Origin of the sequence: Trinickia sp. NRRL B-1857 (assembly GCF_050470685.1) — a bacterium.
Classification (GTDB): domain Bacteria; phylum Pseudomonadota; class Gammaproteobacteria; order Burkholderiales; family Burkholderiaceae; genus Trinickia.
This window is the reverse complement of sequence record NZ_JBFLUK010000011.1, coordinates 2,594,390-2,652,060: the sequence shown is the minus strand read 5'-3', so window position 1 is coordinate 2,652,060 and position 57,671 is coordinate 2,594,390. Positions and strand designations below refer to the sequence as shown.

Sequence of the window (57,671 nt, the reverse complement as noted above, 5' to 3'; positions counted from 1 at the left end):
CCCCAACACCGTGGCCGCAATCACCCCACCGAATACGCCCGTGCCGATCGAATGACGACTCTCGGCACCGCCCCCACTCGAAAACACGAGCGGCACCACGCCGAGCAAGAACGCCGCCGACGTCATGACGATCGGCCTGAAGCGCATCGCACACGCCTGCACCACAGCATCGAACAGAGCAACACCGCGAGCCTGCGCATCGCGCGCGAACTGCACGATCAGAATCGCATTCTTGCCCGCAAGACCGATGACGGTGACAAGCCCGATCTTGAAGTAAATATCGTTAGGCAAACCGCGCAATAGCATCGCCGCCACCGCGCCGATCATCCCGAGCGGCACGACGATCAGCACCGACATCGGGATCGTCCAGCTTTCGTACAGCGCCGCGAGCGCCATGAACACCGCCAACAGCGAGAGGCCGATCAGCAACGGCGTCTGCTCGGCCGCCTGCGTTTCGGCGAGCGCCGCATCCGCCCAATCGTAGGACGTCCCCGGCGGCAGCAGCCCGGAAAGCCGCTCCATCTCGGCCATCGCCGCACCCGAGCTATAGCCGTCGGCCGCACGCCCGGTCACATCCAGCGACGGATAGCCGTTATAGCGCGAAAGCATGATCGGCCCGCGCGACCATTTGAGCGAGGCGAACGCCGAAAACGGCACCATCTTGCCGAGCGAGTTAGGCACCGATAGATTCAACAGATCCGCATCGGTCATGCGCGCGGAGGTAGCGCCTCCCACCAACACGCGCAGCATCCGCCCGGAAGCGGGGAAGTCGTTCACGTACGTCGTACCGAAGGTGCTGCCGAGCGCGGCCTGAATCGCATCAAACGAAACATCCATCGCATAGGCTTTCGCGCGATCGATATCGAGCACTACGCGCGGCGCATCGGGCAACGTCTCGGAATGCACGTCCGCCAATATCGGGCTCCTTTTAGCAAGCTCGAGCAAACGTTCGCGCGCCGCGTCGAAATCCGCGCGGCTCATGCCGCCGCGATTCTCCAAGTGAAACGTGAACCCTTCCGCATGGCCCATCCCAGGCACCGAAGGCGGCAATTGCGCGATGACGTCTCCCTCGCGAATCTTTTCGAACGACTCGTTCAACGTATCGCGCAACGCCAATGCGCCGACATCCCGATGCGACCAATCCTTCAAATCGACGAATGCCATGCCCACGTTTTGGCCGCTACCGGAAAAGCTCCATCCAATAACGCTCGTGACATTCGCAATCGATTTTTGCCGCTGCAAGATCTGCTCGACCTGCTTGATCACCGCGTATGTACGCTGCTGTGAGGCGCCGGGCGGCAATTGCACCATGACCTGCAACTGGCCTTGGTCCTCCGTGGGCAAGAAGCCGCTAGGCAGCGATAGATACATGACGGCGCCGGCGCCGATCAACGCGAGGTGGACGGCAAACAAGCGCTTAGGCGCGCGCAGAATCCGAACGATGAAACCGCGATAGCCATCCGACGCGCGCTCGAATTTTTCGAGGAATTTGCCGGAAATCCCCGATCCTTCGTGCCCTCCGGGCCCGGGCGCTTTGAGCAAATTCGCGCACAGCGCGGGCGCAAGCGAAAGCGCCATGAACGCCGACACCAAAATGGCCGCGATCATCGCGATCGAAAATTGCCGGTAGATGCCGCCCACACCGCCCGAGAAGAACGCCATCGGCACGAACACCGCGGTCAGCACGGCCGTTACGCCGACGATGGCGCCGCCGATCTGCGCCATGGCTTTACGGGTGGCCTCACGCGGAGGCAATCCCTCGTCGCGCATGATCCGTTCGATGTTTTCCACGACGACGATCGCATCGTCGACGAGAATGCCGATCGCGAGCACGAGACCGAACAGCGTGAAAACGTTGATCGACAGCCCAAAGACATGCATCGCCGCAAATGAGCCCATCAACGCGACAGGAATCACAACGGTCGGCACGAGCGTGTAACGCAAATCGCGCAAGAACAGCCACATCACGCAAAACACGAGCACGATCGCTTCCACGAGCGTCAACAAAACCTCGCTGATCGCGATCTTCACGAAATGCGCGCCGTCGTACGGAATTTCGATCGCAATACCGGGCGGCAGCGTCTTCGAGAGCTCGGCCACCCGCTTGTGAATCGCGTTCGACGTTTCGAGGGCATTGCCCAGCGGCCCAAGCTGGATCCCGACGGTGGCCGCCGTTCTTCCGTTCAACCGTGACCAGAACGTATAGCTATCGGCCCCAAGCTCGACGCGCGCTACGTCGCCGATGCGCACGACCGAACCGTCCGGCTGTGCTTTCAGCACAATGGCGGCGAACTCTTCCGGCGTGCGCAATTGCCCCCGCACGCTGACCGAGGCCGTGATCGCTTGTCCGTTCAGCGCAGGCGCATCGCCGATCGCCCCCGCCGTCACGGTAGCGTTCTGCGCCTGAATGGCTGCGGTCACTTCGGCCGGAGAAAGGCCGTATTCGCGCAGCTTCATCGGATCGAGCCAAATGCGCATGGCACGATCGGCATCCCAAAGCTGCGCCGATCCCACACCCGGGGTGCGCTTCAACTCGCGCAGTAAGAACCGGTTCAAATAGTCGCTAAGTGCGGTCGAGTCGCGCATGCCGTCTGTCGACACGAGCGTGACGAGCATCAAGAACGTATTCGCAGCCTTGAATACGCTGATCCCCTGCTGCACGACCGGCTGCGGCAAACGCGGCTCGATCTGCTTCATGCGGTTTTGCACGTCGACCATCGCCAAGTCCGGATTCGTGCCCGGTGCGAAGGTCACGTCGATCTCGAGTTCGCCGAGCGCGTCGCTCGTCGTCTCGTAGTATTGGAGGCCATCGGCGCCGTCCAAGCTCTGCTCGATCAAGCTAGCGACGTTGCTGTCCACCTCCTCGGCCGAGGCGCCGGGGTACTGCGCGGAAATGACGATGCGCGGGGGCGCGAGCCGTGGATACTGCGACACGGGCAGCATCGGCAGCGCGAGGATGCCCGTGAGGATGATCGCCAGCGCGACGATCCAGGCGAAAACCGGGCGATCAATAAAAAATGACGGCACGTGATTACTCCCGCGGCGCGCCGGTTAGCGCCGCGCATCGTGCCGTCTCACTCTCGATTGTTGTTATTTTCGTTCTATGCATGCGTTAGTTAAGTGATCGATCAAAGCGTCAATTGAAACGATTTCGCGAGCGCCCCCGGCAATTTCATTCCGCCCGTGGCACGCTCGCCCCAGGTGGAATCGTTGAGCAACAGCTCGGGTTGCGCATCGAGCCTTTCAAGTTGGTCGCCAAGCAGACGATAGAGACTGTCGTCGAAGCGCATCGCTTCGACGGGCGCGACGATACGCCCGTTCTCCACCCAGAACGTTGCAAAGCGCGTCATGCCCGTCAACCGGCAATGCATGCGGTCGGAGAAATTGACGTACCAAAGATTGCCGACGTAGAGGCCGGTATCGAGCGCGCCCAGCACATCGTCGGCACGCAGATCGCCCCCTTCCATCGCGAGCGACGTCGGGGCTTCGTCGCCCGTTGCACCGTTCGGCGTCAGGCCGTATTCGCGGGCGCTGCGCGCATCGGTCAACCGATCGACGCCCTGCCCCTTCGCCACGAGCGACACGCTCTCGCGCAAGTAGCCGTCGTTGTTAAAGCCCGGTGTGATCGCCAAACCGATGTCTTCGGTCAATGTCACACGCGGATCGAACTGCACCTCGCCCGTATGAAGCTTGTACAGAACACTGCGCGACGTCGCTTGTAGACGCGCCGAAAATCCTGCGTACGCCATCGATCGAACGAGCGAGCCCATCGCCGCCGGTGCGAAATAAGTACGATACTGCCCAGGCGTCAAAACGCGGGGCGTGGTTGCCAGAATCGGCAGCCTCGATGCCGCTTGCTCCACTTTGTGTGCGAAGACGGCGTCGTCCCACGCATCGCCGGCATATTCGCTTTTGATCGCCCGCCCGCTGCGATCGAACAACGACCAACTGAAATTGAAGCTATCGACTTCATACCAGCCGCGACTGCCGAGCGAGGAGGCGAAACCCCGGGCAATCGTCCCTCCCGCGTAGAACCCGACGAAATCGAGTCCGTGCGCGCATTCGGCGACCGTTCGAACGAGCACCTGCGGTTCGGGCAGACGCCCCGCGCGCTGCGTAGACTGCGACCACTGCGACTGCCCGAACAATAGGTGAGGATCTTCGGGAGCATCGCGCAGACTCGCGCGCAGCATCGCCAACGCTTGCGCCGCGTCGTCGAGATCGGCCTCCAACTGGCCGCCCATCGTCATCGTCGAATAGGCTTGTCGCGCGCCATCGATCAAGCGCAGCGTGAGCTTGCCTTGCGACACGGTGCCGATCTGACGCACCTTACCTTGGTTGAATCGAATGAACTCCGAATGCTCGGCGATCAGCGAAAGCAGTGTCACCTCGCTGCCTTCGCGCAACCGTTCGATGCCTTCCGCAAGCGCGCCGAAATGGCGCTTCCAATCGAAGTTGGCCATTACGCGCCTCCGAATACGTCGACGTCGGCGAACACGCATGCCGGCGATGCATGTCCGACGTGAATGATTTGCGCGGGCTCGCCCTTGCCGCACAGCGGCGTGCCGTACACCTCACGCGTCGCCTCGTTGCCGACGGCTTTCAGGCTGCGCCAGAAATTCGCGGAAACGCCGCGATAATTCGGCCGCTTGACGACTGCGGCGAGCTTGCCGTTTTCGATCAATTGGCCGAACTCGCAGCCGAACTGGAATTTGTTGCGTCGATCGTCGATCGACCACGACGTATTCGTGCGCATGAGGATACCCCGCTCGATACCGGCGATCAGGTCGTCGAACGTGCTTTGCCCCGGCTCGATATTCAAATTGGCCATCCGATCGATCGGCGCCCGATTCCAATTCGATGCACGCGAATTCGCGACGCCCGGCAATTGAGCGCGTTGCTGCGAAAGCGTGCCGCCCAGCGGACGCTCGAGCACACCGTCGCGAATCAAATAGTGCTTGCGCGCCGGGGCGCCTTCGTCGTCAAAGCCGTATGCGGCGGCCTCTTCGCGCGCGGCCGGATCGAACGTCACATTCAACAACGACGACCCATAGCGATAGCTGCCGAACATATCGGGCGTGACAAAACTCGACCCGGCAAAATTGCGTTCGTCGCCCAAGATCCGGTCGAGCTCGAGCGGATGGCCGATCGACTCGTGGATTTGCAACATCATTTGATCCGGCATCAACAGCAAGTCGCGAACGCCGGACGGACAATTCGGTGCGGCGACCAATTGCAACGCCTCGTCGGCCAAACGCGCGCCCGAGCCGTCGTAGCCGTAGCGCGCCAAGATCTCCATGCCGCCTTGCGCCAGCAACGACTCGTAACCGCCGAGCCTACGAACTTGCGTATCGCCGTTCGCATGCGCCACCACCGTCATTTGCGGCAGCAGGTAGCGGAAACGCTGCTCGATGCGAACGCCGTCGCTCGTCAGATAAAGCTGATCGCTATGCTTGACTCGAATTGCCGCCGTGCGCTCGACGATGCGCGCATCGAACGCCGCCGACGCGCATTCGGCGGCGAGGCGGTCGAGCCATTCGCCTCGCGTCGGCAAAGCCGTATCGGCATTCGGCGACACGTAACTGCCGCTCGCGGCGGGCCGCGGCGCATGGCGATGGTCGATCAACGTCACGGCCGCCGCCGCGCGCGCACGTGCACTCGCAAGGTCGAGCGCGGCTTGTAATCCCGCCTCGGACAGATCGGCGCTCGCGGCGTAGCCTGCCCCCGCCCCGCACCATGCCGTCAGCAGCGCGCCGCGGTCGCGGACCGTCGCGAACGGCTGCACCACGTCGTTGCGGACGACGTGGTCTTCGGAACGGTCGTCCGCGATACGCAGCGACCAGAAGTCGGCATCGCTCTTCAAGGCGGCGGCCGAGCGCGACCAGCGTTCATCGATCATGCGATTGCCTCGTTAGCGTCCGCTTCGGGCACCTGCATCGATGCCGCAAGCAGAGATTGGGTATAGGGATGCGTAGGGGCGCGCAAAACGTCGAGCGTATCGCCCGCTTCGACGATCCGCCCCGACTTCATCACAACGACGCGATGCGCCATCGCCCGCATGACCGCGAGGTCGTGCGTGATGAATAGATAGCTGAGCCCATACTTCTTTTGCAGCCGTGTGAGCAGCGCGAGCACTTGCTGCTGTACTGAGACATCGAGCGCGCTCGTCGGTTCGTCGAGCACGAGAAGTTCGGGCTCGACGGCAAGCGCCCGTGCGATAGCAATACGCTGGCGCTGCCCCCCCGAGAATTCGTGGGGATAGCGTAATGCCGCATCGGCCGGCAGCCCCACTTCCTCAAGCAGTTCCCGCACGCGCTCGCCGCGCTCGTCCGCGTTCATCTTCGGCTTGTGCACGCGCAGGCCCTCGCCGATGATCTGCTCGACGGTCATGCGTGGCGAAAGCGAGCCGAACGGATCTTGGAAGACGACCTGCATCCGAGCGCACAGCGCACACCACTCGGCACTCGACGAACGATAGCTGGCGAGCGGCCGCCCGCCGACGCTGACCTCGCCGGCCGCCGCACGCTGCAAACCCAGCACGGTGGAGGCGAGCGTCGACTTGCCCGAGCCCGACTCGCCGACGATGCCCACCGTCTCGCCGCGTCGCAAGGTCAAGTCGACATCCTGCAACGCTCGAAATTTCCCGCTGCCGAACAACGATTTGAGGCCCTTCGCGCTCGTCCGATAGTCGACGGCAAGGCCCTTGATTTCGAGCACGTTCTTCGATTCGGCGGCCACCGGATCGACGCATCGCGTGGGCTCGCTATTGAGCAAGCGCTTCGTATACGGATGCTGAGGATTCGCGAATAGCGCGTCGGTCGTGTTCGTCTCCACGAGCACGCCCTTTTCCATGACCGCCACACGCTGCGCGAAACGGCGCACGAGATTCAGATCGTGCGTGATCAAGAGCACGGCCATACCGCGATCGGCCGCTTCCTGTTCCTGCAAATCGATGAGCAAATCGACGATCTGCTGACGCACCGTCACGTCGAGCGCCGTGGTGGGCTCGTCGGCCAGCAGCAAACGCGGCCGGCATGCCAACGCCATCGCGATCATCGCGCGCTGGCGTTGCCCGCCCGAGAGCTGGTGCGGGAAGCTGTCGATACGCCGCTCGGGCTCGGGAATACCGGTGCGACGCAGCATCTCGATGCCGCGCGCACGCGCCGCGTTCGGCCGCAGGCCCTCATGCAACCGCAAGCTTTCGGAAATCTGCTTACCGACCGTATAGAGCGGGTTGAGCGCCGTCATCGGTTCTTGAAACACCATCGCAATATCGGCGCCGCGAATGCCGCGCATCTGCTGCTCCGTTTTGGTCAGCAGGTCCTCGCCTTCGAACACGACGCGCCCCGAAACCGTCGCGTGTTGCAAGAGACGCAAGATCGACAGCGCCGTCAAGCTCTTACCCGAGCCGGATTCGCCGACGAGCGCCACGCGCTCGCCGCGCGCGATCGCCAAATTCAGTTCGTGAACGCACTTTTTCGTGCCGAAGCTGATCGAAAGATTTTCGATACTGAGCAAAGGACTGCCGTTCATCACTTCGCCCCTCCGAATGCCGAACCGCGATTGCGGGTATCGAGCGCATTACGCAGCGCATCGCCCATGAATGTCAGCAGAAGCAGCGTCACGACGAGCGCCGCGAACGCCGACACCGAAATCCACCATGCGTCCAAGTTGTTCTTGCCCTCTTGCAGCAGCTCGCCGAGGCTCGGCGTCGGCGGCGGCACGCCCAGACCGAGAAAGTCCAGACTCGTCAGCGACAAGATTGCCGCGCTCATGCGAAACGGCAGGAACGTGATGACGGGCGTCAAGCTATTGGGCAACACGTGGCGCCAAATGATCTGCCAGTTGGACAGACCCATCGTGCGCGCGGCTTTCACATAGTCGAGCGAGCGGTTACGCAGGAATTCGGCCCGCACGTAATCGGACAGCACAAGCCAGCCGAACATCGACAGCAAGATGAAGAGCAGCCACAAGGTGGGCTCGAAGATCGACGCGAAGATGATCAGCAAATACAGATCGGGCATCGAGCTCCAGATCTCGATGAGCCGCTGGCCGATCAAATCGGTCCGGCCGCCGTAAAAGCCCTGCAAAGCCCCAGTCAACACGCCGAAGAACACGCCCGAGATCGTCAGCGCAAGCGCCATCAGCACCGAGACACGGAAACCGTAGAGCAGACGCGAGAGCACGTCGCGGCCGAACTGGTCGGTCCCGAGCCAATTTGCCGACGACGGCGGCGCCGGAAACGGCCGCACGGCGAAGTAGTCGATCGTGTCGTAATAGTTGTGATTGGGCGGATAGATCGCGAAGTTGCCGTTCGATTGAATACGCGAGCGGATATACGGATCGAGGTAGTTCGTCTTCGCGGGGAAATCGCCGCCGAACTGCGTCTCCGGATACGTCTTCACGATCGGGAAGTAGTAGTGGCCATCGTAGCGCACGACAAGCGGCTTGTCGTTGCACAGCAGTTCGCCGACCAAACTGATCGCGAACAGCGAAACGAAGATCACGAGGCTCCAGTAGCCGAGTCGCTGGCTCTTGAAGCGCAGCCACGTGCGCCGCCATGGCGAAATCGACGCTACCGGCGCGAGGACCGGCTTAGCGGTCCATGCGGTCGAATTGGATGCGGGGGTCGACGAGGACATAGCAGACGTCAGCAATCAGTTTGGTTACGAGGCCGATCAAGGTGAACAGGAACAGCGAGCCGAGCACTACGGGGTAGTCGCGGCGTATCACCGAGTCGTACGAGAGCTGGCCCATGCCGTCGAGCGAGAACAATGTCTCGATCAGCAAGTTGCCATTTAGGAAAGCACCGACGAAGGCGGCGGGCAAACCCGTGAGCAGCGGAATCGCCGCGTTGCGCAGCACGTGCTTCCACAGGACGTCGCGCTCGGGTGCCCCTTTGGCACGCGCCGTCAGCACGTATTGCCGGCCGATTTCCTCGAGGAACGTGTTCTTCGTGAGGATCGTGACGATCGCGAAGTTGCCGACCACCGATGCCGTGACGGGCAGCACCATGTGCCAAAGATAGTCGAGCACCTTGCCGATCGTCGTCAGGTCGTCGAAATTATCGGACGTGAGGCCACGCATCGGGAACACGTCCCAGAACGTCCCGCCGCCAAACAGCATCAGCAGCAGCACGCCGAGCACGAAGCCCGGGATCGCATAGCCGATCAACACGAGCACGCTCGTGACGGTATCGAACCGCGAACCGTTGCGCACCGCCTTCGCTATCCCGAGCGGCACCGACACCGCATAGGTGAGAATGATCGTCCAAAGCCCGAGCGAAATCGAAACGGGCAGCTTTTCCTTGATCACGCCCCATACGGTTTCGTGCTGAAAGTACGACTGGCCGAGATCGAAAGTCGCGTAATTCTTCAGCATCAAGAAGTAGCGCGTGAGCGGCGGTTTGTCGAAGCCGAACTGCTTCTTGATCTGCTCGATTTGCTGCGGATCGACGCCTTGGCTCGCGTGATAACCGCCGCCACCGCCGCCGCCGCCGTCACCGCCGTGATTGGACTGACCGTGACGCAGTTGGGTGATCATCTGCTCCACCGGGCCGCCGGGGACGAACTGCGTGACGACGAACGTCACGGTGACGACGCCGATCAGCGTCGGAATCATCAAGAGCAGACGTCTGAGGATGTAGGCAAACATAGGACTCCTTGGTACCTCGATGTCTCAGTGCGCCCCGGCCGAAGCCGAGGTCTTGACCGCTGATGCGCCGTGCGGCTGCGAAAACCAGTAGTCGATGACCAAATCCTCTGATTGGAACGTATCCGGGGCTATGCGCGGATGCCCGATCGTCGTCTTATGGGCAATGCGGGCGTTGCGCTCGTAGTACATCGGGACCTCGTAGTACTCGTTGATCAAGACCCGGTCGAGCGCGTGGGTGGCCGCCTCGAGATCGTCGAGATTCGTCGCGGAGACCGCCGCGTGCACGAGCGCGTCGACTGCTTTCGACCGAATGCCCGGGTAATTCTCCGAGGCCACTTCCGATGCCGCCTTACTCGTGAAGCGGCGCTCGAGTTCGATGCCTGGGATTGTCACCGGCGCATAGATGTACGTCGTCATGTCGAACTGGAAGTTATCGAGCCGCTTTTGATAGAGCGCGCTGTCGATCTCGCGAATATGCGCATCGATACCGAGCGTTTGCAGGGCCTGCGTATAAGGAATGATCAAGCGGTCCATGCCCGGCTCGTCGTCCATGATTTCGATCTTCATCGGGTCGCCGGCCGCGTTGCGCAACGCGCCGTCGCGGTAATGCCACCCTGCTTCACCCAGCAACTCACGCGCTTTGACCAAATTGGCACGCAAGGAACCCGGTGGATTCGTACCTGGTTGCTTCACCATCGGCCCGAACACTTCGGGCGGCAATTGCGCACGGAACGGCTCGAGCAGCTTCAGTTCTTTCTCGCTCGGCATGCCGGTCGCGCCGAAGGGACTCGCATCCCAGTAGCTGTTCAGGCGCGTGTAGATGCCGTAGAACATCATCCGGTTCATCCAGTCGTAGTCGAACGCGAGAGCCAGCGCATGGCGTACGCGCCGATCCTGGAATTCCGGCTTGCGCGTGTTGATCATGAAGCTTTGCATCTGCGCCGGGCCGTAGGGGACCGTCTCCTTTTTGAGCAGCCCGTTATCGAAGTTCTTGCCGACGTACTTGCGCGCCCACTGCGTCGAGCTATATTCGCGATCGACGTCGTCGTTGCCTGCCTTGAACGCTTCGAGCTTCGTGTACTGATCGAGATACAGCTTGAAGACGATCCGGTCGAAATGGAACATGCCCCGGCGCGAGGGCAAATTCGCTGCCCAATAGTTCGGATTGCGCCGATACACGATCTCTTTGCTGTTCTTGCGTTGCTCGACGAGATAAGCGCCGCTCGCGATCGGCGGATCGACGGCGATCTGATCGAACGGCAGGCGCTTACCGTTCGGCTGCACGCCCCACTTCGGCGAGAACACCGGCAAATCGCCCGCGATCAAAGGCGCGGCGCGCGAGTTGTCGACGAAGTCGAAGCGCACGGTCAAGCGATCGATCACGGTCGCCCGCTTCAGTTCGGAGAATTGCGAAGAGACTGTCGGCGAAGCCTGCTGGCTTTTGAGCGTATCGAACGAGTATTTGACGTCCGCCGCCGTGATCGGATCGCCGTTCGAGAAACGCGCCTTCGGATTGATATGGAACGTCGCCGACATGGCGTCGGGCGCCACCTCCACGTCGTCCGCGATCAGCGGATATTCGGAGGCCAATTCATCCCAGCTGCGCTGCATCAACGTATCGAACATCAAATTCCTGACGTCGGGTGCCGGTTGGCCGCGCACAACGAAAGGATTGAGCGAATCGTAGCTTTGCGACTGATCGTAATTCTGGAATTTGAGCGTTCCCGTATTCGGTTGATCGGGATCCGCATAATCGAAATGCGTGAAATTCGGCGGATATTTTAAATTGCCGAATTGGGCGATTGCGGGCTGGGCCTGTGCGCTCAGGGCGAACGCCAGCCCGAACGCCGTCGCGAACGCCAGGCGAAACATTGAAGGTCTCATCTTCCCAGTACGGGTGGACGCGCGCCGAAACGAGCCGGCACGCCATTCATCGGAGCGGTAGGGCGGCAAACGCGAGCCGCCGCGGGCGATCAGCGCCACGCGGCGGCCGCACCCCTAGCGCCGCCTCACTTCGACGCTACCAGCAACCAGAGTCGAGCCAAGTCGCTCGACCCGTCGGTGCCCTTTACAGCGCGCAATGCTTGAACCGCACGCGCTTTTTGTCCGGCCACGTAATAAGCGATACCCAGATGCAATTGCGCTTGATCGGCGTGATCGAGCCCACCCTTCGCAATGGCGGCTTCCATCATCGAAATGCCTTCTTGCGTCTTGCCCGCGTAGACAAGATTGAAGCCCTGATCCACGGGAGCCGGCGGATTCGCCTTGTCCACGCCCGCTTGCACGCGTTTGGCCGCGAGCGCTTGCAAGCGCTTCTCGCGTTCGGCTTGCGCGTCGTGACCGAGCACGCCCGAGGAGAACCCTTGGTCGATGACCTGCTTGGCCTCAGCCGGCGTACCGGCCACGAGCGCAAGCTGCGTCATCTCCATATAGTCGTCGACGGTAGTCAGCGAACCGGTAGCACGACGCAGGCGATACGTGTCGATATCCAGACTCGACGAATAACCGGGCTTGTTGCGAATCGCCGTGAACAGGTCGTCCCAATACGATTGCTTCGGGTGATACGCCACGAGCTTTTCAAGCGCGCCGCGGTACGAGGCGTCGTCCTTCACGCGCTGTGCGCAGGTGCCGAGCAACTGGAGCTGCGATTCGTCGGGCGTACGGCCCGCGCGCACGTCGCCTTCGACCGACGGCTTAAGCAGCTTGACCACGCTGCCGCAATCGTTCGAGAGGTAGTACGACTGCACGAGCAGCGTACGCATCTGCGGATCGTTGCCGCCCGCTTTCAGATAACGCTGTGCAACGGAGATCGCACGTGCATAGTTGTGCTGCTGAAAATACACGCCGGCCAGCGTCGCGGTGACGCTCTGTTCCTCGGCGCCTTTCAACTGTCCGCCCGCAAGCAAGCCCTCGTACGCTTGTGCGGCCGTACCGGTGTCGCCGGCCGCCATCGCCGCGGCGCCGCGCATTTCCTCGACCATGTACGTTTCGTACGGGGTCTTGTTAGGCACGGCTGCGGCTTGCGCGATCTTGCCGAGCGCGTCCTTGAACTTATGCGCGTGGTAGAGCGTTTGCGCGTCGTTCAAAGGCTTACCCACTTCGGGGCGCAGCGTATCGGCCGCGAAAGTCGCAGCCGGGGCCGCCGCCAGCATGAAGAACGCGCAGCCGGCCGCGGCGAGCGCGGCGTGCTTGAACCGTCGATGGATCGTTCGCATTGCCACTTCCTTATTGCATGTACTGCTCGTTGCCGATCAAGCCGATCTTCGTCGCGCCCACGCGTTGCGCGGCGGCCATGACCTCCGCCACGTCCTTATAGGGCACGAGCTTGTTCGGCCGAACGTGAATCTCGTCTTGCACGGGCTCGGCCGCGACCTGCGCGAGCTTCGATTCGAGCGTCGCTCGATCCGGAATCGGCGTGCCGTTCCAGGTCATGGTGCCGTCGAAGTCGATGTCGATTTGCACGACCGTCGGCTGCACCGCTTGCGGCGGCGGATTGCCGACCGGCAAGTTCATCTTCACGGCGTGCATTTGAATCGGAATCGTGATGATCAGCATGATCAACAGCACGAGCATCACGTCGATCAGCGGCGTCGTGTTGATGTCGACCATCACTTCCGGTTCGCCGCTGCCGCCACCCGAGGGTACATTCATTCCCATAATTCGTTCCCCTGTCGACCGGAATAGGCACGTAAGCGCCTACTCCGATCCGATGCAAAGCTAGCCGCCGCGCGCGGGCGGTTCCGTGATAAATGACACCTTGGCGATGCCGGCGCGTTCGCAATCCGTGATCACGCGCCCGATGAACTCATAGCGCGTGTTCTGATCGCCACGCACGTGGATCTCAGGTTGCGGCGACATCGCCGACACCGTCTTGAGCTTCGTGAGCAGCGTCGGACCATCGACGTGCGCTTCGTTCCAGAAGAAATCGCCGTCCTTGTTGACCGCGATTTCGATGCTCTTCGGCGTCGTTTGCAGCGGATGCACCGTTTCCTTCGGCAACTGCAACGGCACCGTATGCGTGACGACCGGGATGGTGATCAAGAAGATGATCAACAGCACGAGCATCACGTCGACGAGCGGCGTGGTGTTAATGGCGGCGATGACTTCGTCTTCGTCCTCGCCCCCAACGCTCATGGCCATGGTGGACCTCGCTTAACGGGAACGGAGATTACTGAACGAGCGATGCGGCACGGTTCGCCGTGCGCGCCGGACGCTTGCCGCCTGCGAGCAGCACCGTATGGAGCTGGGCACCGAAGGCACGCACACGCTCCATCACCGACTTGTTACGGCGAACCAGGAAGTTGTAGCCGAGCACCGCCGGCACTGCCACCGCCAGACCGATTGCCGTCATGATCAGCGCTTCGCCCACGGGGCCGGCCACCTTGTCGATCGATGCTTGGCCGGCGATACCGATCGCCGTCAGGGCGTGATAGATGCCCCACACCGTACCGAACAGACCGACGAACGGCGCCGTCGAGCCGACCGTCGCCAGGAAGGCGAGGCCGTCTTGCAGGCGGTTCGAGACGTTCGTGATAGCGCGTTCGACCGAGACGTCGATCCAGGTATTGCGATCGACCGCTTCGAGCAGCGCTTCGTCATGGTGCTCGCCGGCCTCGATCGCCGTTTCGGCGATGAAGCGGAACGGCGACGATTCGTCGAGCTGCTTGGCGCCGTCGGCCAGCGAAGGCGCGGTCCACAGTTGCTCGTCGGCCGCCTTGGCGCGGCGGTTGGCACGGAATTGCTCGAAGAACTTCGTGATCATGATGTACCAGCTGCCCATCGACATGATCACGAGCAAGATCAGCACGAAACGCGCGACGAAGTCGCCGTTCTTCCAGAGTGCGCCGAGGCCGTACGGGTTGTTGACGGTTTCGGTAGCGGCCGGTGCCGGCGGCGGCGCCGGTTGATCGGCAGCGGGCGCTGCGGCTTGCGGCGCGGCGGTCGCGCTCGCGGCGGCCGTAGCCGTCGTGGCGGCCGCATCGCTTGCTTGCGCATAGGCGAATTGCGGCAGGGCGGTGCTGGTTGCGGCCAGGGCGATCAGCGTGGTGGTAGCCAGGGCGGCGAGGGAACGCTTTTTCATAATCTGCTCCAGTTCAGTCCAATCGTTGAACTTGTGAAACCTGTTGTACTTGTGTCGTTCGTTTGCTTATGTCCGTCGATGCTCAACACTCAATTTAGTTGAGGTTGAACGAAAACGGCACTTGCACGCGAACGGCTTGACCTTGTGCGATGCAGTTGAATCGCTTGACCGCTTTGAACGCCGCGTTATCGAGGCTGTCGTGATCCGACGACTTCGCCACGCGTTCGTTCGTGATATGGCCCTGCGGGTCGACCGTGAACTCGATGAGCACTTCGCCCGTGTCGCCGTTTTCCTGCGCTTCCTGCGGATAAGCAATCGATCCACGCACTTGATCCGAATTCGGGCACGCGACGTTCACTTCCGTGTGCACAGCGGGTTTGGGCGGCGCTGGCGGAGCCGGTGCCAGGACGGGTGCGGATTGCACGGGCGTCGCTTGATGCGCAATGGTTGCTTGAGGCGGCGCTTGTACCGGCACCTCGGGCGGCGGCACGAACGGCGGCGGCGGCGGCGCGAACTTCGGCGGCGGCAGTTGCACGGGCGGCAACGGCGGCGGCGGAGGCGGCTTCACCGGCTCGATGATCTTCGTTTCGATCGGATGCTGGATGACGTGCACGACCTTCGTTGCGAGGCCGTTGAGCAGTGCGTATACGAGCACGATGTGCAAGACGATAACGACTGCGATCCCGCCGAACCGGCGAACGGGATTTTGCTGCTTGCGCCCGAACTCGCGTGGGCGACCTGACCATGCCATCCCGGATGCTGCACCGGGCGATTGTCCTTCCACTTTCATACCCACCTTCGATCCTCCCGGCGTGAATCGCCTTGTTCCGTGATTGCGGCGCTCGTCGTGCAACGAACCGCGGAGATGAGGCCGATCACAAGGGACTTCTTGCGACAGCTTAAAAACAGGTCCACCGCCTTCGCGCTTCGCGCGTCGCCCTCTTTCGATCGAAGCGTTGCGCTTCGCGAGAAGGCGGCGGACCGACTGGCTAGCTCGAGATCTCTTTTTTAGAACCGATACGTCGCACCGACCTGGAAGAAGCGGCCCAGATCCGTGTACAGCGACTGGTCGTAGCCCGTGATATCAGGCGTCGCCTGCCATTCCACGTCGAACGGCGGCTTCTTGTCGAACAGGTTCGTGATACCGCCGTAGATCGTCCAGTGCTTGAAGCCGCGATAGGTGGCCATCAAGTCGAATTGGCTATACGACGCAACCGACCCCGTGCCGCCGTCGCCGTTGTTGGCCGCGATCGCGTTCGTGTACGGACCCGTGTAGCGCCACGTCAGCGTCGTGGTCATCTTGCGGTAATCCCACGTCAGGCTCGTGTTGCCCTTCCAGCGCGGGTTACTAGCGCCGAACGGTTGATTCAATGCAAGATTGTTGCCAGCGAAGTCTTGCGGCGCGGCACCCGGGCTGCGGAGCTTAAAGTGCCATACGTACGCCCAGTCGCCCGACAACGTGAACTGGCCGTACGGCGTACGCACGCCCTTGCGGAAGTTCATGTCGAAACCGTCGGTATCGAGCGACCCCAAGTTGACGAACGGCTGCACGATGTAGCGAACCGTGCCGTCGGGGTTACGCACGACCGTCGACGGATCGTTGCCATTGAGCACTGCCTGCGGATCCGCCGTGCCAATCACACCGTCGATATGCACTTTATAGAACGCTGCACCGAAGTCCGTCAGCGGATCCGGCGAGAGCTCGAAGCCGATGTTGTAGTTCTTCGTGTGCTCAGGTTGCAGATTCGGGTTACCCGTCGTCTGCTCGGTCGTGAAGTGCTTCGTCGGCTTGCCGCTCGGATCGTTCGGGTCGACCAGATTTTGGTGGCCCAGATAAACCGACTGCGCGTTTTCAACCGGCGTCGGCGCGCGGAAACCGCGGCTGTACGACGCGTATGCCGTCAGCATGCGAATCGGCTGGAAGCGCAACGCAAAGCTAGGCGAGAACGCACCGCCGAAGTCGCTGTAGTGGTCGTACCGGCCGGCCGTCGTGAACTTCAGGTTATGCAGAATGGGAATGTCGAACTGATAGAACGCGGCCGCGATATTGCGCGACGACGCCACCGTTTGGATGTTCGCCGGCGCAATGATGCCTTGCGATGCGAGCGTCTGCGGGTTGATCGTCATCGACTCGTGGCGGAACTCCGTGCCGATACCGAAGCCGACGCCGCCCGTGGGCAACGTGAACAGGTTCTGCGTCGAGGCCTTCGCCTGGATGTTGTCGACCTTGTTGATCGCTTGCGTATTGTCGTCGCTGAAGACGCCATTCAGGCCGTTCGGCGTAGCACCCGGGTTCGAGAAGTTATACGTCCCGTTGGCCAACATGTTCTCGAGACCGGCCACGTTCAGGCGGTTCGTGATCGTGGTGTCCACCGTGCTTTGCGAGTGGCCGTAGTCGAGCGACCAATCCCAGCTACCGAGCTTCGCGGTATCGAACGAACCCTTGATGCCGGTCGATGCCATCCAGAACGTCGACACCGCATCGGTCGCACCGATGTTGTTCGGGAACGTCAGGTTGATCAGCGTCGGAACGCCGAACGGGTTGTACGGGTTTGCGACGCCTACCGTGCGCGGGACCGGTGCAACGGAGCCCGTCGCCGGATTGAAGAAGTTCGAGGTGCTCGAGAGCGCGATCGGGCCGTTCATCTGCAACGTCTCGTCACGGCTCACCCAGAAGCCTGCATAAGCTTCCGTGGTGTCGTTCAGCTTGAACGTTGCGCGCACCTTGGCATTCAAGCGCGTCGTGGACGGGATTAGAGACGTTCCATGCGCGACGTTATACGTACACGTCGGATCTCCCGGATTCCCGACGCTACCCGGGGGGCAAGGCGAGAAAGCTTGGGTCGTCTTCGGGCCCGTCTGCCAATACGATTGCTGATTCGGCCCCAACGGAGCTGCATTGCCGCCGGAGTAATCGGTGAAGTTCTGACCCTTCGTCATGTCGCGATCGGCAAGCGTCGAGCCGCTGTCGCGGTAGTAGCTTGCCGCGGCGGTGACGTTGAAACGATCGGAATTCAGGTCGCCGAAGCCACCCAAGACGCTGAAGCTGCCCTGGCCGTCACCCGGGTGTTGCGCCTTACCGAGTTGGCCGTCGATTTCCAGCCCGCGGAAGTTCTTCTTGGTAATGATGTTGACGACACCCGCGATCGCGTCCGAACCGTAGACGGACACTGCACCCGTCTTCACGATTTCGATCCGATCGATCATGTTCAGCGGGATCGAATTGATGTCGAAGAAGGTGTCGGTGAAGTTCACCGCTTGCGCGTAGTTCGCTACGCGCTGACCGTCGACCAACACCAGCGTGTACTTTTCGCTCAGACCGCGCATCGCGATGCCCGCGCCGCCCGGTGCGGAACTCGACGCGGTCGATTGCGACCAGCTGCTACCCGAGTTCACCGCGGTGCCGCGCAGGTAATCGGCAACGGTCGTGTAGCCGCTTTGCTCGATGTCCTTCGCCGTGATCGTCTGAACTTCGATTTGGCTTTGCTTGTCCGCGCTACGGATCAACGAACCCGTCACCTCGAACTTTTTCAGTTTTGCGACCTTGCCGGTGCCGCCGGTTGCGTCCGTCGAATCTGCCGCGGTTGTTTGCGCGGGCTGCGCGGCGGGCGTCTTCGCCGTATCCGCTGCCGGCTGCGATTGCGCGAACGCCGGCGTGCCAAGCGCTGCGGTCAGCGCCAATTCGGCCCAAAAAATCTTTCGTATGGCCGATCCCAAAGCCGTTTGTTTCATTTTTCCCCTTCTCTCGTCGTTAACGCCAGTTTGTTTTGCTCGAAGACCTGGCTCGCCTTCTCGCTCGCGGCATACCAGCACCGCCCCCTGTTGACTGCCCCGTTCCCGCACTGCGCCTCAAATTCACAATCACGCACGCACCCGTCTCGCACTGGCCCGGTGTCTTCCGTTAGTAGTCCTAACTTCTAGCTTTCGCATGCCGCTTGCGAACCGATCATGGGCGTGCAAGCGCGCGATCTCGGCCGCAGCGAGGCGGCGAGATTCACTCGGTTACCGGTCCAGCCTCAGCAACGCTCAGCAGTTAGGATTCCTAACTGTTATGCGAGGACCGGCACCCGAAAAAAGATCAACAGCGGCTAATCAAAACAACTTTGGCGTTCCGACCCAAACAAGCACGGTTTCGTCGCCGGCCGTATTGGCCCACGCATGCGGAACCGTCGACTCATAGTGCGCGCTGTCACCAGCGTGCAATACGAAGGTCGTACCTTCGAGGCTCAGCGATATCTCACCGCGCAGCACATACAAAAACTCCTCTCCTGCATGCGTCGTCACTTCCGACGGCGGCTGACCCGCGGGCAACCTGACGAGAATGGCATCGAGTTGCCTATCGCCCGACACATTCGTGAGCCGCGCGAAAAGGTTCGCCGAATCGGCAAAGCTAAAGAACTGCAATTCGTCCGCGCGCCTAACCGATTTTCCTTCCGTCGGCGTGTCGACGAAGTACTGCACCGTTACCCCTAGCGCCCTCGCAATTCCCGCCAACGACGTAATGGACGGCGTGGCCAGCCCTCGCTCAACTTGTGAAAGGAACGGCTTGGATATACCCGCCGCTGTTGCCGTTTCATCGAGTGTGCGTTGGAGCCTCTTACGAAGCGCTCTAATTTTGCTGCCAAGCACAAGGGCAGCACCTGTCTTATCTTCAGTGTGCGGAACCATATCAGGACACAAACCGGTCGTCAAAAATTGTTTGATAGAAGCAAATTACATTTACCCAAGGTAAACCCGAAGCCGATTGGTGGCCCAATGCACCGATACGGTGCCGACGACGGCATGCGGCGCATACGCTACCGCGATTGGCCGTATCCGCGTCGATGCGGGATTACCCGTGGTGCAACCTTTAATGCAATTAATCGAAAGGCCGAGAATGCTTAAGGCATATAGTGATTCAAATAGGAATGCCGCTTTGACAATCGCTTCGAATTCGTTCGCATTGCAACCGCGTTGCAACCTGCACCGATACGGCGCAACCCAGATTCATCCATCCGCCGAGGTGCGCCCAATGACGATAACAGGATGAATTCCGCAACCGGAGCATTCTTCTTTAGAGGAATCAATCTAACTTTGTTAACCTTAATTATTGCATTTCGCTTTCATACGTATTTCTAAATGCCTTCATTGAGACTATTAAGAGACCTTAAGGGGCAGGACCGGTGGCATCTCACCATTGTGCATTGCAACATTGCGTCGTGCGCACATGGCGAGCGCAGCGGCGCTGCCCGGTCCCGCTGGATCGCGCGCTACGACGGATATACTCGACGCCCCTTCACGAAGTCGATCGTTGCTCCGATGAAAAAGTTGTTCGCCGTTTTGCTGCTTGCTGTCAGTGCTCAGGCGCTAGCGGCCCCCGCCTGTTCCGAATTCGTCCCGAATGCTCAGTTTCCGGTTCTCGCCAACGCCAAGCTGGCGCCCAAGACGCGTCTACTCTGTTACTCGGACTTCGCAGTACTCCATTCCGGGTTGACGCACGGGCCACTGTGGTCGGCCGAGTACCTCACGCGCGCGCATCTGAGCGAAGCGAAGAAGCAAACGCGCACGAATAAGTTTTTCGAAGAATCCGCTTTGCCGTCGAGCGAAGGGGCGACGCTCGCCGACTACAAACGCAGCGGCTACGACCGCGGGCATATGAGTCCGGCGGGCGACCGCTGGAACGGCGAAGCAATGGCCCAATCGTTTACGCTGGCGAACGTGGTGCCGCAAGATCGCGACAACAACGAGCACTTATGGGCGCGCATCGAATCGTCCGTGCGCAAGATCGCGAATCGGTATGGCGAGGCATACGTAGTGACGGGCCCGCTCTTCGCGGGACAAACGCTTCGCACGATCGGCGCGTCGCGCGTTTTCGTCCCTACTCAGCTGTTTAAGCTGGTCTACGTACCCGGAGCCGGCAAAGCGTTCGCCATCGTCGTCGATAACACCGCGACCGATCAATACGAACTGAAGACCGTGCACGAGCTCGAAGCCCTAAGCGGCATCCGCTTTCCCGGTATTCCCGAAGCAATGAAAGATCAACGGATCGGAGGACTGAAAGGTGTCTGAATTCAACGCATATGCTAACGACGACGAGGTGCTCAACATTGCGGGCGACGCACTGACCGTTGCCAACGGAACGACCTGCGTCACGGTGTCCGGCACGCTTGAAATTCCGAAGGATAAAGGCGGGTTGGCCGCAGCGCTTGCACTGAAAGCCGCCGTCGACAGCATCGTCGCACAATTACAGCGCCACCCGAATCTACCCGAGCGCGCCGATCAAACGCCGCCGCCGCCCGAAGGCAGCGTGGACAATCCGTTCGTATAGGCACTTTGACAGGCAAGGGCGGATACAGAGGGCGACGAAGTCGGTCGTCTACCGATGCATGGCTCGCTGCGCAAAGGGCATTTCCGCTTTTATGCGAATGGCACATTCAATCGCTTGAAGAATGGGCTCTCCCGTGCGATGGTTCGAGGATTCGTAGCGGCACATCTCATGGACGAGCTTCGATGAAAACCCTGACCGACCAACTTGCACAATACGCGTCCTATCACCGGGATCGACGCAACATCGCCACCCATTTCATCGGCATCCCGATGATTGTGCTTGCATTGGCGATCTTGCTGAGCCGGCCGCAATGGCATGTCGGATCGCTACCGATCGCCGTTTCTCCGGGGCTCGTGCTCTTCGGGTGCGCGACCGTCTATTACATCGTGCTCGATGTGGTGCTCGGCTTAGTCATGGCGGTTTTCTCGGCCGCCTGTCTCAGTGTCGGCGCGTGGCTCGCTTACGCACCGACGGCGATTTGGGCGGGCTGCGGCGTCGCGCTATTCATCGTCGGCTGGGTTTTTCAATTCGTAGGCCACGTCGCCTACGAGCATCGCAAGCCCGCATTTGCCGACGATTTGATTGGGCTCGTCATCGGCCCCCTGTTCGTACTCGCGGAAATCTTCTTCGGCTTCGGCTGGCGCAGCGCGCTGCGCGATACCGTCGATCACAAGGCCAGCGCGCTACGCCAAAACCAAGAAAGCCGGCATCAGCCGGTCTGATCTTATCTACGCGTCCGCAAACGCCAAACCGGGCTCAACTCCTACCGCAGAACGGTCTTAAGCGACCATGCAGACGGCGGCACGTCGGTACCGGCGTGCCGGCAGTTCGCTCGGCCTCATTCCATCCATGGCACTTGGTTCGGATCAAACAATTTTTGACGGCCGCATTCTGTCCTGATAGTGTTCCCGACACTAAAGAAGAATCGAAATACCGAGCAAGCCATGGGCGCAAAAAATTAGAGTACTTCGTTCAACGTCTCAATGCACACTCGTAGTGCCGTACTCCCGGTAGTTCAATATCGCAATAGATAAAAATAGTAGCGGTTTGGATTGAAACGCCAACTCACTCTTGTTGGCGGTTGCCGTTCTTCGTTTTTGTTCTTCGCATTACCTTTAAAGATCCTAACCAGTCCGGTCCGTCTAGGTCGGAGCGAAGTGAAGCGTCTCTCCACCTGGTCGTGGCTGAGTTTGCGCGACCGTATCCGACCTGTCTTTCCCGTCGGCAAGAGACAAGGCTATTCCGTTAGTAGTCCTAAGTAGCGAGTTGCACAGAAGTCATTCATTGCAAGGAAGACGTAACCAAAAAGGAGCGCCGCAGGGACACCGCGAATGAGAGAGCGAGCGAGTTCTTGCCGCAAAACAATCCAGCGTTACTGACGAGGGAAGCGCACATATGAAACCGACGGCTTTGGGATCGGCCATCCGCAAGATAGTGTGGGCCGAAATGGCCCTGACAGCAGCTTTAGGCACATCCGCGACCTTTGCCCAGACCCAGAGCGCCGCGCCTCCAAACAGCGCGGCGGCGGCTACGCAAGCAAAGGACGATGAGAAGACCCCGCCTCCGGCCGGTACGTCCGGCGCTGGCGTGAACGCCAAAGTACAGAAGCTCGAGCGCTTCGAGGTGACCGGCTCGCTGATCCGAAGTGCCGACAAGGTCGGCTTCAATCAAGTCCAAACCTTCAAGGCTGCCGATATCGAGAAAAGCGGCTACACGAACGTCGCCGATTTCTTGCGGGGTGCCTCGGCGAACTCCGCCAGCAGTTGGAGCGAGGGGCAATCCAACGGCTTCGCCTCCGGCGGCGCGGGCATCGCGCTGCGCGGCCTCAGTGAGAAATACACGCTTGTCATGGTGGACGGGCAACGCGTCGCGCCCTATGGATTCGCGTCGAACGGCACGGATACGTTTTTCGATCTGAACACGCTGCCGCTGAACATCATCGATCGAATCGAAATCGTAAAAACCGGCGCCGTCTCGCAGTACGGTTCGGATGCTATCGCCGGCGTAGTCAACATCATCACGAAGCGCAACTATCGCGGCCTCGAACTCGACGCCAGCTACGGCGGCGCGACGCAAAGCGGTCAGGGCACAACGAAGTTCAGCGTATTGGGCGGCTTCGGCGATCTGAACGCCGACCGCTTCAATGTCACCGCCGCCGCTAGCTACTACAAAGCAAACGGCTTTACGCTGGCAGACCGCGACACCACCAAGAACGAAGATTTCACCGGCAAACCAGGCGGCTTGTCGGAGCAATCGCCGTTGTATTGGGAAACGGGCGGCGCTTTCCAGGCGCTCAACCCCTGCCCGTTCGGCAGCACGCTCAAACCTACAAGCGGCAATGCGGGAACGTTCACGAGCGCGGGCACGATTTGCTCGCTCAACACCGCGGAAGGCGTGTCGATTGCGCCATGGACCGAGCGATTAAGCGTCAAGGTTCACGCCGACTTCAAGATTTCAGACAGCATGCAAGCGTTCGCCGACATCTGGGAAAGCCGTAACAAGACGGACCAGAACAACGGCTATGCAAGCTTCGGAGACAACACGAGTTCCTACAATCCGGCAACCGGCGGTGTCAATCCGATATCGAACGTGGTGCCGGCAAGCAATCCATACAATCCGTTCGGCGCGCCGACGGCTCTCGTCTACGCGTTTCCGGCCGCCGCAGCGACCGAAACGACATCCAATTTTTGGCGGTTCGCGACAGGCGTGAAAGGCACGTTCACGCTTCCGAAAGCCGGTGACTGGAATTGGTCGGCGGCCTATAGCCACTCGCAAAGCACGGTCGACAATACTTATACCAACGTGCTGAACGTGCCGGCACTCGAAAACATCATCAATGTCGGCGGGTTCAATTTCGCAAACCCGTCGGCCACGCCGAATGGCCTGAACGGGCTGTTCATGTCGGCCGACAACCAGGCCATCTCCAAGCTGGATTCAGTGGACCTCACTGCGTCTACGCCGAACCTGTTCCACTTGCCGACCGGCGACATCGGCTTCGGTCTCGGCGCGCAATTCCTGCATGAGAGCGAGTACATCGGCGAAGCGTCGGCATACGCAAGCGGAATAGGCGAACCAGCGGTCATTCAGTCGGTCGACGGCTCGCGCAACGTCGCGGCCGCGTACTATCAGATCGACATTCCGATCATCAGGAATTTGACGTTCAGCCAGTCGGGCCGCTATGACCACTACAGCGACTTCGGCGGCGCGTTCTCGCCTCGATTCGCTTTGCGCTATCAACCGATCAAGGCACTCACGATGTATGCGTCGTACAACCGCGGGTTCCGCGCACCGACGCTGATCGAAAATACGTCGTCTAAAACGTTCGGCGTGCAGTCGGCCACCGACAACAATCCGATCAGCCCGCTCGCCGGCGTGCCGACGCTGTATGAGGAAGTTCAGTCCGGCAACACGCATCTACAACCCGAGCGCACGAAGAACTACAACATCGGCTTCCAACTCTCGCCGACGCGATACACCGATATCGGTTTGGATTGGTACAAGATTCACATCGATAACATCATCGGCACAGCGAACATTCAGAACATCGTCAACGGCGACGATCCGTCGCAAGTCGTACGCGCCCCGAACGGCGCCATTTCGTATGTGAATCTGCCGTATCAGAATCTCGGGTTCCTCGATACGGACGGCTTCGAAAGCACATTCCGCCAGTCGCTGCCGACTTCGATCGGGACGTTTACGCTCTCGGGCGATTGGGCCTGGGTCCATCACTTCAAGATGCCGGTCACGGGCCTCGGTACCCAAGACTTCGCAGGCAACGACGGCGCCATGCTGCAACCGTTCGGCGCGAGCTTCCCGCGTTGGAAGGGCAACACCCAGCTTTCATGGAACTATCACAAGTGGGATGCCTCGCTCTCGTGGGTCTATACCGGTCCCTACAAGATCTCGCCGACTGTCTTGCCGCCCGGCACATTCCCTGGGCAACCCGAGGGCGTCGCATCGTATAGCGTCTTCAACTTTTTCATGACCTATACGGGCTTCAAACACTGGACGCTCTATGCCGGCGTCGACAACATCTTCGATCGCGCGCCTCCATTCGATCCGTTTTGGCAGAACGTGACGGGGATCCAGTCGACGGGCTACGATCAATCGCTATACATGTATTACGGCCGATTCGCTCAAATCGGCGCGACGTATAAGTTCTAATCGTCGCGTCGATCCATCGAGTCTCGCCGCTGCTCGCGCAAAAGCAGCACGCTATGCAAGGCCGTTATCGCCACGGCTACCCAGATCGGTGCGTAAGTACCGATCTGGCCCACCGAAAGCGTTTCGCCGAGTATGGTGACGGAGAACAGCACGAGCAGCACCGGTTCGACGTAGCCGAGAATGCCGAACAGCGCCATCGGTAAGAGACGGCTCGAGGCCAAATAGCTCGCGAGCGCGGCGGTGCTCAGCGCGCCGAGGCCCGGCAGGTACAAAGCCCAAAGCAGCGGGTGCCGCAGCGCCGCCTGCGCACCGGGGCTCAGCGCGATCACGGTTACGGCAACGGGCAGCATCAAGAGCATTTCAAGCCCGAACGTCGCCAAAGAATCGCCGCCGAGCTTACGGCGCAAGACGAAGTAAGGTGGATAGCCCAGCGCGACGATAAGCGTCGGCCATGAGAACGCATGCGTCACCCAAAGCTCGTGCGCAACGCCGAGCGCGGCGAATCCTACAGCCAGCCATTGCAGCGGAACGAGTTGCTCGCGGTAGTAGACCCGCCCGACGAGCACCATTGAGAGCGGCAGCAGAAAATACCCGAGCGAGACTTCGAGCAGCCGGCCGTGCACCGGCGCCCACATGAAAAGCCAAAGCTGCACGCCGAGCAACGCACTCGCAAGCAGCAGCATGAGCCCTCTTAGCGGTTCGCGTAGCGAAGCCCACGCCAATGCTTTCAGTTCGCGGCGCCGGCCTCGAATCCAAACGAGCAGCAGCGCCCCCGGCACGGTCCAGACGATACGCCAGGCAAAAATGTCCAACCCGTCGAGCGGACGCAAGATTCGGGTATACACGGACAACAGCGCGAACAACGTCGTCGCGCCGACGGAAAGCGCGATGCCACGCCCCATTTGCTTTTGATTCATCGTGTGCGCCGCGCGATATTATTTTTGGCCGTCCTTGTGCGTTGCCCGATTTCTTGGACACCGCCTCTGCAAAAGCCGTTTTCGCTAGCGGCGCTCAATGTTGTTCGAACCGCACGAAGCGTTTCTCGACGTGCCGCTCCTCGCTGACACAATCGGTAACACGCGCGGACGGCGGCCCACGCCGCATCCATTCCAACATACGGTCGATTTGATTCGCCGGGCCCTGCAACATCGCCTCGACGGAGCCGTCCGCGACGTTGGCCACCCACCCGGTAATCCCCAGCGCATGCGCTTGCCGCAGCGTCGCATGCCGGAAACCGACGCCCTGCACGACGCCGCGCACGCGAACGTAATATGTCTCCACTTTTTTGTCCAAATCCGGGCCTTCCATTGTCATTCTCCGCTGCCATCGCTTTCAATCACCGCATTGTAGTCGCCTGTTTGAAATCGTTTTTGCCGGCTTCCGGCACCTCGCGCTAAAGAAAATCGATTCTCCTGTCGTTAAATATCCTGATTGCGTATGCGCGACGGCTCAATTGGCGAGAGGGGACCTAACAGTGGCGCTACAGAATCGAGCGGCACGAATCGCTCGTAACCGCCTCCTGAAGAACTGGCTGGACGAGCACAGCACCACCATCCTGACCCTCGCGGTTTGCGCGATCGCGGTCGGCATCGTTGCGTTCGGGGCCAGCCAGATCTTCGCGGCCCGCGAGCTCGACGACGCCCAACTGACCCGGGCGTTACACATTCGTGACGACGTCGAGCAACTCGAGGGGCTCTATGCCGAGGCAGACGCGGACTTCCTGCATCTCGTCGCGGATCCCGACTCGCACGCGGTGCCTTGGCCCGTTGCGCGCGTCGCACGCGCCGAACAGACACTCGATGCGTTAAGACAAGCGTTCGGCGAGTCGTCGGCACGCACGCACGATATCGACGCGCTGCGTGAAGCCACGCATGAATGGCAGCGCAGCATCGCACAAACCGCGCTCGGCGAGCAGCCCGAGGGCTCGTACGTTTTGTTGTCGCGCGATACTCTGTTGTCCGTCGAAGACAGCCGTCATCGCGTCGCCGTCGGCTTGCACAGTCTCGACGCCGCACAGGCCCTTTCATCGGGCGTGCGCGCGAGCGACCTGGCGCGCCGTTACGCATCCGAGCGCATCGCCTTCGCCGCCGCCGCCGCGGCCGCATTCGTCTTTCTCGTCTATGGGTTCCTCACCAACCACCGCATCGGGCTCGAACGCGCTCGCGCGCGCATTTCTGCGGAGGAAGGCGAAGCACGCTTTCGCGAATACTTCGACGAACATCCGCTGCCGATGCTCATCTACGACATCGAAACCCTCACCATCGCCGCGATCAACGGTGCGGCGGTGCGGCAATACGGATACGAACGCGACGAATTGGAGGGCATGTCGATCGCCGCGCTGAGGCCGCCCGAGGAAAGCGCCGAGTTCATCGCGCGCTTCGTCAAACTCGCGGACTCCATGGGCAATACGGGCGGTTCGAGTAGCGGCTCGTCGTATATGCGCACGCATGTGCGCAAAGACGGCTCGCGCTTGTTCGTCGAACCGTCCTATCACTTTCTGAGTTATGCGAACCGGCGCGCCTGCTTCGTCGTCGCCATCGACGTCACCGAGAAAGAGAGCGCGAAGGAGGCGCTCAAGCAATCGAAGCGAATGCTCGAGGCCGTCATCGACAGCGTGCCGCAGCGCATCTTCTGGAAGGACACAGAATCGCGTTATCTCGGCTGCAATCGTGCTTTCGCGCAAGATGTAGGCCTTGGCGACGCTTCGCAAATCATCGGGCTCACCGACTACGACTTGCCGTGGCGCGCGGCGGCGGTGGGCGCACGCATGCGCGACCGCGAAGTGATACAGAGCGGACGCCCGCTGACCAACTACGAAGAGTTCTCGCCCGCTGCGAGCGGCGTGTGGCGATGGTTGCGCAAAACGAAGGTGCCGCTGCGCAACACGCACGGCGAGGTGATGGGCTTGCTCGCTACCTACGAAGACATCACGGATCGAAAGAGCGTGGACCTCGCGCTGCGCTTGCGCAGCCGCGCGCTCGATGCGAGCGTCAACGCGGTGCTGATCACGCGCGTCACCGAAGCCGGCGATTTGATCGAATACACGAACCCGGCGTTCGAACGCATCACGGGCTATTCGGTCGAGGACGTCAAAGGCTTGGATTTCCGCATTCTTCACGGCGACGATCGCAACGGAGAGGGTATCGAAACGATCCGCCGCGCGCTCGCCGAAGAAACCGAGGTGACCACGCTCGTTCGTAGTTATCGGCGCGACGGCACTGTCGTTTGGAACCAGATCTACATCGCTCCCGTACGCGACGAACTCGGCAAAGTGACGCACCATATCAGCGTCGTGAACGATGTGACCGAACTCGTGCAGTCGCGCGATCTGCTCGCGCAGCAAGTCAATTTCGATTCGCTGACGGCCTTGCCGAACCGCTATCGCTTGGGCGAGCGCCTCGTCCAGGCCATTGAAGATGCGCAGCGCGACGGCACGCGCGTGGCGGTCGTCTTCATGGACATCGATCACTTCAAGGACGTCAACGATAGCCTCGGCCACGGCACCGGCGACCGCTTGCTGCAAGAAATCGGCGCAAGACTGGCCTCGTGCGTCAGTAGCGTCGATACGGTTGCGCGCTACGGCGGCGACGAGTTCGTCATCGTCCTTTGCGAGGGCGCGCACGACGATCGGCTTACCGAAGTGCTCGCGCGCGTCTCGCAAGCGTTTGCGCGCCCCGTCTGGATCGACGACACCGAGTTCTACGTCGAAACCAGTATCGGCGTGGCCTGCTTCCCGACCGACGGCACCGATCCCGAAACGCTCCTGCGCCGCGCGGACCTCGCCATGTACCGCGCCAAATCGAACGGGCGCAATGCGCTACAACGCTTCACGCCCGATTTAGGCCGAGGTGCCGACGAACGCCTCGCCCTATCGCGGCGTATGCGGGCCGCGCTGGCGAACGGCGAATTCCGTCTCGACTATCAACCGCAAGTCGACTTGCAGACGAATCGCGTCACCGGCGTCGAGGCGCTGCTGCGGTGGACAGACAAAGAACTCGGCCCTGTCAGTCCGGGGACGTTCATCCCCATCGCCGAAGAGAACGGCCTCATCGTGCCCATCGGCGAATGGGTCATGCAGCAGGCCTGCTTCCAAGCGCACGTGTGGCAGGAGACCCTGCCTGGACTGCGCATGTCGGTCAATCTCTCGCCGCGGCAATTCGCGCGCGGCGATATCTTGCGGGTCGTGCAGCGCGCTTTGACCCGCGCTCGACTGTCGCCGCGCTTGCTCGAGATCGAGATCACGGAAGGCGCCTTGATGACGCTCGGCGCGCTGGACGTATTGCGCGCGCTGCGCGCCATGGACATCGATCTGGCGATCGACGATTTCGGCACCGGCTATTCGAGTTTGTCCTACATCCGCAATTTCCGGGCGGAACGCCTGAAGCTCGACATGTCGTTCGTCTCGGGCATCGGCCGTCATCGCGAAGACGAAGTGATCACACGCGCGATCCTTTCGCTGGGCCGGGCGCTCGGCTTCAAGGTGGTCGCCGAAGGCGTCGAGACCGAAACGCAACTCGCGTTCTTGCGCCGGCACGGCTGTAGCGTCGTGCAAGGCTACCGCTTCGCCCGCCCCATGCCCGCCGCCGACGCGCATGCATTCATCAAGGATTTCAACGAAGGCGCGACCGTGTACGGCTGATCACCGGCGACAAGCAAGTACAATCTCGCCGCATCTACGTAACGAACGCATCCGCGTTACACCATGACCGAATCATCAGGCGATCTCGTGCTCGTCACGGGCGCATCGGGCTTCGTCGGCTCCGCCGTCGCCCGCGCGGCGCTCGCGCGCGGCATGCGCGTGCGCGTGCTCGTACGCGCCACTAGTCCGCGTAAAAACGTCGAATCGCTCGACGCCGAAATCGTCGTCGGCGATATGCGCGACGAACCGTCGATGCGCGCCGCCCTACGCGGCGTGCGATATCTCTTTCACGTGGCGGCCGATTATCGCCTGTGGGCGCCGGATCCTTCGTCGATCGAGCGCGCCAACTTGGAAGGCACGGAGGCGACGATGCGCGCCGCACTCGCCGAAGGCGTCGAACGCATCGTCTATACGAGCAGCGTGGCAACGCTCAAAGTCACGAGCGAGGGCCGTGTCGCCGACGAAACCGTGCCCTTGACGGCGCAGCAGGCGATCGGCGTCTATAAGCGCAGCAAGGTGCTGGCCGAACGCGCGGTCGAACGGATGATCGAGCATGACGGGCTGCCTGCCGTGATCGTCAACCCATCGACACCGATCGGGCCGCGCGACGTGCGCCCCACGCCCACGGGCCGCATCATCGTCGAAGCCGCGCTCGGCAAAATCCCGGCATTCGTCGATACGGGCCTCAATCTCGTCCACGTCGACGATGTCGCGCAAGGCCACTTGCTCGCGCTCGAGCGCGGGCAGATCGGCGAGCGCTACATCCTAGGCGGCGAGAATCTGCCCTTGCAGCGCATGCTCGCGGACATCGCACACGAAACGGGCCGTAAGCCTCCCACGATCAGCTTGCCGCGCTGGCCGCTCTATCCGCTGGCGGTGGGGGCCGAGTGCGTCGCCAAGCTGACGAAGCGCGAACCGTTCGTCACCGTCGACGGGCTCAAAATGTCGAAGAACAAGATGTATTTCACGTCGGCGAAAGCCGAACGCGAAATCGGCTATCGCGCGAGGCCCTATATCGAGGGCTTGCGCGATGCGCTGCAATGGTTCGGCGAGGCCGGTTACTTGAAGCGTTGATAGGCGGTGCGTGCATTTTGTTACAACTCGCGGGCGCCGCGCGCGGATGCGGGCGGCGCTCAGCCGGTAGAATCGCGTCTCTTTGGTAGAGATTGTCGGGCATGAACCTGGAAGAACAGATCGGTGCGATCGACGCGCAAGTCGATCGGCTCAGCGAACTCGTCCGGCTGGCGCAGGCTGCCGTCGAGCGCGCCCAAACCGAGCGCGCCGAGGCGCAAGAAGCCGCCCGCGCGGCGAGCACGGCCGCCCAAAGCGCGGCCGAAGCAAACGAAGCGAAACCCACGCTGCGCGTCGCGCGTCCGTCGCACAACGAAGTCACGCTGAGCATCGGCTCGCAAAGCGTAACGCTGCACCCTGAACAAATCGGTCAATTGATCGAGGAGCTTGCCAACGCGCGCGCCTCGATGACGCCCGAGCCGCCGATGGAGTTGCCGGCCGGCTGGCGCTTTGCCTCCACGAAAAACCCTGTCATCGGGATGCAAAAACAAGCGAACGGCGATCGATTGCTGATCGCACGGCATACGGGCCACGGCTGGGTGCCGTTTACGTTTTCGCCCGATGCCGCGGTTCAGCTTTACATGATGTTGAGCCAGCGCTAGCGCGCCGGGCTCAGCCGCCCTGCGCGGGCGCTTGCACGCGCGCCTTCCATTGGCCGCCCTTGCCGCGCCAGTATCGCACCGCCGACGCAAACGTCGCGCCGACGTAAAACAGCGCGACGAGCGGCAACGCCGGCGCCCATAGCGGCGAGCGGCCGTAATAGCGCAGCATCGGCGCATACGCGCAGCACATCGCGCCCCACGCGAGCCAAGCCGGCCAGCCCAGCGGGCCGAGCACGAGCGCGACGACCGGCGGCGCCAGGTAAATCACCGTCATACCGATCAACGTGCCGATCAGAAGCCAAGGCGAATAGTGCAACTGCGTAAAGGCAGTGCGGGCGATCATGTTCCAGATCTCGCCGGGACCGTCGTAAGGCCGCAGCGAACGGCTGCGTGCGGCGACGTCGAGCCGAATCGAATGGCCGCCCTGGCCGCGATGTTTGATACGCGCCGCCAACGAGCAATCGTCGATCAGTGCAGCGCGAATCGACTCCATGCCGCCCGCCTCCTCGAGCGCGCTGCGCTTGACGAGCATGCAGCCGCCGGCCGCGGCCGCCGTCTTGTTGCTCGGATCGTTGACCCAAGCGAACGGGTACAGCTTCGCAAAGAAGAAAACGAACGCCGGAATCAGCGCCTTTTCCCAGATGGAATCGCATCGCAAGCGCACCATCAGCGAGACGAGATCGCGACGCTCGTCCGTTGCGCGGGCAACGAGCTGCGTGATGGCGTCGGCCGGATGACCGATGTCGGCATCGGTCAGCAGCAGGTAGTCGGCGGGCAACTCGCGCGAGGCGACCGCAGCGACGCCCTGCGACTGCGCCCAAACCTTGCCGGACCAGCCGGCGGGCAGCGGTTCGGCCGAAATCACGGTCAACCGCTCGGAACGACCGATCGCCGCCGCCGCCGCGCGCGTGCAATCGGCGGTGCCGTCGGTACTGTGATCGTCGACGACGATGACGTGAAACGATCCTGCGTAGTCTTGCTCGAGCAACGACGTGACGGCCGGGCCGATCACGTCCGCCTCGTTGCGAGCCGGTACGACGGCGACCACGGCCGGCCAAGCATCGACGGCATCCGTTCGATCCTTAGGGACCGACGGTGCGCAGCGCGTCCGCCAAAAACCGCCACGGGCGAACAGCAAAACGCACCAAATGAGGAGCGAGAGCAACGACAAGCCAAAAAGCACGGCGGTCATGCACCCTCCCCAATCGTGGCGGCGATGCAACAGCGCGAGTACGAAGGCGGATACGGAGCGGCGGCGGCGTTCGGCGCCGCGCAACCCGGAAAACGGTACGAATGATGAGCGAAAGGCATCCTGCCGGCCGACAATGAAATGAATTTGAAAGATTGATCGTAATAAAAACGTAACCAATCCCGCGAAGTCCATTAGTGTAGCGGCATGCCGCGCATCTTGGCGCCGGGCGCATTGCGCAAAGACGCTGGCATTCTTGCAACGCCCGACTACGTGCTTGGGAGCGCTCGTGGCCCGATAGCGTTAGAATGCGCGTTTGGGTTGGTTTGCCGGCTATCACGCCCGCTTTCTAATAATAGTTGGAGTCTGGGCGATCACGCCGCTTATCGCCGGCGGTTCGATACCCCGATTCGGTCGGAGTTCGCCATAACATGCGAGTCATCCTTGCTCAACCCCGCGGCTTTTGTGCGGGCGTCGTTCGCGCGATCGAAATTGTCGATCGCGCATTGCAACGGCACGGTGCGCCCGTGTACGTGCGCCACGAAATCGTGCATAACCGGCACGTCGTCGAAAACCTGCGCAGCAAGGGCGCGCGTTTCGTCGAGGAACTTCATGAGGTTCCGCATGGCGCAGTTGCCATTTTTAGCGCTCACGGGGTGGCGCAAAGCGTCGAACACGACGCGCAGGCGCGCGGACTCGATGTGCTCGACGCCACGTGTCCGCTCGTGACGAAAGTGCATGTGCAGGGCCGCCAGTATGTCGCGGCGGGCCGCACGTTGATTTTGATCGGTCATGCCGGGCACCCGGAGGTGGAAGGCACGATCGGTCAGATCCCGGGGAAGGTACTGCTCGTTCAGAGCGAGGCCGAAGTGGCCACGCTCGACTTACCCTTGGATACGCCGCTCGCGTATGTCACGCAAACGACGCTGTCGGTCGACGATACGCGCGGCATCATCGAAGCGCTGATGCGCCGCTTCAGCAATATCGTCGGGCCGGATACGCGCGACATTTGCTATGCGACGCAAAACCGGCAGGCCGCGGTGCGGGAATTGAGCGCACAAGTGGACGTGTTGCTGGTGGTTGGCGCGACGAACAGCTCGAACTCGAACCGCCTGCGCGAAATCGGCGCGGAAACGGGCGTGCCGAGCTACCTCGTGGCGGACGGCTCGGAAATCAAGCCCGAATGGTTCGCCGGCGTGAATGCGGTCGGCATCACGGCCGGCGCGTCGGCCCCCGAGGAAATGGTCGAACACGTCATTGATGCGCTGCGCGCGCTGAGTCCCGTCGAGGTCTCGACGATGGACGGCCGCGAAGAGAAAGTCGAATTCAAGCTGCCGGCGAAGCTCATCGAGCCCGTCGCCGCGCGCCAAGTTTAAGGAGGTTGCTGTGTCGATCCCGCTTTTGCAAAAAGTTCGCGTTGGTGCCTATATTGCGCGCCAGCATTTCAGCGGTAACAAACGCTATCCGCTCGCGCTGATGCTCGAGCCGCTATTTCGCTGCAACCTCGCCTGCAACGGTTGCGGCAAGATCGATTATCCGGATCCCATCCTCAACCAGCGGTTGTCGGTCGAGGAATGCCTCGGCGCCGTGGACGAGTGCGGCGCGCCGGTCGTGTCTATCGCGGGCGGCGAACCGCTGCTGCACAAGGAAATGCCCACGATCGTGAAGGGCATCATCGCGCGCAAGAAGTTCGTCTATCTCTGCACGAACGCGCTGCTGATGGAAAAGAAGATGGACGATTACGAGCCGAGCCCGTACTTCGTCTGGTCGGTCCACCTCGACGGCGACCAAGCGATGCACGATCACTCGGTGTCGCAAGAAGGCGTCTACGAGAAGGCCGTGGCCGCGATTCGCGAAGCGAAGCGCCGTGGCTTCCGCGTCAACATCAACTGCACGCTGTTCAACGACGCCAAGCCCGAACGCGTCGCGGCGTTCTTCGATACGCTCGGCCCGATGGGCGTGGACGGCATCACCGTCTCCCCCGGCTATGCCTATGAGCGCGCCCCCGACCAGCAGCACTTCCTGAACCGCGAGAAGACCAAGCAACTGTTCCGCGAGATTTTCAAGCGCGGCAATCGCGGCAAAAACTGGTCGTTCAGCCAATCGGCGATGTTCCTCGATTTCCTCGCGGGCAACCAGACGTATCACTGCACGCCGTGGGGCAACCCGGCACGTACCGTGTTCGGCTGGCAGCGTCCGTGCTACCTCGTCGGCGAAGGCTACGCAAAGACCTTCAAGGAGCTGATGGAAGAGACCGATTGGGACCAATACGGCACCGGCAACTACGAGAAGTGTGCCGACTGCATGGTCCACAGCGGCTTCGAAGCGACGGCCGTGATGGACACCGTTGCGCATCCGCTCAAGGCACTCGGCGTCAGCATGCGCGGCCCGAAGATCGAAGGCGCGTTCGCCAAGGACATCCCGCTCGACAAGCAACGTCCGGCCGAATACGTCTTCTCGCGCCACGTCGAAATCAAGCTCGAGGAAATCAAGGTCGCGGCTAATTCGAAGACCTCGCGCACGGCTGCCGCACACTAAAGCGCGAATCGTTTTTCGTAGCGCCAATTAAAAGCGGCGCGGTCCTAAAGGGCCGCGCCGCTTTGTCTTTATGCTTCGGCATACGAGCCGTATAACGACTCAACCGCTCAACAGCACTTACCTGCGCCCGAGCCGTAGCGCGCGTTTTGTCTTTCCCTGAAAAACGCTTCATAGGTCATGGGAGGCTCGCCCGGATGCGTCTCGTGCATATGCGCGACATAGGCATCGTAATCGGGCAAGCCGACCATCAGTCTCAGCGCTTGCCCAAGATAGCGGCCCGCGCTGCGCCATTCGGTCAGATTCGAAAACATTCGGCCGCTCCGCTTCAGCGCGCGACTGCGCCCGCGCTCGCCGCCGGTACCGCCTCGAACGGCGTCTCCGACGAACTCGGCTTCGCGGCGGCGCGTGCTCGCACGATCGCCGCGATGCCATAGACGACCATACTCACCACGACCGCCACGAACAGCCCCGTCAATACTGCGTCGACGTAATCGTTGAACATGACGCGATGCATTTGCGCGAGCGATTTTGCGGGCGCCAATACCTTGCCCGCATCGGCGGCCTCGCCGAGCTTGGCCGCGTGCGCGAGAAAGCCGACCTTCGGATTGGCCGAGAAGATCTTCTGCCAGCCAGCCGTCAACGTGCAAACGAGCAACCACAACGTCGGGACGATGGTGACCCATGCATAGCGCTCGCGCTTCATCTTGAATAGGACGACGGTGGCCAGCACGAGTGCAATCGCGGCGAGCATCTGGTTCGACACGCCGAACAGCGGCCACAACGTGTTCACGCCGCCGAGCGGATCGACCACGCCTTGATAGAGGAAGTAACCCCAAGCGGCAACGCACAGCGCCGTTGCAACGAGGTTGGCGGCCAACGATTCCGTACGCTTGAGCGCCGGATGAAACGCACCGAGCAAGTCTTGCAGCATGAAGCGTCCGGCGCGGGTGCCGGCGTCGACGGCGGTCAGGATGAACAGCGCTTCGAACAGAATTGCGAAGTGATACCAGAACGCCATCATGGCCGGACCGCCGATCACGCGATGCAGAATCTGCGCCATGCCGACGGCCAGCGTCGGTGCGCCGCCCGCGCGGCCCACGATCGTGCTTTCGCCGACGGCCCGCGCCGTTTCGGTCAGCATATCGGGCGTCAGCACGAAGCCCCATTGCGAGATCGTATGCGCCACGGCGTCGGGCGTCGTGCCCAGCAGCGCGGCCGGTGCATTCATCGCGAAGTAGATGCCCGGCTCGATGACCGATGCGGCAACGAGCGCCATGATCGCGACGAACGACTCCATGAGCATCGCGCCGTAGCCGATGAAACGTGCGTCGGCTTCATTGGCGAGCAACTTCGGCGTCGTGCCCGACGCAATCAGCGCATGGAACCCCGATACCGAACCGCAGGCGATCGTAATGAACAAGAACGGGAACAGGTTGCCCGACCATACCGGGCCCGATCCGTCGACGAACTTCGTCAGTGCGGGCATCTTGAGTTCGGGCGCGACGATGAGAATGCCGAGTGCGAGACCGACGATCGTGCCGACCTTCAAGAACGTCGACAAATAATCGCGCGGCGCGAGCAGCAGCCAAACCGGGAGCACGGACGCGACGAACCCATAGCCGATCAAGATCCACGTCAGTTGAACCCCGCTGAACGTGAAGCACGCAGCCAATGCGGGCGTGTCGTGCACGTATTGGCCCAAGGCGATCGATGCCATCAGCAGCACGAAGCCGATGATCGATATCTCGCCGATACGACCCGGACGGATGAAGCGCGTGTAGATGCCCATGAACAGCGCGATCGGAATCGTGGCCGCGACGGTGAAGGTACCCCAAGGCGAATTCGTCAGCGCTTTCACGACGATCAGCGCGAGCACGGCCAAGATGATGACCATGATCAAGAACGCGCCGAACAGCGCGATCATGCCGGGCACCGGCCCGAGTTCCATTTTGACGAGATCGCCAAGGGAACGACCGTCGCGCCGCGTGGACAGGAACAACACGACGAAATCCTGCACGGCACCGGCGAAGACGACGCCCGCGAGAATCCAGAGCATGCCGGGCATATAGCCCATTTGCGCGGCCAGCACCGGGCCGACGAGCGGACCCGCGCCGGCGATCGCGGCGAAGTGGTGGCCGAACAGCACGAAACGATTCGTCGGCACGTAATCGAGCCCATCGTTGTGCCGCACGGCCGGCGTCATGCGCGTCGGGTCGAGTTGCAGCACCCGATCGGCGACGAACCGGCTATAAAAGCGATAAGCGATCAGATAGACGCACACTGCGGCGATGACGATCCACAACGCACTGACACGTTCACCGTGAGCGAGGGCGATCGTACCGAACGAATAAGCGCCCGCGAGTGCAAGCACGATCCAGAGCGAAAACCGGCCGAGCCGATTCATCGGATTCATGGAGTCTCCTTAAATATTGTTCTGAAAAATACGGCCGGGCGGCCGGCACCGAGCGAAATGTCGGGCACCCGAAGACGCCGTCCGCTCATGGCCGTGTAGTATTGAGCCTCGCCCATCCCCTCACAAGCGAACAACTACGTAACCCTGCTACGTAAGACTACGTAGGAGTCCGTAACGACGGCGCTTGGCGGCATGCGGCTCGGCATTGCGCTTTTCATTTATCGGCGATGAAAATCAGGACCAAGATCTTTCTGCTGGCGATCGTCCCGTTTCTCGTGGCGATCGCGGGCATCGGCATGGGCGTGCGCTTGCAGGCGGCAGCACTCGCCGACGCCCAGCGCAAAACGGTAGAAAGCGCCTACCTATCGAGCAAGCAAGCGGAACTGAAGCATTACGTCGAACTCGCAACAGGCGCCATCGCGCCGCTGTACGACGCGGGTGGCAATGCGCGCGACGAAGCCGCCCATCGGCAAGCGGCGCTCGCGGTTCTGCAAAGGATGGATTTCGGTCCCGACGGCTACTTCTTCGTCTACGACATGCAAGGCAACTCGCTGATGCATCCGCGCGAGCCCGATCTCGTCGGACACAATTGGTGGTTGCTTAGGGATCCTAACGGCTCCCTCACGATTCAGCAGCTCATTGCCGAAGCTAAAAAAGGCGGCGGCTATGTGCGCTATGTCTGGCATCGGCCATCGACGAACAAGCTGGAGGCAAAGCTCGGCTACGTCGTACCGCTGCCGCGTTGGGGCTGGATGATCGGTACCGGCATTTATCTCGACGGCGTGAAGGAAACGCTCGCCGGGATCGATGCCAGCGCATCGGCCAATATCGCGCGGACGATGACTTGGATCGGCGCGATCGCCTTGGCGGCCTTCGGCGTCATCACTGCATGCGCCCTATTCCTGAACGTATCCGAGCACCGCAGCGCCGATGCCAAGCTCAAACGCCTCGCGCAGCAAGTGGTCGAATCGCAGGAGTACGAACGCGCTCGGCTTTCGCGGGAATTGCACGACGGCATCAGCCAGATGATGGTGTCGGTGAAGCTGTTGCTCGAATCGGCGCTCGCGCGCTTGGAACGCGCGGGGGATACGCAGCCGCGCGTGCCGAGCGCCGAGGCTGCGCTGGGTACCGCGTTGACGCGGCTATCGCACGCGCTGCGCGAATTGCGCCGTATTTCGCATGCGTTGCGCCCGTCGATGCTCGACGATCTCGGCTTGGCCGCGGCACTGGAACAGCTCACGCGCGAACTCGGCGAGGAAACCGGCATCGAGATGCAAGTCGAGACCGACGACGCGTCGCGCAAGACCGTGTTGCCCGCAACGGTCAACACCGCCCTATTTCGAATCGCTCAGGAAGCGTTGACCAACATCGTGCGGCATGCGCAGGCATCGCATGCAACGCTGACCTTCGCCGCCAGCGCGACCGCGGCGACGCTTGCGATCGTCGACGACGGGCAAGGCTTCGACGTCGAGCGGACCCAAGCCGACGCGCGCCGCGGCATCGGCTTGCGCAACATGCGCGAGCGGCTCGATGCGCTTGGCGGCTCGCTCGCGATCGCATCGCAACCGGGCCGGACAACGGTCACCGCGACGGTGCCGCTGCCGATTCCCCTTTCGCCGCAGCCCGCGTACACCTCATAACACGATTGCCCGATATGAACGCTCAGCCCGCCCGCTCCGCCAACATCATCCTCGTCGACGACCATCCGCTCGTGCGGGACGGTTTGCGCTTGCGGCTGGAAGGGGTTCCCGGCCTCGTCGTCACGGGCGAAGCGGGCAACGCCGAGCAAGCCCTGGCGCTTGCCGAGAAGCTCTCGCCCGACCTCGTTTTGATGGATGTGGGGATGACCGGCATGAACGGCATCGCACTCGCGGGCGTCTTTCACGAACGCTTCCCGGCCGTACGCGTGTTGATGCTATCGATGCACGACAACATCGAATATGTGATGCAAGCCGTGCGAGCGGGCGCGAGCGGCTACGTGCTCAAAGATTCTCCGGCGACCGAAATCGTCCATGCCATCTCGGCGGTGCTCGAGAATAGGACGTTCTTCAGCGCCGGTATCGCCGCCCGCATGATCCATGCGAGCGCGCTACAAACACCGGTGGAACGTTTGACCCCGCGAGAGAGCGAGATTCTCGACGCGCTGGCCGAGGGACTGTCGAGCAAACAGATCGCCGAGCGCTACGGGCTTTCCGTGCGGACCGTGGAAACGCACCGTCTGAACGTCAAACGCAAACTCGAGATCGAAGGCCAGGCCGAACTGATCAAGTTCGCCGTGGAGCGGCGCCGGCGCTAACCGGCGCCTTCGCGTTACTCGGAACGGGCGTTATGAGCCGTCAGGAACTTGATGAGTCCATCGATACCGCCTTGGCTCAACTGCGCTTTGAACTGGTTTTGATAGACCTGGATCAGCCAGGCGCCCGACATGTCGATGTCGTAGATCTTCCAGTCGTTGCCGACCTTGCCGAGCCGATACCCGACCTGCTGGCTGTCCCCCGGCGTCGTGACCGTCGACATCACCAGCGCGTCATTAGCCGAAGCTTGCTCCGGCTTGAACGCGAAGCGTGCATCTTGCGTACCCAACTGCGCCAGCGAAGCTGCATAGGTGCGCGTCATCAGGACTTTAAATTGCTTCGCCAGCTCTTGCTGCTGAGCGGGCGTGGCTTGCTTCCATGCGTCGCCGACGGCAATCCGTGCCGTCCGGTCGAAATTGGTAGCCGGCAAAAAGTGCGCCTCCACGATCTGCGAAATCTTCGCCATGTCGCCGCTACGCGCAGCGCTGTCCTGCTTCATCGCATCGACGGTGCCCACGACCGCCTGTTTCACGACGTCGACGGGTGCCGTTTGCGCCCAGGCAGCGGCGCTCACGAGCGCCGCGGTAAAAAATGCGAAGAAATGACGTTTCATGGAATCTCGAGTTCAGTTGAAAGAGTGCCGACGGCGGCGCTCGCGCGCCGGCGACGGGCCGAAAACGCGGTGCGGGCAGTATACCGATCCGCGCCGGCTCACGTTTCGACGCACGTCCCGGGCCACCGGTTCCGCGACCCTTCGCGCATTGGCGGGCGGCCCGACCCCGTCCGCCGGTATACTTAGGCGTTTTGCCTCCCTAGCCTTGCTGCCATTCCATACATGCTGACGTCCCTCATCGTCCGACTCGTTGCCTGGTCCGTGCGCAAACCGGTCCTGGTCGTCGCGCTGGCCCTCGTGCTGGCCGCGGGGAGCGGTGTCTATACGGTCCGGCACTTCAAGATCAATACCGACGTCAGCAAGCTCATCGAAAGCGATGCGCAGTGGTCCGCGCTCGGCGATGCGATGGACCGTGCCTTTCCTCAGCGCGATGAAACGATTCTGGCCGTCGTCGAAGCAGGCGCCCCCGAGATGGCCGATGCCGCCGCCGATGCGCTCGCGGCCGCCCTCTCGAGCCCCGCGCACCGCGCGCAGATCGGCGCGGTGTCGCAGCCGGGTGGCGGCACGCTGTTCGAGCACGACGGCATGCTCTTCTTGTCCACCGAGAACGTCACCGCAACGACGGGCCAGCTGGCGCAAGCACGCCCGCTCATCAATACGCTCGCGCACGACCCGAGCGTGACCGGTCTTTCGACCACGTTGTCGACGATGCTCGGTTTGCCGCTGCAATCGGGCCAAGTGAAACTGCCGGCGATGGCTAACCTGCTGACGCGCGCGGCCGATACCGTCGACGCGGTTCAGGCCGGCAAGCCCGCGGCGTTTTCCTGGCGAGCGCTCGTCGATACCGACGCCGCGCGCCAACCCGCGCACGCGTTCGTCACTGTGACGCCGGTGGTCAACTATGGCGCGCTGCAAGCCGGGGCGCAGGCCTCGGACACGATTCGCGCGGTCGCCCGCGAGATCGACCTGCAAAAGCGCTTCGGCGCCGTCGTCCGGCTGACGGGCGAACAACCCCTCGCCGACGAGGAATTCGCGTCCGTCGAAGACGGCGCCATCGTCAACGGCATCGGCACGCTGATCGTCGTCTTGGCGATCCTCTGGCTCGCGCTGCGTTCCAAACGCATGATTCTCGCGGTGCTGATCACGCTGGCGGTGGGCCTGCCGATCACGGCCGCGCTCGGGCTCTTGATGGTCGGCTCGCTGAACATGATCTCGGTCGCCTTCATGGTGCTGTTTATCGGCCTCGGCGCCGATTTCGCGATCCAATACGGCGTGAAATACCGGGAAGAGCGCCATCGCGACGCGCGGCTCGATCACGCGCTCGTCGGCGCCGCCCATTCGATGGGCCTGCCGCTGACGCTCGCCGCTGCCGCCGTCGCGACGAGCTTTTTTTCGTTCTTGCCCACCGCATACCGCGGCGTTTCGGAACTCGGCCTGATCGCGGGCGTCGGGATGGTTGTCGCTTACTTCAGCACAATGACGCTGTTGCCTGCCCTGCTTCGGCTCATGGCGCCGCCCGGCGAGGCGTCGCGCCCCGGCTTCCCGCGCCTATCGCCGATCGACGATTTTCTCCAAGACCATCGCAAGCCGATTCTGCTCGGTACCCTGCTCGTCGTGCTCGGCGCGACGCCCTTGCTTGCGCATCTGCGATTCGACTTCAACCCGCTGCACCTGAAAGATCCGACGACCGAATCGATGGCGACGTTGCTCTCGCTAAAGGATTCGCCGGAAGCTTCCGTCAACGACGTGGCCGTCTTGGCGCCATCGCTGACGGCGGCCGATGCTACCGCGAGCCGTCTGAGCGCCCTGCCCGAGGTCGGCCGCGTGACAACGCTGTCGACCTTCATCCCGACCGATCAACCGCAGAAGCTCGCCTTGATTCAGCAAGCGGCGCAAACGCTGCTGCCGGCGCTGACGCAGCCGCCCGCCCCCGCGGCGACCGATGCCCAGCGCGTTGCGGCGCTCAAGCGCGCATCGAATCAGCTCGCTTATGCCGCCGGGGACTATCCGGGGCCCGGCGCCAAAGAGGCCCAACGCTTGTCCGCCTCGCTCGCTAAGCTCGCGGCGAGCGATGCAGCAACGCGCGATCGCGCCGAAGCGGCGTTCTCGACCTCGCTGCGGCTCGCCCTAGGGCAACTGACCACCTTGCTGCAACCGTTCCCGCTCTCGCGGGCGACGCTGCCGCCCGCGCTCGTGCGCGACTGGGTTGCCCCCGACGGCCGGGCACTCGTGCAGATTTCGCCGCGCGTGCCGCCCGGCGTCGATTCCGACGACGACACGATGCTGCGCCGGTTCGCCCATGCCGTGAAGCATGCCGAGCCGGCCGCGATCGGCGGCCCGATCTCGATTCTGCATTCGGCCGACACGATCATTACCGCCTTCCTGCAAGCTGCCGGCTTGGCGGTGCTGTCGATCACCATATTGCTATGGATCACGCTAGGCCGCTTCGGCGACGTCCTGCGCACGATGATTCCGCTCCTGGTCTCGGCTCTGGTCACGCTCGAGCTTTGCGTCGTCTTCGACATGCCGCTGAACTTCGCGAATATCATCGCCTTGCCGCTCATGCTCGGCGTCGGCGTCGCGTTCAAGGTCTACTTCGTCATGGCATGGCGCGCGGGGCAGACGAGCCTGCTCTCCTCGAGCCTTACCCATGCGGTGTTGTTCAGTGCGGCTACGACCGCAACGGCTTTCGGCAGCCTGTGGCTGTCGCATCATCCCGGTACCGCGAGCATGGGCCGCCTGCTTGCCCTCGCGCTTTCGTGCACGCTCATAGGCGCCGTCGTGTTTCAGCCCGTCCTGATGGGCAAGCCGCGCGCCGCGCGGGCCAAAGACAAAGAACTAGAAGGAATCGATGGATAAGAATCTGCGAACCTTAGCCGCGACGCTGACGGCCGCGGCGCTTTTGGTCGGCTGCGCCAGCCCGAGCGACCGTACGCCCGGCGACCCGTTCGAGCCAATGAATCGTGCGGTGTTCAAGGTCAACGATACGATCGACAGCACGATCGCCGTGCCGATCGCGAAGGGATATCAGAAGGTCACGCCGCACCCGCTGCGGACCGCGATCAGCAACTTCTTCTCCAATCTAGGCGATCTGAACAACATCGCGAACGAGTTGCTTCAGTTGAAGATTACGGACGCCACCGAAGACCTCATTCGCTTTGCGATGAACACCACGTTCGGTATTGGCGGTCTTATCGATTTCGCGACCCCGGCCCGTCTACCGAAGCACCATCAAGACTTCGGGCTGACGCTCGGGCGATGGGGCGTTCCGTCGGGTCCGTATCTCGTGCTGCCGATCTTCGGGCCGAGTTCGTTCCGCGACGGCGTGGGCCTTGCCGTCGACACACGCTTCAGCCCGTTCATCTACGCACCCACAGACGCGCGAAAACCGCTCTATGGATTGCAGTTCGTCAGTGCTCGCTCCGACATGCTCGGCGCGACGAACATTCTCGAACAGGCCGCCCTCGACAAGTACTCGTTCGTGCGCGACGCCTATACGCAGCAACGCCGCGCAGCGCTCGGCGCCGATGCGGCGAAGCCGCCCGCGCTGCCCAATTACGGCGACGACGACGAAAGCGCCACGCCCGCGCCTGCCGGCGCGGCAAGCGAAGCGGCGCCTGCAACCGGTGCATCGGCGCCGGCAGCGGAACCGGCGGCAGAACCTTCGGCGGCATCGGCGCCGGCTGCGGCGCAGCCCGCTTCCACACCGTCGGTCCCCGCGGCAGCTTCGACACCGGCCACCGCCACGCCGGTCCCCAAGGGTACAGCCGACCAATAACAGGTAGACCTCAGCTATGCTTCACGCTGCATCTCAGGGCATGCTCGGGCCGACGCTTCATGCGCTCGACCCTTATGCGCTCGCCGGCATCGTCGCCGCGCTCATCGTCGGCGGCATGGTAAAAGGCATCGTCAGCATCGGCGTGCCGCTCGTGGCCATGCCGATCCTTAGCCAATTGATGCCCGTGAAGCAAGCCGTGCTGCTGCTCTCGATGCCCGTGATTCTGGGCAATATTCCCCAAGCCCTCGAAGGCGGCGACACATTGGCGACTGCACGACGCATGGCCGCACCGCTCATCGGCACGGTCCTGGGCAATGTCGTAGGCGTGTCGATTCTGATCTCGCTCGAGCCGCACCATGCGCAGGCCGCGGCCGGCGCGCTGCTCGTATTCGCCGCCCTGCTCTTGCTTGGATCGCCTCGATTTACGCTGCCGCCCGCGTGGGTCCAGCCCGTCGGATTCTTGCTCGGCTTCGGCGCCGCCTTGATGGAAAGCATCGCGTCGATCCCGGGCCCGCTGCTCGCGATCTATCTGATCGCCACTGGAGCGCGCGGAAAGGCCTTCACCAAGCAAATGGCCATCATCCTCGTCGTCTCTATCGTCACATTGCTCATTGCGTTCAAGAGCGGCGCCCATGCGTCGAGCACCGATTTGCTGATCTCCGCCGGCGCGAGCGTTCCCGTGATCGCCGGCATGATGGTCGCGCGCCCGCTGCGCGACAAGCTGCCGCCGCAAGCCTTCCGCATCGTCGTATTGCTTTTCGTCCTCGGCGCCGCGCTTCAAATGATTCGCAAAGCGATGGGGCTATAAAACGGCCCGCGCGAGTCCGCATCGAAGCTATACAACTCATTCTACACAGAAAGAATTACTGAATCGGGTGCCCACAATTTTTGAGGCACCCGTAATTTTTTCTGTTTCCGATTCCTACGCCCTTTCCACGTGCGCCAATTGCACGCGAATGACTGCGTAAAGGGCCGTTTTGCGGGAAACGACTATCGATTTCGTCATGGAGGTCCATTAAAATCTTCGCCTCGCGCTGCCGTGATGCAGCTTCGCTTTCCAAGGAATGGCGGCATGAAGTCCAATACGCTTTTCGACGCCCTTTACTACGGCGCAGCCCAACGCAATCGGCTCATTAAACTCGATACGCCGCTAGGCGCCGATTGGCTCGTCCCGCTTCAGGCAAAGGGCAGCGCCCGCCTTGGGCGCGATTACGAATTCATTGTCGACGCCGCCTCCATCCGCGGAAACGAAATCAAACTCGCTTCGCTGATCGGACAAACCGTTACGCTCTGGTTGCAGCAAACCGACGGCAGCTATTTGCCGCATCACGGCTATGTCCATGCATTCAGCCGGTTAGGGACGGACGGAACGCTCACTTACTACCAGTTGAGATTTTCGTCATGGCTTTATTTCCTGCGGCTGCGCCGCGATATGCGCGATTGGCAGGAACAAGCCGGTGAACAGATCGTTGCCGACGTCTTCGATCAACACCCCCAGGCGCGGGGCGCATATCGATTCGATTTGCGGCAACCGATGCCCAAGTATTCGAACCGCGTGCAATGGGAATACGACTGGGATTTCATCCAACGTAGCTTGGAGGAGACGGGCGTATTCGGCCGCTTCGAGCAGGCGCCGGACGGTAAATCGCACACGCTCGTATTGATGGACGACGCGTTTGCGCTCCCCGAGTTGGCGCCGGACACGATCCAATTCCGCCGTACCGGATTGCGCGAGGAAGCGGATGGTCTCACTCAGTGGAAAGAGCAGCAACGCATTCAAAGCGCCAAGCTGACGACGCGCACGTTCGACTACAAGCGCCCCGACCTGCCCAAACAGATCGTGAGCCTAACCGATACGAGCGATGCCATTCCCGCGCAAGGCGAGGTGTACGACTACACGGGCGCCTATACGTGGGGCGCGAGCGACCTTGGCGCCCATCAAGCTAACGTGCGGACCGAAGCATGGCAGTCGGATGCCACGCGCTATCACGGGATCGGCAGCGTACGCTGCGCGAGCCCCGGTTATTGGTTCACGCTAAAGGGCCACCCCGTCCACGATCGCGAATCGGAACAAGACCGCCAGTTCGTCATCCTCGCGGCGACTTGGACCATTCGCAACAATCTGCCGGGCATGGACGGGGTAGCGGATTTTCCCGAGAGCTTGCAGGCCGACATCGTCCATGTCGCATCGACGAGTGTCGATGGCGTTACAGTTAGGCACCCCGACGGCAGCGAAGGCTTCTTCCAAGTCGAGATCGAAGCACAGCCTCGGCGTACGCCGTTCCGCAGCCCGCTCGAACATCGAAAGCCGGTGCTGGGACTGCAATCGGGGATCGTCGCCGGGCCAAGCGACGAAGAGATCTATACGGATTCACTGAACCGCGTGAAAGTGTGGTTCCCCTGGAATCGGCGTAATGACGGCGACGAAGGGGCATCGGTTTGGGTGCGCGCCGCCTTCGCCGATGCAGGCGGCGATCGCGGCGGACACCACCCCCTGCGCAAGGGCGATGAGGTGATCGTCGGCTTCATGGAGGGGGATTGCGACCGGCCGGTCATTTTGAGCCGTATGCATGGCGGCCCCACGCCGCCGACGTGGCATACGCACGGCTTGCTCTCCGGGTTCCGATCGAAAGAGTACGCGGGAAGCGGGTTCAATCAGCTCGTGATGGACGACGCCACCGGGCAAAACCGCGTCCACCTGTACACGACGAGCGCCGATTCGCACCTGCACCTCGGCTATCTCGTCGACCACACCAATAACACGCGCGGCGCCTACGCAGGCAGCGGTTTCGATTTGAAATCGACTGCGCACGGCGCGATTCGGGCCGGGCAAGGGCTGTACGTCTCCACGTATGCAAAATCGTCGGCAAGCCAGCCGCTCGACGTGGCCGAACCGCAGAGCCAGTTGAACAACGCTCAAACCGTCATCCAAGGGATGTCGCGCACGAGCGAGCACCATCAAGCCGAAAGCCTGCAAGACGGTTACGACGCGATCCGCGACTATACCGACGCCACGCGCAAGAGCGTGCCGGGTGCCCTATCCGGTGACGGCCGCACGGCCGGCGGCGGTACCGGCAATGCCAACGGCTTCGATCGGCCCGTGCTTTTGCTTGGCAGTCCCGCAGGCATCGGCATGTCGACTCAGCAGTCGTTCCACGTCGCGGCGACGGATCACGTCAATGTCGTCAGCGGCCAAAGCGTGCACGTCGCAACGAACAAATCGCTGTTGGCGAGCGTCGGCGAGAAGGTCAGCTTGTTCGTGCAAAACGCGGGCATGAAGCTCTTCGCCGCCAACGGCAAGGTCGAGCTGCAAGCGCAATCCGACAACATCGAGCTAACCGCGCAGCAAGCCTTGAAGGTCGTCTCCACGACCGACCGTATCGAGATCGCTTCGGATCAAGGCATCTTGCTGACGAGCGGTGGCGGGTACATCAAGATCGCCGGCGGCAACATCGAAGTGCATGGCCCTGGCAATGTCGACGTGAAGGGGGCGCAGCGGCAGTTTGCCGGTCCCGCCAGCATGGGGTATCCGCTGCCGTCGACGCGCCCCGACGCGCCCGGTCAACTGGAACTGCTGCATCGCTACGCCAACAACGAGGCCGTGAAAAACGGTGCGTTTTCCGTCTTCGACGCGAACGGCGGGCTGCTGAAACAGGGCTCGCTCGATGCGAATGGCCACACGATCGTGAGCGGACTGCCGCCCGGCGTGGTGAAAGTCAAATTCGGCCCGGATCCGCGTACGCAGGACCAGGAGGCGAGCAAGTTCAAGCTGCCGAAATGGCCGCAAGAAGAGCCGTCGGATACCAGCGACGCGACAGCCGCCGCAAACGATCAGTTGGAAGGCTTGATGCCGGCGGCCGCAGCCGCAAAAAGCGCGACGGGTGCCGCCTCGCAGTTGGGCAATGGGTTGTCGTCGCTCAAAGGTATGGCGACCGACAAAGGCTTGAGCTTTGCCGAGCAAGCGATGGCCAAGGTGTTGCCCACGGGCGCGCAAAGCGCGCTTTCGCACGCGGGACAAATCGGTTCCACGCTACCTGCGCTTGGGCATCTGACGCAAGGTGGGCTCGGGGCATTCGCCATGCCGAAATTAGGCTGACGTTAGCGCTCCAAACTTATTCAAGAAAAAGCAGAAACATTCGCCATGGCCGACGCGACCGTACTACTACCCAAGCCGACCGACACGTTCGTGTCGCCGCTCATCAAGATCGATCCGAAAGATGTCTCCGCGGCGGTTCGAGATCTCGACGAGTGGCTACGCAGTATCAGCAACGGACTCATTACCATCGATCGGTTGGAGACGGTCGCGCAAAACGTGCCCGTTGTGGCGAACATCTTTGCCGCGGTCGACCTCATCGCCGACATCCGAGCGATGATCCAACACGGCAACCGTCCGCCGGATGCATTCGATTGGCTCAACCTCGGGCTCGATTTGATTGGCGTAGTGCCCTTCCCGCCCGCCATGGCCGAAGTGCGGATCGGCGCACGGCCGCTGCTCAAACTCGTTCGCGAGGAAATCGCCAAGAGCGGCAAAGCCCTGGTCGAAGGCGGGGCGCAGGTGCTGTGCAGCGCGGTCATCGACGCGCTTGTCGCACACTTGAACGAGCGCTACGCCGGCGAGATCGAATCGTTTTTGACGCTGGTGAAGAACGCACTCGCGGACATGCTCGAGAAGTGCGCGACGCTCATCGGCCACTTGATGGCTGCGCTCGCCGATTTGTTCGCGAAAGTCGCCGGGGAAAAGTCGTTGAGCGTGGCGGGCAACGTACACGCTGCCGAGCGCCATGCTCATGAGGTGGGCGCGGGCTTTGTTGCATACGACGCCAAGCAAGCGCTACATGGACTGTTCGGTCTGGTCGCCGATTGGGCGAAGATCGAAGCTAAGGCTACGATCAATGCCGCCACGCAGGTGGCGAAGGTCGTCAACCCGAATTATGGGCACGATTTAAAGGTGCTAGCCGACGATTTGCACACGCGTATTCCCGAAGTGCAAGCACGTGTACGTGCATTGAACGGCACCGATGTCGGCCGTATCGGCTGGGTTATTCAGATCGCCGAACAGGGTGTGCAGAACTGGCGCAAGAAGAATGAGGTGCACCATGCCACCGCCATTCCGTCCGAAGGCAAGACCCACGTCCACGAAAAACGAGCCGAAGGCACGCAGGAAACGATACATCAAACGGCGCCTGCGGAACACCCGGGCGCGTCCAACTGCAACCTGCACTGCCCGGTTGCATCGCCGGCCCAAGCGACGACCAAATCGGTGGGCTTCGCGCTCGGCGACGAGACGATCGAACATCTCGACTTCACGATCGGCGGTGCCATGCCGATCGTTTGGCAGCGCACCTATCGATCGTTCTTCGATGCCAACGACGAACGCGGGCCTCTGGGCGCGCGGTGGATTACGCCTTACACGACGCGCTTCGATATCGACGAAAGCGAATCGAAGCTCGTATATCACGATGCTGCGGGGCGCAGTATCAAGTGCCCGCTGCTCGAGCCTGGGCAAGTCCACGACAATATCTCCGAAGACTTTACCCTCAAGCGCATCGACGAGCATCAGCTCGCACTGACGCGCGGGCATGACTTGCTTGAACTCTTCGAGAAGCATGGCGCGCAATTCCGCCTATCGCTGATTCGAGATCGCCGGGGCAACCAAATTGCGCTCGGCTACGATGAGCAAGGCCGGCTTTTCCGGCTCGTATCCGCGCATACGCAGGTGGCGTTCAAGTACGACGATCGCTCGCGCATCGTCGAGGCGGGGCAATACGATGCCAACGGCGAGCTTGTCGCCAAGCTTGCGCGTTACACCTACGACGCGAACAACGACCTGATCGGCGCCGCCGATCGCTATGGGAATAAGCGGCAGTACCACTACAAGCATCACCTCATGACGCGCTATACCGATCTCACGGGGCGCGGCGTGAATCTCGAGTGGGACGGCGTGGATGCGAAGTCCAGGTGCATTCGAGAATGGAGCGACGATGGCAGCGATGAAGTGCGGCTCTCGTGGCATCCGACGCTTCGCCGAGTCGAGGTGACCGACGCGTTGGGCCAAGTCACGCGGCACGACTACGACATCAAGGGCTACACCTTCCGCATCGTTCATCCGGACGGTAGCGAAGAGTGGATGTACCGCGACGAGAACGACAAGCTGACGGAATACATCCATCGCGACGGCAGCGTCGAACAGATGACGTATGACGCGCGCGGCAACTTGATTCGACACGATCGCGTGGATGGCAGCGTCGTGGAAATGGCCTACGACAGCAAATCGCAGATGGTGGCGCTGACCGACCCGCATGGAAACGTGTGGCGGCAGGCGTATGACGACAAGGGCAATCTTGCCGAGCAGATCGATCCGCTGGGGCACAAGACAGAATACGGTTACGACGCTCAAGGGCTTGTGATCAAGGTCAAGGATGCCAAAGGCGGGGTCAAGCAGCTTGCTTACGACGACGCGGGACAACTGACGCGCTATACCGATTGCTCCGGCAAGAGCACGAAGTGGAAATACGATGCCGACGGCCGACTAGCGGAAACGACCGATGCCGCCGGCAATTCGACGAAATACGTCTATGGCGAAAACGGGCAATTGGAGCAAGTGCAATCGCCCGCAGGCATAGAGAAGATTCACTACGACGCCGAAGGCCGGCTGCGCGGCCATACCGATCCGCTTGGCCGCAACACGCGCTACCACTACGACGCGGCAGGGCGAATCTCGAGCCGTATCGATGCGCTCGATCAGACCATCTCCTACCGCTACGATCGGCTGGGACGGCTGACGACGCTGACCGATGCCAATCATGCCGCGTATACCTTCCGTTATGACCCGGTGGGCCGCTTGCTCGAAGAGGTGGCCTTCGATGGAAAAACGACGCGCTACACCTATGACAAGGCCAGCGGCCGGCTGACGTCGATCGATGAAGCTGGTCAGATCACCCAGCTCGAATACGACAGGGGTGGGCGCCTTGCCGCGCGGCGTTCGGGGCAGAGCGAGGAGCGTTTTGCCTATGACCAGAGCGGGCGGCTCATCGATGCGCAAAACCGCTATAGCAAGGTACAACGGTTCTTCGATCCGGTGGGCAACTTGGTGCGTGAGCATCATGCGTATAGCGTGTTCGACCAATCGCGCAGCTATCTTTGGCACCACGAGTACGACGAACTCGGCAATCGGATCAAGACCGTTCGGCCCGATGGGCATGCGATCGATTGGCTCACGTATGGCTCCGGTCACGTGCACGGCATGCTGCTCGACGGCGAGGAGCGGATTCAATTCGAACGCGACGACCTGCATCGGGAGACCGACCGGAAGCTGGGTGGGCGGTTAGGACAACGAACTGTTTACGATCCCGCCGGGCGTGTGATTCAAACGGCGCTGCAACGCGAGAAGGCACCCATGCCTATCGTCGATCGGCGCTATCGGTATGACGCCGCGGGGCAGCTGACGCAAATCGAGGATAGCAACAAGGGGTATATCGACTATCGGTACGACCCGGTTGGGCGTTTGATCGAGGCGGCTAGCCCGTGGAGCCGCGAGCGGTTTGCGTTCGATCCGGCGAGCAATATCGTCGATGTCGCCGCGAGCGATGCCCCGCGTGCGACGCCTGTCGTGTTTAAGCCGCGTGAGGAAAGCACGCTGCCGCAAGAGGTGCCGAAGATCCTCGGTAACCTGCTCAAGCAGTATGCGGGGATGCACTTCGAGTACGACGAGCGCGGCAACTTGGTGGCAAAGCGTACGCCGAAGGGCGAGCAAAGATACGAGTGGGATGAATTCAATCGCCTGACGACCGCGATGGTCAAGGAAGGCGATCGGCGCGTGGCCGCAAATTATTTTTATGACGCGCTGGGCCGGCGTATTGCTAAAGCGGTGAACGGAGAGCAGACGCTGTTCGGATGGGATGGCGATACGCTCGCTTACGAGAGCTCCGGAAGCGGAAGTACGCATTACGTTTATGAGGCGGGGTCGTTTGTGCCGCTGGCGCAGTTTGTGACGGCCGCTGCTGTGGAAGGGGTTGTGACGCCCGTGTGGCGCGCCGAGAATCGGTATCTGCCTGAGGAGGATCCGCTACAGCAGGTCCCGAAGGCTGTGACGCCGGCGCATGTTTTCTATTACCACTGCGACCAAATCGGCACGCCGTATATGATGACGGACGAGCTGGGCGACGTGGTATGGGAGGCAACGTATAAGGCCTGGGGCGAGACGCAGGAAGTCATTGAGCGGGCTTCTAAGGCGGCTGGGGTTGTGGCTCGGAATTTGGTGCGGTTTCAGGGGCAGCAGGAGGATGCGGAGACGGGGCTGCGTTACAACCGGCATCGGTACTATGACGCTACGACGGGCCGTTTCATTAGTCATGACCCGATACGTCTTGCTGGCGGCTTCAACCTGTATCAGTACGCGCCCAACCCGATCCAATGGATTGACCCGCTTGGTCTCGCCACGACGACCGATGGTTCTGGCAACTCAGTTCAACTGAACGAGTTCGGCATACCCGACAGTCAACAGTTCCAACCCAAACAAACCATCAACGCTGCTTACAAGCGAGACGCCGCATGTGGTCCGACGGCCAGCCAGACGGCATCGGTGCAAGGAGTTCCCTGCGTGGTTTGCGGCACCGTTTCCCCCAAGATGGTCGCCGATCACAAGGATGCCCTTGTGGTGGAGTACTATCGCTCAGGAAACAACAATGTGACGACCCAATCGAGTCTTGCCGCAGTGCAGCCGCATTGCCCCAAATGCTCTCAGCGGCAAGGGGGAATGGCGTCAGCGTTTTCCAAGAACATGAAGTGCAAGCTAGGACTATGAAATGTTTGAGAACGATCCCACGACACTGCGGGAGCAGCGGGAAATTTGCGAAAAATACGGCCTCGCAGAGGCTGATCCTGAAGACATGGTCGGTGTTGCTATGTCCACACTAGGAAGGATGCCCATTTACGGATCTCGCGTTGCCTTGCCGGAAGGCGGCAACGTTAGCTGGTTCTTCCATTGCGGTGAATATTCTGACGCACCCGATTTCTATCAACCAGTACACGTCGAGCACCTGAAAGAGATACTGCCATCGGTAATTCGGTACCTGCGATTGCCTACTGGTGCAAAGTTCATCATCGACGATCAAGGATTCGAAGACGTTTGGCTTATGCAATAGGAATCGAACTGTCTGCTTAAACGTCGGGTAGACGGTTTCAGGGGCAGCAGATCGATGAAGAGTCCGGGCTGCACTACAACCGGCATCGGTACTATGACACTACGACGGGCCGTTTCATTAGTCATGACCCGATACGTCTTGCCGGCGGTTTCAATCTGTGGCAGTACGCCCCCAACCCGATTCAGTGGATTGACCCGCTCGGCTTAATCAAGCTCGGATACAACAAGAGCACACAGACTTGGAGCACTCCGGGTGGATTGAACTATGGTCAAGGCTCGGCTCAGGGAAATCGAATCAAGCACGTACTTGAGCATGAGTCCCCGAATCCCAATAAGAAAACCCACTCTGTCTTCTGCACATGCAAGAGAGGCGGATCTCTTGACGTTGTAGACGAGGCGTGGGCGAAACGTGGCCAGCCACTGGCGAATGACCCAGGCGCCTATGTCGTTCCAATGGGGCGGTCCGTCGGGTCAGCGGGGGAAACGAACGTCAAGATAATTACGCGCCCCGGCACGAACGAAGTCATTACGGCATACCCGGTACATTAGCGAGAAGAAGATGATCTGCCCAAGATGCGAACAAGACGAAATCGTCGAGGCAAAAATTAAGGGCCTCGGAAAGCTGATTTATATCTGCCCCGAGTGTGATGCAACATGGCTGTCTAAGGAGGAGATAAGCGCTCAAGGCTTCTTAGACTATGGCACATACATGAAGGAGATGGGACGCTCCCAGCTATGGGACGAGTTGGAGGTCGTTGGACGCATTTGAATGGCTGAGGGCCGCTAGGGCGGCCTTCAGCCATTACTGTTCCAGGGGCAGCAGGAAGACTCTGAGACGGGGCTGCATTACAACCGCTACCGTTACTATGATCCAGCGATCGGTCGGTTCGTATCGATGGATCCGATCAAGCTGGCTGGTGGCCTCAATCTGTACCGCTATGGTCCCAACCCCGTTCAATGGACCGATGCACTCGGGCTTTCTTCTGGGCGTTGTCCGGGCAAGGCGATTGTTCGGCAATCACGCAGCGAATACGGACCCCATTTCGACGTGGAGGTTGTCTCTAATGCGGGTGGGCGCACGATGCGAACGCACCAACTGATCACTGACGATAACAACAACACCATCATTACCGGAAGAGAGCTTGCGCCCGAGTCGACCGTCGAAAATACTGTTCTGGTAGACCTGCCGGATGCGGAGGCGGCCAAGCAGGCCCAGGCCCAGCGGCTCGGGCATGACGGCGGAGTTTACGACAAGAACACCAATAGCTGCGTGACACATGTCGGCGATATTCTCCGAGCGGGAGGTGCGCCGGATGTGCCGAACACCACTAGAGAAACCATTAAATGGTTAATCAAAAACGGGCAACGCAAATAGGGTGAGCGATGGGAAGAATTGTGTGTGAATTGCATGGCGCAACCGGTATCGTACATGTGTCCAGCGATATCGCGTCCATGATCAAGAAGGGCGGAGCCCGATTGAATATACTCCGATACGACATCGATTGGTTTGGCGACGGACGCGTCAGCATCTCGTATTTCGTATCGCCGGCGTTTGCAGAACAGGTTGGCTTGCCTCAACCGGAAAGCACGCCCTACGATTCAGATTTCGAGGAAGAGTATGCAGCGGCTTTCGACCGGCTTACCGCCGTGTGCGACAAATGCTTTGATGAGTATCTGCATCGAACGACGTAGGGTTGCTCGTGCGATGAACAGATAACAGAGAGATGGCATCGGCGACCTGGCAGGAAACAGCATCAGCAAATCGATACATCCGTCGCACTGTTCCAGGGGCAGCAGTTCGATTCCAAGGCTGGGCTCGCGTATAACCGCTACCGTTACTACGATGCGAGCATCGGTCGATTCATTTCGACCGATCCCATCGGCTTGCGTGGCGGTCTCAATCTTTGGCAGTACGCAGATAATCCTGTCGCGTGGATCGATCCGCTCGGGTTGGCAAAACTTTGTTGCTGCGGTGAGCCGTACGTCGATCCGGATGCTCGCTGGCGAGATGTCATGAGCGACCCGAACACGCCTAGTTCAATGCGTGGCTGGCTCCAGAATCAGGCTAATCGAGTAGCTGCTGGCAAACAGACGAATATCAAAGCCCCGCCGGGATATGAACTCGCGCACAGACCTCGTTTTGAAAACGACTCAGGCCTCGACTATTCACGTGCAGACCCGATGCTTGCAGCGGACCATCGAGGCATTCAGCACCGCTATTGGCGCAAGCGCAACGGGTGCTGGTCAGCAAAAATGCCGAGTTCCGGTTCGCCGGGGACGGGCAAGCTGAGTCTCCCGAAGGCGGGCTCTTTACCGTAAGCGAGGAATGATGGCTAAAGCACGAGTAATAGGCACAACAATAGATGCGATCCATGCAGCCGAGACAGAACTGGCGCGAACGTTGCCCAAGTCGTTCTCGGATTGGCTTCTGGACAACAACGGCAAAGCACTGGGAGCTTTGGTTGTGTTTCCTGTATTCGATGCACGTGATCCCCGCAAGACGTGGGAGTCGATAGTTCGTCACTTCAAAGAGGATTGGCAGGAGTGGCAAGACAACTTCTCTGGTAGCTCTATCGACTTCTCTCAGTTGCTACCGTTTGCCGAATTCGGAACGGGTGATTACTACTGCTTCGACTACGGAACGATTGGCGATGCCGGAGAGCCTGTCGTAGTTCTGTGGTCGCATGAGACAGGGCGAACATCTCCGATTGCCGATAGCTTCGCGGCCTTCTTGACTACGCCCGGCCGCCCTGGATAACAATGAGGGCCGCTAGCGCGGCCCTCTGTTGCGTATTTCGGCGAACGTGACCGCCGATTTCGGGAACGTGACCGATTCGGCGGGTTTTGGCGTTGCGCGGTGTCGATTGTAGATTTCCTTGTCAGTTTTGGTCGAGTTCGGGCTCCGGAGTGTTGGGTTTGAGGGCCGCTTTTCTGAGCGATTCGCCGGTGAGCGTGATCCGATGATGACGCTGCATGAGGCGATCGAGCATCGCGTCGGCAATGGTTTCGTCGCCGATCCAGCCATGCCAGTGTTCAATCGGTAGCTGGCTTGTGACGATGGTGGCCTTGCCTGCGGCGCGGTCATCGATCATCTCGAGCAGATCGTTTCGAACCGTCGCGTCAAGGGGAGCCATTCCCCAATCGTCCAGCAGGAGCACATCAACGCGGGCCACTTGTAGCAACCATTTGGTGAAGCCGCAGTTGCCGTGCAGCACTCGCAGTTCCTCGCTCAGGCGCGGCACGCGCAGATACAACGCCGAGTGCCCGCGCCGGCAGGCGTATTGGGCGAGCGCGCAGGCGAGCCACGATTTGCCAGCGCCTGTCGGGCCGCTAATGAGCAGGCTGTAACCAGCTTCGACCCAATCGCCGAGAGCGAGGCTCATGAGCGAGCGAGAGTCCACGCCTCGGCCAGCGCGGGTGTCCAGGTCTTCGATGGCAGCCTGCGGATACTTCAAGCGTGCTTGTTTGAGCAGGCGTGTGCGGCGTCGATCGTCGCGCCAACTGGCTTCTCGGTCGACCAGCAGCGAGAATCGTTCCTCGAAGCTCAGGCTGGCCGAGCCGGGCTGTGTCAGTTGTTCTTCAAGGCCGTCGGCGAAGCCGTCAAGCTTGAGGGCGCGCAGTTGCGTCAGTGTCTGTTGCATCATCATGGCGGGTTCTCGTTATTGGTAATAGCTGGGGCCACGCACGTGCGCGTGGCTTGGGCTGACCCAGTCGGCAGGCGTTGCCGCCGCGGCGCGATCGCGGTTATTGATCAAGATGTCGCGTACATGGCGGTAGCGATGCACGCCCAGTTCCAACGCGAGCGCACACGCCGCTTCGAGGCGCTCGCGGCCATAGCGACGAGACAGCGAGAGCAATCCGAGACACGCCCGATAGCCGTGCTCCGGGTGGCGTTGCTCTTGCAGTAGTCGAGTGACGAGCACGCCGGTGGCCGCCCCGATCTGCTGCCCCCAATGAATGAGCCGCTGCGGTGTCCATTCGAGATGAGCGCGGTGCGCCGCCGGCATGTGCTCGACGACGGTGGTGTAGCCACCCGCGCGATCGTTGCGAGCATGACTGGCAACGCGACGGCCGCGATGCAATAGCTCGACAGCGCCCGCCGTAATGCGCGCATCAAGCTTCAGACCGACCAGCGCGTGCGGCACGCTGTAGCGGTGTTTGTTGATCTCGACGTGATAGTCGATGTG

Annotated in this window: 42 protein-coding genes and 2 pseudogenes (2 of these 44 running past the window's edge); 22 read left to right on the top strand and 22 right to left on the bottom strand. The window is 61.3% G+C overall.

Annotated features, from left to right (window positions below; genetic code table 11):
- From AB1286_RS32155 to AB1286_RS32090, 14 genes are all read right to left on the bottom strand, one after another.
- Nucleotides 1-3,027 carry the 5' portion of a multidrug efflux RND transporter permease subunit gene (locus AB1286_RS32155; RefSeq protein WP_430367221.1) on the bottom strand. Its footprint begins 138 nt before the window's first position, so 3,027 of the gene's 3,165 nt are visible here — the first part of the coding sequence; it begins with the start codon at nucleotides 3,025-3,027; its stop codon lies beyond the left edge, outside the window.
- A gap of 101 nt (nucleotides 3,028-3,128) precedes the next feature.
- Nucleotides 3,129-4,463, bottom strand: coding sequence for a TldD/PmbA family protein (locus AB1286_RS32150; RefSeq protein ID WP_430367220.1), 1,335 nt, complete (start codon nucleotides 4,461-4,463; stop codon nucleotides 3,129-3,131).
- Nucleotides 4,463-5,899 (bottom strand): TldD/PmbA family protein, encoded by a 1,437-nt coding sequence (locus AB1286_RS32145; RefSeq protein ID WP_430367219.1) that lies wholly within the window; start codon nucleotides 5,897-5,899, stop codon nucleotides 4,463-4,465. Before AB1286_RS32145 ends, AB1286_RS32150 begins: the two co-directional genes overlap by 1 nt.
- Entirely contained in the window at nucleotides 5,896-7,533 is a 1,638-nt protein-coding gene (locus AB1286_RS32140) for an ABC transporter ATP-binding protein (protein WP_430367218.1), read from the bottom strand. Before AB1286_RS32140 ends, AB1286_RS32145 begins: the two co-directional genes overlap by 4 nt.
- The gene (locus AB1286_RS32135; protein ID WP_430367217.1) at nucleotides 7,533-8,642 is read right to left on the bottom strand and encodes an ABC transporter permease; all 1,110 of its coding nucleotides are present in this window, start codon (nucleotides 8,640-8,642) and stop codon (nucleotides 7,533-7,535) included. Before AB1286_RS32135 ends, AB1286_RS32140 begins: the two co-directional genes overlap by 1 nt.
- Nucleotides 8,596-9,654, bottom strand: coding sequence for a microcin C ABC transporter permease YejB (locus AB1286_RS32130; protein ID WP_430367216.1), 1,059 nt, complete (start codon nucleotides 9,652-9,654; stop codon nucleotides 8,596-8,598). Before AB1286_RS32130 ends, AB1286_RS32135 begins: the two co-directional genes overlap by 47 nt.
- A gap of 24 nt (nucleotides 9,655-9,678) precedes the next feature.
- The gene (locus tag AB1286_RS32125) at nucleotides 9,679-11,526 is read right to left on the bottom strand and encodes an extracellular solute-binding protein (RefSeq protein ID WP_430367215.1); all 1,848 of its coding nucleotides are present in this window, start codon (nucleotides 11,524-11,526) and stop codon (nucleotides 9,679-9,681) included.
- A gap of 137 nt (nucleotides 11,527-11,663) precedes the next feature.
- Nucleotides 11,664-12,869: a tetratricopeptide repeat protein gene (locus AB1286_RS32120; protein ID WP_430367214.1), complete on the bottom strand. Its 1,206-nt coding sequence runs from the start codon at nucleotides 12,867-12,869 to the stop codon at nucleotides 11,664-11,666.
- A gap of 10 nt (nucleotides 12,870-12,879) precedes the next feature.
- Nucleotides 12,880-13,311, bottom strand: coding sequence for an ExbD/TolR family protein (locus AB1286_RS32115; RefSeq protein WP_430367213.1), 432 nt, complete (start codon nucleotides 13,309-13,311; stop codon nucleotides 12,880-12,882).
- Nucleotides 13,312-13,371: 60 nt separating this feature from the next.
- Complete coding sequence (locus AB1286_RS32110; RefSeq protein WP_430367212.1) at nucleotides 13,372-13,794, bottom strand: ExbD/TolR family protein; 423 nt, start codon at nucleotides 13,792-13,794, stop codon at nucleotides 13,372-13,374.
- A 28-nt stretch (nucleotides 13,795-13,822) separates the two neighbouring features.
- Nucleotides 13,823-14,734 carry a MotA/TolQ/ExbB proton channel family protein gene (locus AB1286_RS32105; RefSeq protein ID WP_430367211.1) on the bottom strand — a complete coding sequence of 304 codons (912 nt, stop codon included), beginning with the start codon at nucleotides 14,732-14,734 and terminating at the stop codon, nucleotides 13,823-13,825.
- A 94-nt stretch (nucleotides 14,735-14,828) separates the two neighbouring features.
- Nucleotides 14,829-15,524, bottom strand: coding sequence for an energy transducer TonB (locus AB1286_RS32100; RefSeq protein WP_430367210.1), 696 nt, complete (start codon nucleotides 15,522-15,524; stop codon nucleotides 14,829-14,831).
- A gap of 218 nt (nucleotides 15,525-15,742) precedes the next feature.
- Nucleotides 15,743-18,466, bottom strand: a complete 2,724-nt coding sequence (locus AB1286_RS32095) for a TonB-dependent receptor (RefSeq protein ID WP_430367209.1) — start codon at nucleotides 18,464-18,466, stop codon at nucleotides 15,743-15,745.
- 360 nt (nucleotides 18,467-18,826) lie between these two features.
- Nucleotides 18,827-19,402 carry a helix-turn-helix domain-containing protein gene (locus AB1286_RS32090; RefSeq protein ID WP_430367386.1) on the bottom strand — a complete coding sequence of 192 codons (576 nt, stop codon included), beginning with the start codon at nucleotides 19,400-19,402 and terminating at the stop codon, nucleotides 18,827-18,829.
- Between the two features lie 630 nt (nucleotides 19,403-20,032).
- Between AB1286_RS32090 and AB1286_RS32085 the strand changes: the two genes are divergently transcribed.
- The 4 genes from AB1286_RS32085 (at nucleotide 20,033) to AB1286_RS32070 (ending at nucleotide 25,205) form a co-directional block, all read left to right on the top strand.
- A complete protein-coding gene (locus AB1286_RS32085) occupies nucleotides 20,033-20,782 on the top strand; it encodes a DNA/RNA non-specific endonuclease (protein WP_430367208.1) in 750 nt (249 codons plus the stop codon).
- On the top strand, nucleotides 20,775-21,041 hold the full coding sequence (locus AB1286_RS32080) for a hypothetical protein (protein ID WP_430367207.1): 267 nt from the start codon (nucleotides 20,775-20,777) through the stop codon (nucleotides 21,039-21,041). Before AB1286_RS32085 ends, AB1286_RS32080 begins: the two co-directional genes overlap by 8 nt.
- Nucleotides 21,042-21,223: 182 nt before the next feature.
- A complete protein-coding gene (locus AB1286_RS32075; RefSeq protein WP_430367206.1) occupies nucleotides 21,224-21,763 on the top strand; it encodes a DUF962 domain-containing protein in 540 nt (179 codons plus the stop codon).
- A gap of 673 nt (nucleotides 21,764-22,436) precedes the next feature.
- A complete protein-coding gene (locus AB1286_RS32070) occupies nucleotides 22,437-25,205 on the top strand; it encodes a TonB-dependent receptor plug domain-containing protein (RefSeq protein WP_430367205.1) in 2,769 nt (922 codons plus the stop codon).
- Here AB1286_RS32070 and rarD read toward each other — a convergent pair.
- Nucleotides 25,202-26,122 (bottom strand): EamA family transporter RarD, encoded by a 921-nt coding sequence (rarD, locus tag AB1286_RS32065; RefSeq protein WP_430367204.1) that lies wholly within the window; start codon nucleotides 26,120-26,122, stop codon nucleotides 25,202-25,204. The genes AB1286_RS32070 and rarD overlap by 4 nt on opposite strands.
- A 94-nt stretch (nucleotides 26,123-26,216) precedes the next feature.
- Nucleotides 26,217-26,513, bottom strand: a complete 297-nt coding sequence (locus AB1286_RS32060) for an acylphosphatase (RefSeq protein ID WP_430367203.1) — start codon at nucleotides 26,511-26,513, stop codon at nucleotides 26,217-26,219.
- A 166-nt stretch (nucleotides 26,514-26,679) separates the two neighbouring features.
- On the opposite strand from AB1286_RS32060, the gene AB1286_RS32055 reads away from it, so the two are divergent.
- The 3 genes from AB1286_RS32055 to AB1286_RS32045 all read left to right on the top strand — a co-directional run bounded on the left by AB1286_RS32055 (nucleotide 26,680) and on the right by AB1286_RS32045 (nucleotide 31,517).
- Nucleotides 26,680-29,844: a sensor domain-containing protein gene (locus AB1286_RS32055; RefSeq protein ID WP_430367202.1), complete on the top strand. Its 3,165-nt coding sequence runs from the start codon at nucleotides 26,680-26,682 to the stop codon at nucleotides 29,842-29,844.
- Between the two features lie 63 nt (nucleotides 29,845-29,907).
- On the top strand, nucleotides 29,908-30,918 hold the full coding sequence (gene hpnA, locus AB1286_RS32050) for a hopanoid-associated sugar epimerase (protein ID WP_430367201.1): 1,011 nt from the start codon (nucleotides 29,908-29,910) through the stop codon (nucleotides 30,916-30,918).
- 101 nt (nucleotides 30,919-31,019) lie between these two features.
- Nucleotides 31,020-31,517, top strand: a complete 498-nt coding sequence (locus AB1286_RS32045) for a hypothetical protein (protein ID WP_430367200.1) — start codon at nucleotides 31,020-31,022, stop codon at nucleotides 31,515-31,517.
- 10 nt (nucleotides 31,518-31,527) lie between these two features.
- Here the strand turns inward: AB1286_RS32045 and AB1286_RS32040 are convergent, their stop codons facing one another.
- On the bottom strand, nucleotides 31,528-32,709 hold the full coding sequence (locus AB1286_RS32040; protein ID WP_430367199.1) for a glycosyltransferase: 1,182 nt from the start codon (nucleotides 32,707-32,709) through the stop codon (nucleotides 31,528-31,530).
- 428 nt (nucleotides 32,710-33,137) lie between these two features.
- Here AB1286_RS32040 and ispH point away from each other — a divergent pair, with 428 nt between their 5' ends.
- Nucleotides 33,138-34,082, top strand: coding sequence for a 4-hydroxy-3-methylbut-2-enyl diphosphate reductase (ispH, locus tag AB1286_RS32035; RefSeq protein ID WP_430367198.1), 945 nt, complete (start codon nucleotides 33,138-33,140; stop codon nucleotides 34,080-34,082).
- A gap of 10 nt (nucleotides 34,083-34,092) precedes the next feature.
- A complete protein-coding gene (gene hpnH, locus AB1286_RS32030; protein WP_430367197.1) occupies nucleotides 34,093-35,244 on the top strand; it encodes an adenosyl-hopene transferase HpnH in 1,152 nt (383 codons plus the stop codon).
- Nucleotides 35,245-35,351: 107 nt separating this feature from the next.
- Here the strand turns inward: hpnH and AB1286_RS32025 are convergent, their stop codons facing one another.
- On the bottom strand, nucleotides 35,352-35,555 hold the full coding sequence (locus AB1286_RS32025; RefSeq protein ID WP_430367196.1) for a YbdD/YjiX family protein: 204 nt from the start codon (nucleotides 35,553-35,555) through the stop codon (nucleotides 35,352-35,354).
- Between the two features lie 14 nt (nucleotides 35,556-35,569).
- The gene (locus AB1286_RS32020; protein ID WP_430367385.1) at nucleotides 35,570-37,648 is read right to left on the bottom strand and encodes a carbon starvation CstA family protein; all 2,079 of its coding nucleotides are present in this window, start codon (nucleotides 37,646-37,648) and stop codon (nucleotides 35,570-35,572) included.
- Between the two features lie 236 nt (nucleotides 37,649-37,884).
- Between AB1286_RS32020 and AB1286_RS32015 the strand changes: the two genes are divergently transcribed.
- Nucleotides 37,885-39,297, top strand: coding sequence for a cache domain-containing protein (locus AB1286_RS32015; RefSeq protein WP_430367195.1), 1,413 nt, complete (start codon nucleotides 37,885-37,887; stop codon nucleotides 39,295-39,297).
- Between the two features lie 14 nt (nucleotides 39,298-39,311).
- Nucleotides 39,312-39,953: a response regulator gene (locus AB1286_RS32010; protein WP_430367194.1), complete on the top strand. Its 642-nt coding sequence runs from the start codon at nucleotides 39,312-39,314 to the stop codon at nucleotides 39,951-39,953.
- A 14-nt stretch (nucleotides 39,954-39,967) separates the two neighbouring features.
- On the opposite strand, the gene AB1286_RS32005 is transcribed toward AB1286_RS32010, so the two are convergent.
- A complete protein-coding gene (locus tag AB1286_RS32005; protein WP_430367193.1) occupies nucleotides 39,968-40,564 on the bottom strand; it encodes an MlaC/ttg2D family ABC transporter substrate-binding protein in 597 nt (198 codons plus the stop codon).
- 222 nt (nucleotides 40,565-40,786) lie between these two features.
- Here AB1286_RS32005 and AB1286_RS32000 point away from each other — a divergent pair, with 222 nt between their 5' ends.
- From AB1286_RS32000 to AB1286_RS31950, 11 genes and pseudogenes are all read left to right on the top strand, one after another.
- Entirely contained in the window at nucleotides 40,787-43,423 is a 2,637-nt protein-coding gene (locus AB1286_RS32000) for an MMPL family transporter (protein ID WP_430367192.1), read from the top strand.
- Nucleotides 43,416-44,342 carry an MlaA family lipoprotein gene (locus tag AB1286_RS31995; protein ID WP_430367191.1) on the top strand — a complete coding sequence of 309 codons (927 nt, stop codon included), beginning with the start codon at nucleotides 43,416-43,418 and terminating at the stop codon, nucleotides 44,340-44,342. Before AB1286_RS32000 ends, AB1286_RS31995 begins: the two co-directional genes overlap by 8 nt.
- A gap of 16 nt (nucleotides 44,343-44,358) precedes the next feature.
- On the top strand, nucleotides 44,359-45,150 hold the full coding sequence (locus tag AB1286_RS31990; protein WP_430367190.1) for a TSUP family transporter: 792 nt from the start codon (nucleotides 44,359-44,361) through the stop codon (nucleotides 45,148-45,150).
- A 264-nt stretch (nucleotides 45,151-45,414) separates the two neighbouring features.
- On the top strand, nucleotides 45,415-48,438 hold the full coding sequence (locus AB1286_RS31985) for a type VI secretion system Vgr family protein (RefSeq protein WP_430367189.1): 3,024 nt from the start codon (nucleotides 45,415-45,417) through the stop codon (nucleotides 48,436-48,438).
- A gap of 45 nt (nucleotides 48,439-48,483) precedes the next feature.
- Nucleotides 48,484-53,145, top strand: a complete 4,662-nt coding sequence (locus AB1286_RS31980) for an RHS repeat-associated core domain-containing protein (RefSeq protein ID WP_430367188.1) — start codon at nucleotides 48,484-48,486, stop codon at nucleotides 53,143-53,145.
- A gap of 1 nt (nucleotide 53,146) precedes the next feature.
- A complete protein-coding gene (locus AB1286_RS31975; RefSeq protein WP_430367187.1) occupies nucleotides 53,147-53,485 on the top strand; it encodes an immunity protein Imm33 domain-containing protein in 339 nt (112 codons plus the stop codon).
- A 32-nt stretch (nucleotides 53,486-53,517) separates the two neighbouring features.
- Nucleotides 53,518-54,033 (top strand): annotated as a pseudogene (locus AB1286_RS31970) (RHS repeat-associated core domain-containing protein); the annotation flags it as partial.
- Nucleotides 54,034-54,286: 253 nt separating this feature from the next.
- Nucleotides 54,287-54,475, top strand: a pseudogene (locus AB1286_RS31965) (RHS repeat-associated core domain-containing protein); the annotation flags it as partial.
- A 461-nt stretch (nucleotides 54,476-54,936) separates the two neighbouring features.
- Nucleotides 54,937-55,176: a hypothetical protein gene (locus AB1286_RS31960; protein ID WP_430367186.1), complete on the top strand. Its 240-nt coding sequence runs from the start codon at nucleotides 54,937-54,939 to the stop codon at nucleotides 55,174-55,176.
- A 21-nt stretch (nucleotides 55,177-55,197) separates the two neighbouring features.
- Entirely contained in the window at nucleotides 55,198-55,803 is a 606-nt protein-coding gene (locus tag AB1286_RS31955) for an RHS repeat-associated core domain-containing protein (RefSeq protein WP_430367384.1), read from the top strand.
- A 10-nt stretch (nucleotides 55,804-55,813) separates the two neighbouring features.
- Entirely contained in the window at nucleotides 55,814-56,242 is a 429-nt protein-coding gene (locus AB1286_RS31950) for an SMI1/KNR4 family protein (RefSeq protein WP_430367185.1), read from the top strand.
- A gap of 121 nt (nucleotides 56,243-56,363) precedes the next feature.
- Here the strand turns inward: AB1286_RS31950 and istB are convergent, their stop codons facing one another.
- Nucleotides 56,364-57,131, bottom strand: coding sequence for an IS21-like element helper ATPase IstB (gene istB, locus AB1286_RS31945; protein ID WP_430367184.1), 768 nt, complete (start codon nucleotides 57,129-57,131; stop codon nucleotides 56,364-56,366).
- A gap of 12 nt (nucleotides 57,132-57,143) precedes the next feature.
- A protein-coding gene (gene istA, locus AB1286_RS31940) for an IS21 family transposase (RefSeq protein WP_430367183.1) crosses the window boundary here: on the bottom strand, nucleotides 57,144-57,671 show its final stretch. Its footprint extends 996 nt past the window's final position; 528 of the gene's 1,524 nt are visible here — the last part of the coding sequence; its start codon lies beyond the right edge, outside the window; it ends in the stop codon at nucleotides 57,144-57,146.

Coding starts and splice junctions, on each gene's coding strand:
- AB1286_RS32015 (WP_430367195.1), top strand. CDS start 37,885: ATGAAAATCAGGACCAAGATCTTTCTGCTGGCGATCGTCCCGTTTCTC.
- AB1286_RS32140 (WP_430367218.1), bottom strand. CDS start 7,533: ATGAACGGCAGTCCTTTGCTCAGTATCGAAAATCTTTCGATCAGCTTC.
- AB1286_RS32100 (WP_430367210.1), bottom strand. CDS start 15,524: ATGAAAGTGGAAGGACAATCGCCCGGTGCAGCATCCGGGATGGCATGG.
- AB1286_RS32095 (WP_430367209.1), bottom strand. CDS start 18,466: ATGAAACAAACGGCTTTGGGATCGGCCATACGAAAGATTTTTTGGGCC.
- AB1286_RS31995 (WP_430367191.1), top strand. CDS start 43,416: ATGGATAAGAATCTGCGAACCTTAGCCGCGACGCTGACGGCCGCGGCG.
- ispH (WP_430367198.1), top strand. CDS start 33,138: ATGCGAGTCATCCTTGCTCAACCCCGCGGCTTTTGTGCGGGCGTCGTT.
- hpnA (WP_430367201.1), top strand. CDS start 29,908: ATGACCGAATCATCAGGCGATCTCGTGCTCGTCACGGGCGCATCGGGC.
- AB1286_RS32060 (WP_430367203.1), bottom strand. CDS start 26,513: ATGGAAGGCCCGGATTTGGACAAAAAAGTGGAGACATATTACGTTCGC.
- AB1286_RS32010 (WP_430367194.1), top strand. CDS start 39,312: ATGAACGCTCAGCCCGCCCGCTCCGCCAACATCATCCTCGTCGACGAC.
- AB1286_RS32105 (WP_430367211.1), bottom strand. CDS start 14,734: ATGAAAAAGCGTTCCCTCGCCGCCCTGGCTACCACCACGCTGATCGCC.
- AB1286_RS32090 (WP_430367386.1), bottom strand. CDS start 19,402: ATGGTTCCGCACACTGAAGATAAGACAGGTGCTGCCCTTGTGCTTGGC.
- AB1286_RS32110 (WP_430367212.1), bottom strand. CDS start 13,794: ATGGCCATGAGCGTTGGGGGCGAGGACGAAGACGAAGTCATCGCCGCC.
- AB1286_RS32045 (WP_430367200.1), top strand. CDS start 31,020: ATGAACCTGGAAGAACAGATCGGTGCGATCGACGCGCAAGTCGATCGG.
- AB1286_RS32000 (WP_430367192.1), top strand. CDS start 40,787: ATGCTGACGTCCCTCATCGTCCGACTCGTTGCCTGGTCCGTGCGCAAA.
- AB1286_RS32130 (WP_430367216.1), bottom strand. CDS start 9,654: ATGTTTGCCTACATCCTCAGACGTCTGCTCTTGATGATTCCGACGCTG.
- rarD (WP_430367204.1), bottom strand. CDS start 26,122: ATGAATCAAAAGCAAATGGGGCGTGGCATCGCGCTTTCCGTCGGCGCG.
- AB1286_RS32005 (WP_430367193.1), bottom strand. CDS start 40,564: ATGAAACGTCATTTCTTCGCATTTTTTACCGCGGCGCTCGTGAGCGCC.
- AB1286_RS32025 (WP_430367196.1), bottom strand. CDS start 35,555: ATGTTTTCGAATCTGACCGAATGGCGCAGCGCGGGCCGCTATCTTGGG.
- AB1286_RS32150 (WP_430367220.1), bottom strand. CDS start 4,463: ATGGCCAACTTCGATTGGAAGCGCCATTTCGGCGCGCTTGCGGAAGGC.
- AB1286_RS32125 (WP_430367215.1), bottom strand. CDS start 11,526: ATGTTTCGCCTGGCGTTCGCGACGGCGTTCGGGCTGGCGTTCGCCCTG.
- AB1286_RS32020 (WP_430367385.1), bottom strand. CDS start 37,648: ATGAATCGGCTCGGCCGGTTTTCGCTCTGGATCGTGCTTGCACTCGCG.
- AB1286_RS32070 (WP_430367205.1), top strand. CDS start 22,437: ATGAAACCGACGGCTTTGGGATCGGCCATCCGCAAGATAGTGTGGGCC.
- AB1286_RS32085 (WP_430367208.1), top strand. CDS start 20,033: ATGAAAAAGTTGTTCGCCGTTTTGCTGCTTGCTGTCAGTGCTCAGGCG.
- AB1286_RS31960 (WP_430367186.1), top strand. CDS start 54,937: ATGATCAAGAAGGGCGGAGCCCGATTGAATATACTCCGATACGACATC.
- AB1286_RS32135 (WP_430367217.1), bottom strand. CDS start 8,642: ATGTCCTCGTCGACCCCCGCATCCAATTCGACCGCATGGACCGCTAAG.
- AB1286_RS31950 (WP_430367185.1), top strand. CDS start 55,814: ATGGCTAAAGCACGAGTAATAGGCACAACAATAGATGCGATCCATGCA.
- AB1286_RS32120 (WP_430367214.1), bottom strand. CDS start 12,869: ATGCGAACGATCCATCGACGGTTCAAGCACGCCGCGCTCGCCGCGGCC.
- AB1286_RS31990 (WP_430367190.1), top strand. CDS start 44,359: ATGCTTCACGCTGCATCTCAGGGCATGCTCGGGCCGACGCTTCATGCG.
- AB1286_RS31980 (WP_430367188.1), top strand. CDS start 48,484: ATGGCCGACGCGACCGTACTACTACCCAAGCCGACCGACACGTTCGTG.
- AB1286_RS31975 (WP_430367187.1), top strand. CDS start 53,147: ATGTTTGAGAACGATCCCACGACACTGCGGGAGCAGCGGGAAATTTGC.
- AB1286_RS32115 (WP_430367213.1), bottom strand. CDS start 13,311: ATGGGAATGAATGTACCCTCGGGTGGCGGCAGCGGCGAACCGGAAGTG.
- AB1286_RS32075 (WP_430367206.1), top strand. CDS start 21,224: ATGAAAACCCTGACCGACCAACTTGCACAATACGCGTCCTATCACCGG.
- AB1286_RS31985 (WP_430367189.1), top strand. CDS start 45,415: ATGAAGTCCAATACGCTTTTCGACGCCCTTTACTACGGCGCAGCCCAA.
- istB (WP_430367184.1), bottom strand. CDS start 57,131: ATGATGATGCAACAGACACTGACGCAACTGCGCGCCCTCAAGCTTGAC.
- AB1286_RS32040 (WP_430367199.1), bottom strand. CDS start 32,709: ATGACCGCCGTGCTTTTTGGCTTGTCGTTGCTCTCGCTCCTCATTTGG.
- AB1286_RS32145 (WP_430367219.1), bottom strand. CDS start 5,899: ATGATCGATGAACGCTGGTCGCGCTCGGCCGCCGCCTTGAAGAGCGAT.